60 protein-coding genes, 1 pseudogene and 1 riboswitch (2 of these 62 only partly in view) are annotated in these 54,578 nt (G+C 67.4%); of the genes and pseudogenes, 24 read left to right on the forward strand and 37 right to left on the reverse strand.

All coding sequences use genetic code 11. The annotated features are described in order from the left end of the window. Positions 1 to 199, reverse strand: the 5' portion of a protein-coding gene (locus V7E00_RS06285; RefSeq protein ID WP_333571796.1) for an aminotransferase. The gene continues 956 nt to the left of window position 1, outside the view; the window shows 199 of its 1,155 coding nt (coding positions 1-199); the start codon lies at positions 197 to 199; its stop codon lies beyond the left edge, outside the window. Between the two features lie 99 nt (positions 200 to 298). Between V7E00_RS06285 and V7E00_RS06290 the strand changes: the two genes are divergently transcribed. Beyond that, positions 299 to 532, forward strand: a complete 234-nt coding sequence (locus tag V7E00_RS06290) for a hypothetical protein (protein ID WP_333571797.1) — start codon at positions 299 to 301, stop codon at positions 530 to 532. 321 nt (positions 533 to 853) lie between these two features. On the opposite strand, the gene V7E00_RS06295 is transcribed toward V7E00_RS06290, so the two are convergent. Next, entirely contained in the window at positions 854 to 1,051 is a 198-nt protein-coding gene (locus V7E00_RS06295) for a hypothetical protein (protein ID WP_333571798.1), read from the reverse strand. Between V7E00_RS06295 and V7E00_RS06300 the strand changes: the two genes are divergently transcribed. Beyond that, positions 1,042 to 2,904, forward strand: coding sequence for a HAMP domain-containing methyl-accepting chemotaxis protein (locus V7E00_RS06300; protein ID WP_333571799.1), 1,863 nt, complete (start codon positions 1,042 to 1,044; stop codon positions 2,902 to 2,904). The two genes, V7E00_RS06295 and V7E00_RS06300, sit on opposite strands and share 10 nt — an antisense overlap. 106 nt (positions 2,905 to 3,010) lie before the next feature. Then, positions 3,011 to 4,054: a DUF2332 domain-containing protein gene (locus tag V7E00_RS06305; RefSeq protein ID WP_333571800.1), complete on the forward strand. Its 1,044-nt coding sequence runs from the start codon at positions 3,011 to 3,013 to the stop codon at positions 4,052 to 4,054. On the opposite strand, the gene pncB is transcribed toward V7E00_RS06305, so the two are convergent. The 15 genes from pncB to V7E00_RS06380 form a co-directional block, all read right to left on the reverse strand. Continuing rightward, positions 4,051 to 5,355, reverse strand: a complete 1,305-nt coding sequence (gene pncB, locus V7E00_RS06310; protein ID WP_333571801.1) for a nicotinate phosphoribosyltransferase — start codon at positions 5,353 to 5,355, stop codon at positions 4,051 to 4,053. The two genes, V7E00_RS06305 and pncB, sit on opposite strands and share 4 nt — an antisense overlap. A 9-nt stretch (positions 5,356 to 5,364) precedes the next feature. Beyond that, complete coding sequence (locus tag V7E00_RS06315) at positions 5,365 to 6,762, reverse strand: efflux transporter outer membrane subunit (protein ID WP_333571802.1); 1,398 nt, start codon at positions 6,760 to 6,762, stop codon at positions 5,365 to 5,367. A 2-nt stretch (positions 6,763 to 6,764) separates the two neighbouring features. Further along, positions 6,765 to 7,727, reverse strand: coding sequence for an HlyD family secretion protein (locus V7E00_RS06320; RefSeq protein WP_333571803.1), 963 nt, complete (start codon positions 7,725 to 7,727; stop codon positions 6,765 to 6,767). Continuing rightward, positions 7,724 to 7,939, reverse strand: a complete 216-nt coding sequence (locus tag V7E00_RS06325) for a DUF1656 domain-containing protein (protein ID WP_333571804.1) — start codon at positions 7,937 to 7,939, stop codon at positions 7,724 to 7,726. Before V7E00_RS06325 ends, V7E00_RS06320 begins: the two co-directional genes overlap by 4 nt. Next, positions 7,936 to 9,981, reverse strand: coding sequence for an FUSC family protein (locus V7E00_RS06330; RefSeq protein ID WP_333571805.1), 2,046 nt, complete (start codon positions 9,979 to 9,981; stop codon positions 7,936 to 7,938). Before V7E00_RS06330 ends, V7E00_RS06325 begins: the two co-directional genes overlap by 4 nt. Continuing rightward, positions 9,978 to 10,430 (reverse strand): MarR family winged helix-turn-helix transcriptional regulator, encoded by a 453-nt coding sequence (locus V7E00_RS06335; protein ID WP_333571806.1) that lies wholly within the window; start codon positions 10,428 to 10,430, stop codon positions 9,978 to 9,980. The genes V7E00_RS06330 and V7E00_RS06335 overlap by 4 nt, the downstream gene beginning before the upstream one ends. 66 nt (positions 10,431 to 10,496) lie before the next feature. Then, positions 10,497 to 11,675: a dipeptidase gene (locus tag V7E00_RS06340; RefSeq protein WP_333571807.1), complete on the reverse strand. Its 1,179-nt coding sequence runs from the start codon at positions 11,673 to 11,675 to the stop codon at positions 10,497 to 10,499. A gap of 67 nt (positions 11,676 to 11,742) precedes the next feature. Beyond that, the gene (gene cobU, locus V7E00_RS06345; protein WP_333571808.1) at positions 11,743 to 12,249 is read right to left on the reverse strand and encodes a bifunctional adenosylcobinamide kinase/adenosylcobinamide-phosphate guanylyltransferase; all 507 of its coding nucleotides are present in this window, start codon (positions 12,247 to 12,249) and stop codon (positions 11,743 to 11,745) included. Next, on the reverse strand, positions 12,246 to 13,703 hold the full coding sequence (locus V7E00_RS06350) for a cobyric acid synthase (RefSeq protein ID WP_333571809.1): 1,458 nt from the start codon (positions 13,701 to 13,703) through the stop codon (positions 12,246 to 12,248). The genes cobU and V7E00_RS06350 overlap by 4 nt, the downstream gene beginning before the upstream one ends. Further along, positions 13,691 to 14,623: an adenosylcobinamide-phosphate synthase CbiB gene (gene cbiB, locus V7E00_RS06355; RefSeq protein WP_333571810.1), complete on the reverse strand. Its 933-nt coding sequence runs from the start codon at positions 14,621 to 14,623 to the stop codon at positions 13,691 to 13,693. Before cbiB ends, V7E00_RS06350 begins: the two co-directional genes overlap by 13 nt. Next, the gene (locus V7E00_RS06360; RefSeq protein ID WP_333571811.1) at positions 14,616 to 15,593 is read right to left on the reverse strand and encodes an aminotransferase class I/II-fold pyridoxal phosphate-dependent enzyme; all 978 of its coding nucleotides are present in this window, start codon (positions 15,591 to 15,593) and stop codon (positions 14,616 to 14,618) included. The genes cbiB and V7E00_RS06360 overlap by 8 nt, the downstream gene beginning before the upstream one ends. Beyond that, positions 15,590 to 16,312: an adenosylcobinamide-GDP ribazoletransferase gene (locus V7E00_RS06365; RefSeq protein WP_333571812.1), complete on the reverse strand. Its 723-nt coding sequence runs from the start codon at positions 16,310 to 16,312 to the stop codon at positions 15,590 to 15,592. The genes V7E00_RS06360 and V7E00_RS06365 overlap by 4 nt, the downstream gene beginning before the upstream one ends. Beyond that, positions 16,309 to 16,875 (reverse strand): histidine phosphatase family protein, encoded by a 567-nt coding sequence (locus tag V7E00_RS06370; RefSeq protein WP_333571813.1) that lies wholly within the window; start codon positions 16,873 to 16,875, stop codon positions 16,309 to 16,311. Before V7E00_RS06370 ends, V7E00_RS06365 begins: the two co-directional genes overlap by 4 nt. Next, complete coding sequence (gene cobT, locus V7E00_RS06375; RefSeq protein WP_333571814.1) at positions 16,872 to 17,888, reverse strand: nicotinate-nucleotide--dimethylbenzimidazole phosphoribosyltransferase; 1,017 nt, start codon at positions 17,886 to 17,888, stop codon at positions 16,872 to 16,874. The genes V7E00_RS06370 and cobT overlap by 4 nt, the downstream gene beginning before the upstream one ends. 158 nt (positions 17,889 to 18,046) lie before the next feature. Next, positions 18,047 to 18,245, reverse strand: a riboswitch (cobalamin riboswitch). Between the two features lie 56 nt (positions 18,246 to 18,301). After that, positions 18,302 to 18,760, reverse strand: coding sequence for a hypothetical protein (locus V7E00_RS06380; protein ID WP_333571815.1), 459 nt, complete (start codon positions 18,758 to 18,760; stop codon positions 18,302 to 18,304). A 125-nt stretch (positions 18,761 to 18,885) separates the two neighbouring features. Between V7E00_RS06380 and V7E00_RS06385 the strand changes: the two genes are divergently transcribed. The 4 genes from V7E00_RS06385 to V7E00_RS06400 all read left to right on the forward strand — a co-directional run bounded on the left by V7E00_RS06385 (position 18,886) and on the right by V7E00_RS06400 (position 23,244). After that, the gene (locus V7E00_RS06385; RefSeq protein ID WP_333571816.1) at positions 18,886 to 19,617 is read left to right on the forward strand and encodes a response regulator transcription factor; all 732 of its coding nucleotides are present in this window, start codon (positions 18,886 to 18,888) and stop codon (positions 19,615 to 19,617) included. After that, on the forward strand, positions 19,614 to 20,939 hold the full coding sequence (locus V7E00_RS06390) for an ATP-binding protein (protein WP_333571817.1): 1,326 nt from the start codon (positions 19,614 to 19,616) through the stop codon (positions 20,937 to 20,939). Before V7E00_RS06385 ends, V7E00_RS06390 begins: the two co-directional genes overlap by 4 nt. A gap of 101 nt (positions 20,940 to 21,040) precedes the next feature. After that, positions 21,041 to 21,736: a carbonic anhydrase gene (locus V7E00_RS06395; protein ID WP_333571818.1), complete on the forward strand. Its 696-nt coding sequence runs from the start codon at positions 21,041 to 21,043 to the stop codon at positions 21,734 to 21,736. After that, positions 21,733 to 23,244: a SulP family inorganic anion transporter gene (locus V7E00_RS06400; RefSeq protein WP_333571819.1), complete on the forward strand. Its 1,512-nt coding sequence runs from the start codon at positions 21,733 to 21,735 to the stop codon at positions 23,242 to 23,244. Before V7E00_RS06395 ends, V7E00_RS06400 begins: the two co-directional genes overlap by 4 nt. A 60-nt stretch (positions 23,245 to 23,304) precedes the next feature. On the opposite strand, the gene V7E00_RS06405 is transcribed toward V7E00_RS06400, so the two are convergent. The 5 genes and pseudogenes from V7E00_RS06405 to V7E00_RS20075 form a co-directional block, all read right to left on the reverse strand. After that, the gene (locus tag V7E00_RS06405; RefSeq protein WP_333572389.1) at positions 23,305 to 25,194 is read right to left on the reverse strand and encodes a potassium transporter Kup; all 1,890 of its coding nucleotides are present in this window, start codon (positions 25,192 to 25,194) and stop codon (positions 23,305 to 23,307) included. Positions 25,195 to 25,401: 207 nt separating this feature from the next. Further along, positions 25,402 to 25,995 carry a 50S ribosomal protein L9 gene (gene rplI / locus V7E00_RS06410; RefSeq protein ID WP_333571820.1) on the reverse strand — a complete coding sequence of 198 codons (594 nt, stop codon included), beginning with the start codon at positions 25,993 to 25,995 and terminating at the stop codon, positions 25,402 to 25,404. 11 nt (positions 25,996 to 26,006) lie between these two features. Then, entirely contained in the window at positions 26,007 to 26,231 is a 225-nt protein-coding gene (gene rpsR / locus V7E00_RS06415) for a 30S ribosomal protein S18 (protein WP_010543816.1), read from the reverse strand. Between the two features lie 14 nt (positions 26,232 to 26,245). Beyond that, the gene (gene rpsF, locus V7E00_RS06420) at positions 26,246 to 26,620 is read right to left on the reverse strand and encodes a 30S ribosomal protein S6 (protein ID WP_066716733.1); all 375 of its coding nucleotides are present in this window, start codon (positions 26,618 to 26,620) and stop codon (positions 26,246 to 26,248) included. A 150-nt stretch (positions 26,621 to 26,770) separates the two neighbouring features. Continuing rightward, positions 26,771 to 26,890, reverse strand: a pseudogene (locus tag V7E00_RS20075) (PEPxxWA-CTERM sorting domain-containing protein); the annotation flags it as partial. A 755-nt stretch (positions 26,891 to 27,645) separates the two neighbouring features. Here V7E00_RS20075 and fabD point away from each other — a divergent pair. The 12 genes from fabD to V7E00_RS06485 all read left to right on the forward strand — a co-directional run bounded on the left by fabD (position 27,646) and on the right by V7E00_RS06485 (position 39,978). Continuing rightward, on the forward strand, positions 27,646 to 28,581 hold the full coding sequence (fabD, locus tag V7E00_RS06430; RefSeq protein ID WP_333571822.1) for an ACP S-malonyltransferase: 936 nt from the start codon (positions 27,646 to 27,648) through the stop codon (positions 28,579 to 28,581). Between the two features lie 31 nt (positions 28,582 to 28,612). Continuing rightward, positions 28,613 to 29,029, forward strand: coding sequence for a GxxExxY protein (locus V7E00_RS06435; RefSeq protein ID WP_333571823.1), 417 nt, complete (start codon positions 28,613 to 28,615; stop codon positions 29,027 to 29,029). 16 nt (positions 29,030 to 29,045) lie between these two features. Beyond that, positions 29,046 to 29,786 carry a 3-oxoacyl-[acyl-carrier-protein] reductase gene (fabG, locus tag V7E00_RS06440; RefSeq protein WP_333571824.1) on the forward strand — a complete coding sequence of 247 codons (741 nt, stop codon included), beginning with the start codon at positions 29,046 to 29,048 and terminating at the stop codon, positions 29,784 to 29,786. A gap of 33 nt (positions 29,787 to 29,819) precedes the next feature. Next, entirely contained in the window at positions 29,820 to 30,353 is a 534-nt protein-coding gene (locus V7E00_RS06445; protein ID WP_333571825.1) for a hypothetical protein, read from the forward strand. Positions 30,354 to 30,453: 100 nt separating this feature from the next. Continuing rightward, positions 30,454 to 30,702, forward strand: a complete 249-nt coding sequence (locus tag V7E00_RS06450; protein ID WP_010543822.1) for an acyl carrier protein — start codon at positions 30,454 to 30,456, stop codon at positions 30,700 to 30,702. 137 nt (positions 30,703 to 30,839) lie between these two features. After that, positions 30,840 to 32,099, forward strand: a complete 1,260-nt coding sequence (gene fabF, locus V7E00_RS06455) for a beta-ketoacyl-ACP synthase II (protein WP_333571826.1) — start codon at positions 30,840 to 30,842, stop codon at positions 32,097 to 32,099. Between the two features lie 4 nt (positions 32,100 to 32,103). After that, positions 32,104 to 33,120: an endolytic transglycosylase MltG gene (mltG, locus tag V7E00_RS06460; protein WP_443019147.1), complete on the forward strand. Its 1,017-nt coding sequence runs from the start codon at positions 32,104 to 32,106 to the stop codon at positions 33,118 to 33,120. A 78-nt stretch (positions 33,121 to 33,198) separates the two neighbouring features. Next, positions 33,199 to 34,812 (forward strand): S10 family peptidase, encoded by a 1,614-nt coding sequence (locus V7E00_RS06465; RefSeq protein WP_333571828.1) that lies wholly within the window; start codon positions 33,199 to 33,201, stop codon positions 34,810 to 34,812. Positions 34,813 to 35,088: 276 nt separating this feature from the next. Further along, positions 35,089 to 36,867, forward strand: a complete 1,779-nt coding sequence (locus tag V7E00_RS06470) for a methyl-accepting chemotaxis protein (RefSeq protein WP_333571829.1) — start codon at positions 35,089 to 35,091, stop codon at positions 36,865 to 36,867. A 151-nt stretch (positions 36,868 to 37,018) separates the two neighbouring features. Beyond that, on the forward strand, positions 37,019 to 38,599 hold the full coding sequence (locus tag V7E00_RS06475; protein WP_333571830.1) for an alginate export family protein: 1,581 nt from the start codon (positions 37,019 to 37,021) through the stop codon (positions 38,597 to 38,599). A gap of 76 nt (positions 38,600 to 38,675) precedes the next feature. Further along, on the forward strand, positions 38,676 to 39,146 hold the full coding sequence (locus V7E00_RS06480) for a YaiI/YqxD family protein (protein ID WP_443019148.1): 471 nt from the start codon (positions 38,676 to 38,678) through the stop codon (positions 39,144 to 39,146). Positions 39,147 to 39,288: 142 nt separating this feature from the next. Further along, positions 39,289 to 39,978 (forward strand): PEPxxWA-CTERM sorting domain-containing protein, encoded by a 690-nt coding sequence (locus V7E00_RS06485; RefSeq protein ID WP_333571831.1) that lies wholly within the window; start codon positions 39,289 to 39,291, stop codon positions 39,976 to 39,978. Positions 39,979 to 39,994: 16 nt separating this feature from the next. Here the strand turns inward: V7E00_RS06485 and V7E00_RS06490 are convergent, their stop codons facing one another. The 13 genes from V7E00_RS06490 to V7E00_RS06550 all read right to left on the reverse strand — a co-directional run bounded on the left by V7E00_RS06490 (position 39,995) and on the right by V7E00_RS06550 (position 49,512). Next, the gene (locus V7E00_RS06490; protein WP_010543827.1) at positions 39,995 to 40,174 is read right to left on the reverse strand and encodes a hypothetical protein; all 180 of its coding nucleotides are present in this window, start codon (positions 40,172 to 40,174) and stop codon (positions 39,995 to 39,997) included. A gap of 9 nt (positions 40,175 to 40,183) precedes the next feature. Further along, positions 40,184 to 40,480: an antitoxin Xre/MbcA/ParS toxin-binding domain-containing protein gene (locus V7E00_RS06495; RefSeq protein WP_333571832.1), complete on the reverse strand. Its 297-nt coding sequence runs from the start codon at positions 40,478 to 40,480 to the stop codon at positions 40,184 to 40,186. Beyond that, positions 40,480 to 40,650 carry a hypothetical protein gene (locus V7E00_RS06500; protein WP_333571833.1) on the reverse strand — a complete coding sequence of 57 codons (171 nt, stop codon included), beginning with the start codon at positions 40,648 to 40,650 and terminating at the stop codon, positions 40,480 to 40,482. Before V7E00_RS06500 ends, V7E00_RS06495 begins: the two co-directional genes overlap by 1 nt. A gap of 129 nt (positions 40,651 to 40,779) precedes the next feature. Beyond that, a complete protein-coding gene (gene map, locus V7E00_RS06505; protein WP_333571834.1) occupies positions 40,780 to 41,547 on the reverse strand; it encodes a type I methionyl aminopeptidase in 768 nt (255 codons plus the stop codon). A 1-nt stretch (position 41,548) separates the two neighbouring features. Then, positions 41,549 to 41,755: a ParD-like family protein gene (locus V7E00_RS06510; protein ID WP_333571835.1), complete on the reverse strand. Its 207-nt coding sequence runs from the start codon at positions 41,753 to 41,755 to the stop codon at positions 41,549 to 41,551. 198 nt (positions 41,756 to 41,953) lie between these two features. Continuing rightward, the gene (gene eda, locus V7E00_RS06515; protein WP_066717603.1) at positions 41,954 to 42,538 is read right to left on the reverse strand and encodes a bifunctional 4-hydroxy-2-oxoglutarate aldolase/2-dehydro-3-deoxy-phosphogluconate aldolase; all 585 of its coding nucleotides are present in this window, start codon (positions 42,536 to 42,538) and stop codon (positions 41,954 to 41,956) included. Positions 42,539 to 42,567: 29 nt separating this feature from the next. Then, positions 42,568 to 43,539 carry a glucokinase gene (gene glk, locus V7E00_RS06520; protein WP_333571836.1) on the reverse strand — a complete coding sequence of 324 codons (972 nt, stop codon included), beginning with the start codon at positions 43,537 to 43,539 and terminating at the stop codon, positions 42,568 to 42,570. A gap of 127 nt (positions 43,540 to 43,666) precedes the next feature. Beyond that, positions 43,667 to 45,490 (reverse strand): phosphogluconate dehydratase, encoded by a 1,824-nt coding sequence (gene edd / locus V7E00_RS06525; protein ID WP_333571837.1) that lies wholly within the window; start codon positions 45,488 to 45,490, stop codon positions 43,667 to 43,669. Beyond that, entirely contained in the window at positions 45,491 to 46,198 is a 708-nt protein-coding gene (gene pgl, locus V7E00_RS06530) for a 6-phosphogluconolactonase (RefSeq protein ID WP_333571838.1), read from the reverse strand. It lies immediately after the preceding gene. A gap of 93 nt (positions 46,199 to 46,291) precedes the next feature. Then, complete coding sequence (gene zwf / locus V7E00_RS06535; RefSeq protein ID WP_333571839.1) at positions 46,292 to 47,752, reverse strand: glucose-6-phosphate dehydrogenase; 1,461 nt, start codon at positions 47,750 to 47,752, stop codon at positions 46,292 to 46,294. Between the two features lie 161 nt (positions 47,753 to 47,913). Next, complete coding sequence (argC, locus tag V7E00_RS06540; protein WP_333571840.1) at positions 47,914 to 48,852, reverse strand: N-acetyl-gamma-glutamyl-phosphate reductase; 939 nt, start codon at positions 48,850 to 48,852, stop codon at positions 47,914 to 47,916. After that, a complete protein-coding gene (locus V7E00_RS06545) occupies positions 48,849 to 49,115 on the reverse strand; it encodes an SH3 domain-containing protein (protein WP_333571841.1) in 267 nt (88 codons plus the stop codon). Before V7E00_RS06545 ends, argC begins: the two co-directional genes overlap by 4 nt. A 43-nt stretch (positions 49,116 to 49,158) precedes the next feature. Beyond that, positions 49,159 to 49,512, reverse strand: a complete 354-nt coding sequence (locus tag V7E00_RS06550) for a MarR family transcriptional regulator (protein WP_084253223.1) — start codon at positions 49,510 to 49,512, stop codon at positions 49,159 to 49,161. 238 nt (positions 49,513 to 49,750) lie between these two features. On the opposite strand from V7E00_RS06550, the gene secG reads away from it, so the two are divergent. The 4 genes from secG (at position 49,751) to V7E00_RS06570 (ending at position 52,951) form a co-directional block, all read left to right on the forward strand. Beyond that, positions 49,751 to 50,107 carry a preprotein translocase subunit SecG gene (gene secG / locus V7E00_RS06555; protein WP_333571842.1) on the forward strand — a complete coding sequence of 119 codons (357 nt, stop codon included), beginning with the start codon at positions 49,751 to 49,753 and terminating at the stop codon, positions 50,105 to 50,107. Positions 50,108 to 50,214: 107 nt separating this feature from the next. Then, on the forward strand, positions 50,215 to 51,846 hold the full coding sequence (locus V7E00_RS06560) for a CTP synthase (protein WP_333571843.1): 1,632 nt from the start codon (positions 50,215 to 50,217) through the stop codon (positions 51,844 to 51,846). 4 nt (positions 51,847 to 51,850) lie between these two features. After that, positions 51,851 to 52,510 (forward strand): peptidylprolyl isomerase, encoded by a 660-nt coding sequence (locus V7E00_RS06565; RefSeq protein WP_333571844.1) that lies wholly within the window; start codon positions 51,851 to 51,853, stop codon positions 52,508 to 52,510. A 219-nt stretch (positions 52,511 to 52,729) separates the two neighbouring features. Beyond that, a complete protein-coding gene (locus V7E00_RS06570) occupies positions 52,730 to 52,951 on the forward strand; it encodes a hypothetical protein (protein ID WP_333571845.1) in 222 nt (73 codons plus the stop codon). Here V7E00_RS06570 and V7E00_RS06575 read toward each other — a convergent pair. After that, positions 52,942 to 53,127 (reverse strand): MerR family DNA-binding transcriptional regulator, encoded by a 186-nt coding sequence (locus V7E00_RS06575; protein ID WP_333571846.1) that lies wholly within the window; start codon positions 53,125 to 53,127, stop codon positions 52,942 to 52,944. The genes V7E00_RS06570 and V7E00_RS06575 overlap by 10 nt on opposite strands. A gap of 31 nt (positions 53,128 to 53,158) precedes the next feature. Between V7E00_RS06575 and V7E00_RS06580 the strand changes: the two genes are divergently transcribed. Then, complete coding sequence (locus tag V7E00_RS06580; RefSeq protein ID WP_333571847.1) at positions 53,159 to 54,043, forward strand: class I SAM-dependent methyltransferase; 885 nt, start codon at positions 53,159 to 53,161, stop codon at positions 54,041 to 54,043. Positions 54,044 to 54,182: 139 nt separating this feature from the next. On the opposite strand, the gene V7E00_RS06585 is transcribed toward V7E00_RS06580, so the two are convergent. Further along, positions 54,183 to 54,578: the 3' portion of an Hsp20 family protein gene (locus V7E00_RS06585; protein WP_333571848.1), read on the reverse strand. It continues 75 nt past the right edge of the window; the window shows 396 of its 471 coding nt (coding positions 76-471); its start codon lies off the right edge, out of view — the gene reads right to left on this strand; it ends in the stop codon at positions 54,183 to 54,185.

Here is a 54,578-nt window from a genome sequence, read left to right on the forward strand (position 1 = left end):
GGCGAAGCTCCGGCAGTCCCGCCATCGGCGGATATTGATTGGACTTGTGCAGGACCGCGTTCGCCGCCGCCGCGAGCACCGCCTCCGGTCCGCGGCCATCGGCAAAGCCCTGGCCCAGGTTGATTGCGCCGTTTGCCCGGGCGCGGGCGGACATGGCTTCGAAGATGGTGGTGCCCATCGAGGAATAGATCGGGTTCATCGCACAGCGCTATGGCGGAGTGCGGTTGCGCCTTGCAAGCCGGGGGGGAACCGCCGCATGAAGAAGGCGGTTGATGACCGCGTGTGTCGAAGGAAGATGATGAGCAAGAAACCGCCCGTGCCCGCCGAATCGCAGTCGCCCTATCCCATCGCTGAAGCGCCGCACGCCGGGGAAGGGGAGGCACTCGCCGTCGCCAAGGAAATGGCGGAAGCCGCCAAGCGCCGCGTGCCCAGCACACGCCAGATCGGCATGGGCGCCGCGATCGGGATCGGCTCTGCCGCGATCGTCGCCGGGCTGCTCTATTGGAAGGGCGGCCGTAAGGACCGCAAGTAACAGGTTGATCCTTTGCAGCAGCGCGGCGCGGCAGGGTCCGCGGCCGCGCTGACTGTTCGGCCTCGCGCGATAGAAGCGCGGTGCGGCCGCGCGCGCAAACGTCTGCGCTACGTATAATCCCGCAGTCACCGACGTGTTGCGAAGGTCTATCCCATGCCGACATCAATGGATGCAGGTGCCGGCATGTTGAAGCTGGCGCTTCCCCTCGCGCGTCACGCGTTTGTACGGGGATTGTTTCTGCGCCGGTGACCGATCGGTAAGAGATCGTTCCTATAATGCGATAAACCACAGACCGGGAACGGGATTGGGAACACGCATGCGTCATCGGTTTCTAGCCATTGCCAGCAGTTCGGCGGCGCTTTCCTCGTCGGAACTGCGCCGGACAACAGCGCCGGAACGCGCGTGATCCACTCCCTTCTCTTCACTTCGGCGATCGATTCGGCCCCAGCGCAGGCCGCGATCGACACCAGCACGTTCGGGCGCGCCAAAAGGTATCGGAAAGACCAGCAATGATTGCATCGATGAAAATTCCGAGGAAGCTCGCACTGTCGTTCCTGCTGATCTGCGCATCGGCGGCGATCGTGATGATCGTGTTCTTCATGAACATCTCGATGATCCGTTCGGTTACCGACAAGAACAACCTCAGCCAGCAGATCCACTCGAAGACGCTGACGCTGGAAACGGCGCTGTTGCGCCAGAACAGCCAGTTGCGCGGGTTCCTTGTCACTGCGGATCCGACCTACCTGAAGTCGTATGACGAGGGTCGCACCGAATATGACGAGACCTCGGCCGAACTCGAGAAGCTGCTGACCGATCCGGCGCTGCTGGAAGCGCTGCGCAAGTCGCGCACCGAGACCCTTTCCTGGCGCGAGAAGTGGGGCGACCGCCTCATCGCGGAAGTGAAGGCCGGCAAGCGCGAGGAAGCGCAGGCGCAGGTTCGCGGCGCGGGCAAGGCAGTGCTGGTCTCCGCCGCGGTGCTGCCGCTGCGCTCGATCAAGGACGCGCAGGCCGAAGCGATCGAGAAGAATTCCGCGCGCCAGGAAGGCGCCATCGGCACGGCGACCACCGTGCTGATCATCGGCGCGATCGCGCTGATCGGCATCGCCATCGGCCTCGCCGTCACGCTCAGCAGCATCATCGCGCGTCCGATCAGCCAGCTGACCCGCACGATGGCCGATCTGGCCGCTGGCCGGAACCATGTCGAAGTGCCGGCGACGACGCGGGGCGACGAACTGGGCGACATGGCCCGCGCCGTGCTGGTGTTCCGTGACGCAGCGCTCGCCAAGGAAGCGTCGGACGCCGCCAGCGCCAAGGCAGAGGCGACGCAGAAGATGGTCGTCGAGACCGTGTCCTCGCACCTCGCCGAACTGGCGCAGGGCAATCTGACGGCGCAGATCACCGCGGAATTCCCGGGCGAATACAGCACCGTGAAGACCAACTTTAACGGGGCGCTCACCAGCCTGCGCGAGCTGATCGCGTCGGTGATCGAGGCGACCGCATCGATCCGCACCGGCTCGAACGAGATCGCCCAGGCAAGCGAAGACCTCGCCCGCCGCACCGAAGCCAATGCCGCCAGCCTGGAAGAAACGGCCGCCGCCGTCACCCAGATGGACCAGCGCCTGAAGGCCACCGCCGCCGCTGCCGGCCGCACCGTGGAGCGCGCCGACGGTACGATGGCAACGGTCGACAACGGCCGCAGCACCGCCGACGAGGCAGTGCAGGCGATGACCCGCGTGTCGGACAGCGCCAAGGGCATCGACAGCGTCATCGAGGGCCTCGACAAGATCGCGTTCCAGACCCGCGTTCTCGCGATGAATGCGGCGGTCGAAGCCGGCCGAGCGGGTGAAGCGGGCCGCGGCTTCGCGGTCGTCGCCGACCTCGTCTCGGCGCTCGCGATGCGCGCCGAAGAGGAAGCCGGCCGTGCCCGCGACCAGCTGACCGCGACGCAGAGCGACATCGTCACCGCCGTGCAGGCCGTGCAGCGTGTCGACGGTGCGCTGGCCGACATCTCCAGCGGCGTGGGCGAAGTGCACCAACTGCTCGGCAACATGGCGTCGGACAACAATGCCCAGTCCAGCGCCGTCACCGAGATCAGCGCTGCGCTGGGTTCGATGGATCAGTCCACCCAGCAGAATGCCGCGATGGTCGAAGAGACTTCGGCTGCGGCCCGCAACCTGGCGAGCGAAGTCAGCGTCCTTTCGGAGCAGGCCAGCCGCTTCAACGTCGGCAGCGGCGGCGGCATGCCGATGGCGACCTCGCGCGTGGCGCCCTCCCGGTTCAACGGCGGCAGCGTGAAGCCGCTCCCGGCCGCCGCGGTCTCCGCGCTGGTGCGCAGCAACGGTGCCGCCGACGACGACTGGCAGAGCTTCTGATCCCAGAAGTGCCTGATACCCCGGTGTGGCCGTTCGATCCGATTGCGAATCGAACGGCCCCCGGCGAAAAGATCCGACGCGGCGGTTTCTGCCCGGGAAAATGGTAATGAACATGATCGCTCCCCGGACGGGTATTGCGGAGATCTCGCGCATGGCGCGGGTCGCCATCGACCTCGGATCGCCCTTCATCGGCGCGGTGCTCGCCGCCGGGCTGCGCCAGCTGGGCCGCGGTCCACACAGCCAGGCAGTGATCACGCACTGGGAGGGGGATCCCGCTTCGGCGGCGCTGGCGATGCGCTTCAACGCCGCGCTGCACTTTCTTGCCCGCCGCGGCAATCCGCCGGCGCTGGCCGCGCTCTATCGCCACGAGCATGACGATTTCGACGGCGCGATCGGCGATGCGCTGGCCGCCGAGGACGATCTGATCGCGGGCTTTCTTCGCCGCACGCCGCAGACCAACGAAGTGGGCCGCTCGGGCGCGATCGTCGCGGCGCTCATGCAGGTGCGCCGTCGCTTCGGCCTGCCGTTCGAGCTGCTGGAGATCGGCTCCAGCTGCGGGCTCAACCTCAATCTTGGCCGCTACGGCTTCGACCTAGGTGGCGTGCTCGCGGGAGACCGCCATTCGCCGGTGCAGGTCGCGCCCGACTGGCGCGGCCCGGCGCCGCAACCGGCCCCGCTGGAAGTGGTGTCCGCACGCGGTGTGGACCTGAACCCGCTCAGTGCTGCCGACCCGGCGACCTGCGAGCGGCTGATGGCCTATATCTTCGCCGACCAGCCGCTGCGGCTGCATCGCCTGGAAGAGGCGCTCGGCATGGCGCGACGCCACCCGCCCGAGATCGAGAAGGGCGACGCCTCCGAATGGCTTGCGCGCCAACTCGCCGAACCGCAGGCGGCAGGCGTCTGCCGGGTCGTGATGCACTCGATGGTGCTGCAATATCTGCCGCCGCGGGACCGCGCCGCGGTGGTGGCCATGATCCACGACGCCGGCCAGTACGCCACGCCGGAGCGGCCGCTTGCCTGGGTCGGGTTCGAATGGACCGAAACGCGCAGCGAGGTGCGGTTGTCGCTCAGCTGGTTCCCCGGCGGGGAGGAGCGCCGCGTGCTCGCGACGTGCCACCCCTATGGCAATTCGGTGGACTGGCTGGGCTAGACCTGTACCGCCTGTTCGCTGCGCCCGGCGCTGCCGAACACGCGGAGATAGCGCTCGATTTCGGCCGGTTCGCCGGTGGCCTTGGCCGGGTTGTCCGAGAGCTTGACCGCCGGCCGGGCGTTCGCCGCTACCACCTTGCAGACCAGCGAGATCGGCTCCAGCCCGGCTTCGCCGTCCGGATCGCAGCCGCGGAAATCGTTCGTCAGGTTGGTGCCCCAGCCGAAGCTCATCCGCACGCGGCCGTTGAAGTGGCGATAGGTTGCCTCGATTGATTCGACGTCCATGCCGTCGGAGAAGATCAGCAACTTCTCGCGCGGATCGCGGCCGTGCTCCTGCCACCATCGGATGATCTGCTCGCCGCCGGGGATGGGCGGCGCGCTGTCCGGGCGGAAGCCGGTCCAGTCGCCTACCCAGTCCGGCGCGTGCGCGAGGAATGAGGTGGTGCCGAACGCATCGGGCAGCGCGATCAGCAGGTTGCCGCCATAATGGGCGCGCCACTGTTCGAGCACGCGATAGGGCGCGTCGGCGAGGCTGGCGTCATCGGGCGACAGCGCGGCTTCGACCATCGGCAGTTCGTGCGCATTGGTGCCGATGGCTTCCAGATCGGCGTCCATCGCGAGCAGCACGTTCGAGGTGCCGATGAAGCGATGGCCGAGACCTTCCTTCAGCGCCTCGACGCACCAGCGCTGCCAAAGGAAGCCGTGGCGCCGGCGCGTTCCGAAATCCGAAAGCACCAGATCGGGCAGCCCCCGCAGCCGCTCCACCTTGTCCCACAGCTTGGCCTTGGCGCGGGCATAGAGCACGTCGAGCGCAAAGCGGTCGCGCCCGCGCATGGCGGCGCGCGAACGGAGCTCGTTGACGATGGTGAGCGCCGGGATCTCCCACATCGTCGTGTGGGTCCAGGGGCCATGGAAGTGCAGCACGAACTGGCCGTCGCGGCGCTCCAGTTCATAGGGCGGAAGCTGGAAATCGGCGAGCCATGTGATGAAGTCCGGCGCGAACATCTGGGTCTTGCCGTAGAAGCTGTTGCCGGCAAGCCAGATCAGCTCCTTCTTGGCGAAGCGCAGCGAGCGCGCGTGATCGAGCTGGGCGCGCAGCTCGCTCTCGTCGATCACGTCCGCCAGCCGCACCGACTTGGTCCGGTTGATCAGCGAGAAGGTGACCTGCGTCTCGCCGTGCAACCGCCGGATCATCTGCAGCATCAGCAGCTTGTAGAAATCGGTATCCAGCAGGCTCCGGACGATCGGGTCGAGCCGGAAATTATGGTTGTAGGTCCGGCTCGCAATGTCGGTGAAGGTCATGATCCTCCCTTATTCCCAGCCGCCACCAAGGGCGAGAAAGATCGCGATCTGGTCGTCGGGCAGCCGGGCCTGGGCGGTGGCATAGCTCGCCTCCGCCTGGGCGAGGCTGCTCTGCGCCTGGAGTAGCGCCAGAAAATCGCTGCGCCCGAAGCGGAACAGCCGGCCCGCCTGGTCCGCCGCTGTCGCCGCGCTGTCCCGCGCCTGGCGGAGCGCCTCGGCCTGGTCGCGGTCCCGGGCATAGGTTTCGAGCGCGGTCTCCGTGTCGCGCAGCGCGACGAGCACGGTCGAATCGAACCGCGCAATATCGGCGTCGACCTGTGCGCCGGCGGCATCGATCCGGGCGCGGACGGCGGGGCGGTTGGGGAAGCTCCAGCTGATCAGTGGGCCAAGGCTGAAGCCGAACGAGCGCGGGCTGCCGAGCTTGTCGAGCGCACCGCTGAGTCCGGTCGAGCCGCCCAGGCTGATTTGCGGATAGAGATCCGCCGTGGCGACGCCGATGCGGGCGGTGTCGCCCGCGATGATGCGCTCCGCCTGGCGGATGTCCGGCCGGCGGCGGATCAGCGCGGCGCCGTCGCCTACCGGCATCGGCCGAGGCAGGCTGGGCAGTGCCGCGCAGCTTTCGATTTCGCGCGGATAGTCCGCGGCGGGGCGGCCGAGCAGTGCCGCGAGCGTGTAGAGCCCGGCCCGGCGCTGCGCTGCGAAGACGGGCAGGTTCGCCTCGCTCGTCTGCACCGCCGCCTGGGCGCGGGTCACGTCGAAGGCGGTGCCGCGTCCGGCGCGTTGCAGCCGCTGGGTTGCGCCGAAGGTCTGGCGCTGGAGCGCCACGATCCGCTGGGTGGCTGCGAGGCGGAAATTGGCCGCGCACACATCCGCAAAGGCCCGCGCGGTGGCCGCGGCGACGCTGATGCGAACCGCATCCCGCGCGGCGGCCACGGCATCGCGATCCGCGAGGCTGGCTTCGATGGCGCGGGCGATCTTGCCGCGTACGTCGAGCGGATAGCCGACAGCGATGCCGAGATTGTAGCCGAGCGTGCCGGGCAGGGCGGCGCCGGTGCCTGCGGGGCGCGCGAGGGTGCCGCCGCCGGACAGATCGGTCGTCAGCTGGCGCGAAGCCTCGGCCTGGCGGACCACGGCCTCGGCGCGGCGAAGATTGGCATCGGCCACGCGAAGGTCGGCATTGGCGGCAAGCGCCTGCTCTACCAGCGTGTCGAGCCGCGGATCGGCATAGAGGCGCCACCAATGATCCGGTAGCGGATCATCGGAGAAGCCGGGGTTCTGCGCCGACAGGAAGTTGCCGGTCGCCGATGGTGCGTTGGCCGGGCCGCTGACGGGCGGGTGATAGTCGGGGCCGGCGCGGGTGCAGCCGGCGATGAGCGCGAGCGCGGCGAGGAGCGGGATCCGGCGCATGGTCAGCGCGCCCTGGCGGAAGCGGACGGTGCCGGCACCGGGGTGGGCGTCTGCGTCGGCGTCGGCCTTGTTGCGGGACCGGCGGCGGGCTGCGCCGCCGCGTTCGGCTGCACCGTCACCGTTGCGGTGCGCCCGGCGATCAGGCGCACGTCGGGCGGCACGCGGGTCAGCTTCACCCGCACCGGGATGCGCTGGGCGAGCCGTACCCAGGTGAAGGTCGGATCGACATTCGGCAGCAGGTTGCCCGCGTTGCTGCGCGTGGTGTCGTTGATGCCTGCCGCGATGCTCTCGACGACGCCGTGGAGCATCCGCGGCTCTCCCATCAGTTCCACCGTCACCGGCGCGCCGATCCGGATGCTGGGAAGCTTGGTTTCCTCGAAATAGCCTTCGACGCGGATGCTGTCCGCATCCACCAACGCCATCGCCTGCTGGCCCGCCGCGACATAGTCGCCCGGATGCAGATCGAGGTTGGTCACCGTGCCGTTGACGGACGCCTTCACCTGGGTGCGCGACACGTTCAGCTCGGCACTCTGCACCGAGGTGAGCGCCTGGGCGAGCGCCGCCTGGGCAGTCGCGACACGCGCCACATTCTGTTCGTGTGTCTCCGCGGCGACGAGGTTGCCGAGCGCAAGGTCGCGCCGCGCCTCCCGCTGCGCCTGGGTCAGCGTTGCACGGGCACTTGCCACGCTCGCCCGGGCCTGGGCGAGCGCCAGCGAATAGCGCGGCTGGTCGATCACGAAGAGCAGGTCGCCCGCCTTGACCTGCTGGTTGTCGTGCACTGCCACGGCGGTGACCAGGCCGCCGATATCCGGCGTCACCCGCACCACGTCCGCCCGGACACGGCCGTCCCGCGTCCACGGGCTGCGCGCATAATGCTGCCACAGCCACAGCGCGACGAAAGCGGCGACGACGACGATCAGGATTGTCGCGGCGCTGCGGCCAAGGGCGGGGAGGTAGCGTTTCATGGGTGGAATCCGATCGAGGGGGTGGCCCAGGCGAGCAGGCCGAGCAGGAGGATGAACAGGCACAGATCGACCAGCGCGCGATAGGCGACGAAGCGATACAGGCCGAAGGCGTTGAGCAGCCGCGCGAGCGCGATCGTCAGCAGCATGGCGATGACGCCCAGCAGCAGCATTGTCGGCACATAGACGCCGTCGATGGCGATCTCGCCGGTCACAGCACGGCCTCCGGCTCGGGATCGGCGTTGGGGAAGAGGTTGCGGCGCAACCCCAGCAAGCCGAGCGCGCCGGTGCGGCGGACGGCCGCGTCGTCGTCCCGCGCGATGGCGTGCAGGGCCTGGTCGATATGCGCAAGCAAAGCGGGATCCTCCGGCTTCTCGGCGTCCGGCTCGAGCCGGCGGTAATAGTCCCCCACGTCGCGCAGCACGTCGGTGAGCGGGGCGGCACGCTCCGGCGGCAGCTCGAGGCGCAGCGCGCGCAATTCGCCGATCGCGACGCCGGTGCGCAGGTCGCGGAGCGCATCGTAGAGCGGCTTGCCCGGTGCGCGACCGGCCAGCGCCAGCCGCGGCGCCAGCAGCGCGATCCGGTCCAGCATGCGGTTGATCCAGCCGCGCACGTCGGGCGGGGTCATCAGGTTGCTCCTCTCGGCGATGTCGGCCCAGCCCGCGCGGACGGTCCGCCGGATCGCCTGTTCGATACCCGCCGATTGCAGCAGCCGCGCCATCAGGATCGCGAAGGCGACCCCCATCAGCTGGGCGATCGCGCCGTTGACGAAGCTGGCAAAGGCGCTGGTGTAGCGGGCGGAAATCAGCAGCGGGCTGCCGAGGCCGAGCAGGGTCGGCAGCGCCAGCCCCATCCATTTCGGCGAGTGCATCATCGCGCCGAGGATCAGCAGCGGCGGCGCCATCGCCGCGGCCAACTGCCCGAACCCGTCGAGCCGCGGCATGATCGCATAGCCGTAGATCGCGCCCAGGATCGTCGCGACCAGCGTGCCCCAGAAGAAGGAGCGCAGCGGCAGCAGCGGATCGGGTGCTGCGGCGAACAGCGCGAGGAACACGCCCGCAAGCATCACCGCCGTCGAGCCGTCGGCCCAACCGCTCGCGATCCAGATCGCCGAGCCGACTGCGAGCGTGAGGAAGGCGCCGATCGCTCCGCGCGCCGCGCCCACCCAGTCGATATGGAGTTCGCGGCCGCGGCGCCCTTCGAGCAGTTCCGCAACGCGCGGGCTGACCGGCCGGCGATCCAGCGTGGCGAGCTGTTCGGCAAGATCCCGGCAGTCGCGGTGCGCGGCGATCAGGGCCGCGAGCCGCGAGAGCAGGCTGAGCAGCAGCAAGTCGTGCCACGAACTGCCCGCGTGCACATCGGGCTCCAACGCGGCGCAACGCGCCTCCAGTGCCGCGGCCTGCGCCGTGCGCACGTCGCGGTCACCGTCCAGCGTCTTGAGCCACGCCTGGGCGTCGGCGAGCAGCGTTGCTACCTCGGGCGGAAGGCCGCCATGCGCCTGCAGCCCGACGGTGCGATCGTCCACGGCGGCACCCAGCGGCATGAGCAGCGAAAGCTGGTCCTGCAGGGCGCGGACAGTGCGGACGCGCGGGGTGGTGCGTGCGGTCTCGTAGGGAAGGTGGATGGAAAGCTGGTGCAGCTCGGTAATGTCGGCAGCCAGCCGCCGGCGTTCGGCGTCAACGCCCGGCACCGGCTCCAGCGCCAGGGAGTCGTGCGACCAGCGCTCCGCATCCTTCAGGATCGTCGACACGCGGGTGAGCAGAAAGGCTGCCACCGAGCGGGGCAGGACGACCCCGTGCATCAGGCTGCCGCACAGGATGCCGAGCGTGATTTCCTGCACGCGCAGGCTCGCCACGGTGAAGATCGAGCCCGGCGCATCCACGCTCGGCAGCACGATCAGCACGGCACTGTAGCCGGCCAGCACGAACATGTAGGAGCGGGGCGTGCGATCGAGCAGCGAAACGAATACGCACAGCGCCAGCCAGCCCGAAATGGCGAGCACCAGCAGCTCCGGCGTGTTGATCAGCGGCGGCACCATCGCCACGGCAGCGGCGGCGCCGACGACGGTCCCGATCACGCGGAACAGCGCCTTGGAGAAGACCGCGCCCGCCAGCGGCTGGGCGACGATATAGGCGGTGAGGAACGCCCAGTAGGGCCGGTCCAGCCCGATCGACAGCGCGAGATAGATGGCGAGCATGCCCGCCGCATAGGATTTCAGCGAGAAGACGGCGGCGTCGATGCCCCAGCGATCCTTCATGACTGGGGCCGCCGTTCGGCGAGGCGCGCTGCCAGATGCTCCAGTACCTGCAAGGTCGTCTCCAGCGCGGCGTCGCTCACCCCATCGAGCAACTCGCTGCGCAACGTAGCAAGACGCGTGTCGATCCGTAACGCCAGCGAAACACCGGAATTGGTGAGCCGCAGCCGGTTCGCGCGCCGATCATTCTCATCAACAACGCGCTGCACCAGCCCGGCATCCTCCAGTGCATGCAGAGTGCGAACCAGCGATGCCTCGGTCACGCCAATCGCCCGGGCGAGATCGGCCTGGCGCGTCTTCTCGCCGAGACGCTGGAGGTAGACCAGCGCCCATCCGGTCGAGTTGGAGATGTCCAGCGAGGCGAGCGTGGCGTCGGCCAGCCGCTGCCACGCACGCGACGCAGGGTTCATCCGCGTCGCAAGCGCGCGTTCCAGGGAATGCCGATCGGCCATGGGGCGCTTAGTTAGGACGCTAACTAATTCGATCAAGCCCCTTCCGCTACGGCAGGGCGGTTTTTATCAGCGATGTGCTGCTGCCCAGTCTTCCGCCGCCTTGAGCACGCGCAAGGCGTTCCCGCTCCAGATCTTCTCGATATCGGCGTCGCTGAAGCCTTCGCGGCGCAGGCGGGCGGTGATGCGGGGCAGGGCGGTGATGTCCTCCATGCCGCGCACGCCGCCGCCGCCGTCCCAGTCGGCGCCGATGCCGACGTGGTCGACGCCCATCACGCGAATGGCGTGCAGCAGACTGCGCAGGAACAGCTCGAAGTCGGCGGTACCCTCGTGGGGGCCGAGTGCTGCAATGTCGGCGATCAGTCGTCGTTGCTCGGCTGGCGGCAGCACCCACCAGCGCCGCTGCCGCTCGCCCAGTGCCTCGCCCCCCGGAATTGAAACCGAAGGCGCGAGATACACGCTGTTGATTTGCAATACGCCGCCGGCAGCCGCCAATTTGCGCATCCGCGCATCGTCGAGGTTGCGCGGATGATCGAAGATCGCCTTCGGGCCGGAATGCGATGCGAGAATGGGCGTTTTCGAGAGCGCCAGCGCCTGATCGAACACGTCGTCGGAGGCATGGCTGACGTCGATCACCATGCCAAGCCGGTTCATCTCCGCCACCCATTGCCTGCCGAGCGGACTGAAGCCGTGCCAGCGCGGCGTGTCCGTGGCGCTGTCGGCGAACTGGTTGTTGCGGAAGTGTACCGGGCCGGCGAGCCGCACGCCAAGATCGTGGAAATGGGCGAGCAGGCTCAGATCCTCGCCCAGCGGATAGCTGTTCTCGATGCTCTGGAAGACGATCCGCTTGCCGCTGGCGGCGATGCGGCGGGCATCGTTGGCGGTGGTGGCCAGTTCCAGCCTGTCCGGATGCGCGGCGACGACGCGCTGGATCCAGGTGGCACGGGTGAGCGCGGCGTTGCGGGCCGCGGCATAGCCCGCCGGCGTCAGCGGCCCTTGCGGGGTGTAGATCACGAAGAACCCGCCATCCAGGCCGCCTTGTTCCATGCGCGGGATATCGACCTGGCTGCCATCGAAGGCGCGATCATGCCAGCGGGCGAAATCCCAGCCCGGATGCTCGAACAATTCCGGCGTATCGAGATGGGTGTCGAGCACCAGCATCTGTTCGTGGGCAAGGCGATCGGCGGGCGTGACATCCTCGGCCGGCGCGATCGCGAGCAGCAGGGGCAGGGCGAGGATCGGCTTCATCGGCGAGGCTCCCGGAGGCGTTGCGTGCCCCCAGCGTCGTCTGCCTGCGCCGCGGCGTCAACCAGCGCTATTTGAGCCGCAGCGGCAGGCCGGCGGCGACGAGCTGCACTTCGTCCGCCGCAGCGGCGATCGCCTGGTTCAGACGTCCCGCCACGTCGCGGAAGCGACGGGCCAGGGCGTTGTCCGGCACGATGCCGAGGCCGACTTCGTTCGCGACGAGGATCACCGGGCCTGCCGCCTGCGCCACCGCCGCTGCCAGCGCCTCGGTCTCGGCATCAACGTCGCGCTCGGCGAACATCAGGTTGGACGTCCACAGCGTCAGGCAGTCGACCAGCAGCACCCCGCCCGGTGCGGCATTGGCGACGATCGCGGCCGGAAGATCGAGCGGCACGTCCAGCGTCGACCAGCGCGGGCCGCGATCCGCGATATGGCGGGCGATGCGGTCTTCCATTTCCGCGTCAAAGGCTTGCGCGGTGGCGATATAGATCAAGTCACCGCTGTGAGACTCCGCACGTGCCTGGGCATAGCGGCTCTTGCCGGAGCGGGCGCCGCCGAGGACGAGCAGGCTGGTCATCGGGAGGCCTCCTGGGCGAGCGCGATCAGTGCAGGGATATCGACATGGGTTTCGAGTTCGGCGGCGATGGCGTCCAGCGCCGTGTCGACGGAGGCGGCATAGTCTACATCCGTGGCGGTGACGCCGATCCGCTCCAGCACCGCGCGGCGGAGTGCGGTGCTGGCGAACAGCCCGTGGAGGTACGTGCCCAGCACGCGCCCGCCGGGCGCCATCGCGCCGTCGGGGCCGGTGCTCAACAGGGCGAAGGGCGCGGCGGTGTCCGCGCCGGTGGTGACGCCCATGTGCATCTCATACCCGCTGATCTCCGCCCCCAGCGCCGTGCCGTGCGCGGGGCGCAGCGCCTTTTCGCGGGTGAGTTCGGTTTCCACGTTCAGCAGGCCGAGGCCGGCCGCGCTCCCGGCGGGGCCTTCGATCCCGTGCGGATCGGCGATGGTGCGACCGAGCATCTGGTAGCCGCCGCAAATCCCGAGAATCGCGCCGCCGCGCCGATGATGGGCGAGCAGATCGATGTCCCAACCCTGTTCGCGCAAGCTCGCGAGATCGGCGATCGTCGCCTTGGAACCGGGCAGGATCACCAGCGCGGCATCGCCGGGGAGCGGCTGGCCCGGCGGGATCATCGCCAAGGTCACGCTCGGCTCGAGCTTCAGCGGATCGAGGTCGTCGAAATTGGCGATGCGCGGCAACATCGGGCAGGCGATCAGGGTGCCCCCGTCGGACTTCTGCAGGGTCCGCTCGAGCACGACCGCATCCTCGCTCGGCAGCCGGGCGGCATCGCGCAGCCAGGGGATCAGCCCATAGCCGCGCCAGCCGGAACGTTCCTCGATCTGGGCGTAGCCATCGGCGAACAGCGCCGGATCGCCGCGAAACTTGTTGATGAGAAATCCGCGGATCATTGCGGCGTCCGCCGGGTCCAGCACCGCGCGGGTGCCGACCACCGCGGCGATGACGCCGCCGCGATCAATGTCACCGACCAGTATCACCGGCACGCCCGCCGCACGCGCAAAGCCCATATTGGCGATGTCGCCGGCGCGAAGGTTGATCTCGGCCGGCGAGCCTGCGCCTTCCACCAGCACCAGGTCGCACGTGCCTTGGAGGCGGCGGTAGCTGGTCATGACCTCGCCGAGCAGCGCCTTGCGCGCCTCGCGGTAATTGCCCGCGTGGAGCGTGCCGCGCACCTGGCCGTGGACCACCAGTTGCGACGTGCGATCGGCCTGCGGCTTGAGCAGCACCGGGTTCATGTCCGTATGCGGGGCTACCTGGCAGGCGAGCGCCTGCAGCGCTTGGGCGCGGCCGATCTCGCCGCCGTCCTCGGTCACGGCGGCGTTGTTCGACATGTTCTGCGGCTTGAACGGGCGGACGCGGAGGCCGCGATGAACGAGCGCCCGGCAGATGCCCGCGACCAGCACCGATTTGCCGACGTCCGACCCGGTTCCCTGCAGCATCAGCGCAGCCATGCGACCCCTCCTGCTATCAGCCATAACAGCCCGCACGCGCCGACATAGAGGGCGAGGGCCCGGCGGATGTCGCGCGCGTCGGCATCGGCGCGGCCATCGCCGATCCAGGGCTTGTCGTGCACCGCGCCGTCATAGGCGATCGGACCGGCCAGCCGCAGTCGCAATGCGCCCGCCATCGCGGCTTCGGGCCAGCCGGCATTGGGCGAGGCGTGGTTGCCCGCATCGCGCCACAGCGTCCGCCAGCCGCGCCGCGCCACCAGGCACAGCAGCAGGCCGGCGAGGCGGGCAGGCACCAGGTTGAGCAGATCGTCCGTGCGTGCCGCCGCCCAGCCGAACGCCCGCCAGCGGGGCTCGCGATGCCCGATCAGGCTGTCGGCGGTGTTGATCGCCTTGTACGCCCAAAGCCCCGGCAGCCCTGCGACCAGCAGCCAGAAGAGCGGCGCGACGATGCCGTCGCAGAAGCTTTCCGCGAGGCTTTCGATGGCGGCGCGGGCCACGCCGTGCCCATCCAGCCGCGCCGTGTCCCGACCCACGATATAACCTACCGCGGTACGGGCGGCCGGCAGGTCGCCGCGGGCCAATGCCGATGCCACCGGCCGGACATGCACGTACAGGCTGTGCTGCGCGAGCCCCGGAACGGCGGCGAGCGCAAGCACCATCCACCCCAGGGAAGCGCGTGCCGCCACGGCCTCGATGCCAAGCCCCGCACCGATCGCGGCGGACAGCAGCAGCGCCACGGTCACCACGCCGAACATGCGGCGGCGCCGCTCGGGAATGTCCGGCCGGTTCCATCGCCGCTCGCAGGCAGCGATCAGCCGCGCGAAGCCGCCCACCGGATGACCGATACGGGCATAGAGCCAGCCGGGCCAGCCGAACGCGGCCTCCACCACCAGCGCGGTGAGCGTGACCGGCTCAGCCATGGCGAAGCGCGCGGTCAATGCGGTCGAGCGCCTGCGGATCGGCCGGCACGCCGAAGCGGAGCCAGCGCGGGGCATAGTCGAACGGGCGGACAAGGATATGGGCCCGTGCCAGGCGCTCGAAGAGATCGGCGGCGTCCGGATGGGAAACCAGCCGGAACAGCGGGGAGGCGCCCTCGGGCGCAAGGCCATGGGCGCGCAGCAGCGTGTCGAACGCCGTCGCGCGAAGGGCCAGCGCGGTGCGCGTCGCGTCGATCCACGCACGGTCCCGATAGGCGCGGGTGCCGATCGCCAGGGCTGTCGCGTCGATCGGCCAGTCGCCGAGCAGCGCGCGGTAGCGGGCCACCAGCGGCGACGGCGCAATGACGAAGCCCAGGCGGAGCCCGGCGAGCCCGAAGAACTTGCCAAAGGAGCGGAAGACGATCAGCCGCCGTTCGTCGCCCACCAGCGGCGCGATGCTTGCCGCGGGATGGGCATCCACAAAGGCCTCGTCGACGATCAGCCAGCCACCCGCGGCGGTGCGTTCCGCCAGGAGCGTCTCCAGCGCGGGCCAATCGAGCAAGGTGCCGCACGGGTTGTTCGGGTTGGCGAGCAGCAAACGGGCATCGCCCGGCACGGGAGCGGCGGGGGAGACGGGCAGGCTGTCGGCAAAGGCTGCGCCGTGCGTGCGATAGCCGGGCACGCGATGGCAGGCGCGGCCGCCGAGCAGCGGGCCCAGCAGTCGCAGCCCCATCTCGCTTCCCGGAACCGCGCAGACCAGCGCGGGCGATACGCCGAATTGCGCCGCCGCGGCCGCTTCAAGCTGCGCCAGCGCGGCAGGATCGGGCAGCGGGCCGAGATCGGCCGTCCGGTCTGGCGGGACGGGCCAGGCGACGGGGTTGATGCCGGTCGAAAGGTCCAGCCACGGTCCTTCGCCGAAGCGGGCGCGGGCTTCGGCAAGGTTGCCGCCATGGTGGCGCAGCGGATCGCTCATCGCAGATGCGGGGCGATCGCGAGCGCGAGCAGCAACCCGGTCTCGACCAGCTCGATCCCGGCGCCGTGCGCGTCTCCGCAAATGCCGCCGAGCAGGCGCCGTACGCGCCACCCCCAGGCCACGATCAGCGGCAGCGCCACGAGCAGCGCAGGCGCCGCCAGCAGGGCTGCGAAGGCGAGCATCACCAGCCAGACGATCAGGTCCGCCGGGCGAACGGCGTGGCGGAAGCGGCTGGCCAACCCTTCGTGCAGCGGCGGCAGCCAGCGGGTCCAGACCAGCGGTCCGAAGCGCGCCGCAGCGGGCACGAACAGCACGACCCACCAGCCCGGAACGGCAAGCAGGGCGTGGAGCAGCACCAGCTTGGCGAGCAGCTGCATCCCGATCGCCACGACGCCGAAGCTGCCGACATGCGGATCGGCAAGCACTGCCTGCAGCCGCTCGCGCCCCTTGTGCAGCGCTCCGCCGGCATCGGCGAGGTCGGCCAGGCCGTCCAGGTGCAGCGCCCCGGTGATGCCCACCCAGGCGACCAGCCCCAGCAGCGCGCCCGTCCAGGGATCGAGCAGGCTGCCCAGCCAGAGGCCGAGCAGCAGGACCAGGCCCACTGCCAGGCCGGCCGCCGGAAACCAGCGCATCGACCGCGCGAACGTGGCGTCGTCCGCCACGACCGCAGGCAGCGGCAGGCGCGTCAGGAACTGGAGGGAGAGGAGCAGTTCTTTCATGTCACAAGTCCGATGATCTGGCCGACGCGCGGGGTGCCGGGCCAGATGCGCAGGCTGAGCAGCGCGGCGTGGGGCAGGGCGATGTTCCAGAGTTGCGGGAAATCGATGGCGCACAGGCTGGTGAGCGCCGCCCGCATCGCGCCGGCATGGGTAAGCACGAGGGTGGGGCGGTCGATTGCGTCGAGCGCGGCGCTCACCCGGGAGACCAGCGCCGGCCATGCCTCGCCCCCGGGAGGGACGTGGCGGGCGGGGACTTGCTGGAACGCGGCGAGGGCGCCCGCGTCGATCGCGTCCAGCGCCATTCCGTCCCAGCTGCCGAAATCGAGCTCGCGCCAGCGGGCGTCCTCGTCCGCGTCCAGCCCGAGCCTCGTCGCGATCTGCTGCGCCGGCACGCGGGCGCGGGCCAGATCCGAGCTGCGCACCGCCTCGACCGCCAGACCGGCGCCGCGCGCGACACACGCCGCCACGCCGGCCGCCAGCGGCTGCGCGTCGGTGTGGCCGATCAGCCGACCCTCGGCTTCGGTGACGCCGTGGCGGAGCAGATGCAGGACAATTCCGCTCATGCCGCCCCGGCGACACCCGCTTCGGCAAAGGTGGCCATGCCGTTGTGCGCGGCGAGCGCCGAGCGGATCACCGCTGCCGCAACCGCTGCCCCGCTGCCCTCGCCGAGGCGCATACCTAGCCACAGCAGCGGCTCCAGCCCCAACCGGTCCAGCAGCTGCGCGTGGCCCGGTTCGACCGAGCAATGGCCGGCGATGCAATGATCGACGATTCCCGGCACCGTTGCCGCCAATGGTGCGATCGCGGCGCAGCAGATGAAGCCGTCGAGCAGGATCGGCACGCCGGCGTGGCGTGCGGCCAGCACGGCGCCGCCGATCGCCGCCAGCTCGCGTCCCCCGACCCGTCGCAGCGTCTCGAAGGGGGTCAGCGGCGCGGATGCATGCAGCGCGATCGCCCGCTCGATCAACGCGCCCTTGTGGCGGACGCCGTGGCTGTCGAGCCCGGTACCGGGGCCGACCCAGTCGGCGGGGGTTCCGCCGAAGCTGCGCAGGCAAAGCGCCGCTGCCGCCGTGGAGTTGGCGATGCCCATCTCGCCCAGCAACAGGAGGTCGGTCTCCGGCGTTACCGCCGCGGCGCCCTGCATCAGCGCGGAAAGACACGCCGCCTCGTCCATGGCCGGGCCGGCGGTGAAATCCTGCGTCGGCCGATCCAGATCGAGCGCGACCACCTCGAGCGGCATGCCGATCGCGCCGGTCAGCGCATTGATCGCCGCGCCGCCGGCCGCGAAATTGGCGACCATCTGCGCCGTCACTTCCGCGGGGAATGCACTGACGCCCTGTGCCGCAACGCCGTGATTGCCGGCAAAGATCACCGCCCGCGCGGCTGCCATGGACGGACGGGGACTGCCCTGCCAGCCCGCAAGGAAGATCGCGAGCTCCTCCAGCCGTCCCAGCGACCCCGGCGGCTTGGTGAGCTGCTGCTGGCGGGCACGGGCCGCGTCGGCTGCGGCTGCATTCGCAACGGGCAGGGTGGCGAGTGCGCGGTCGAACGCGGCCACGCTCGAGAGATCGATCATCGCCGGTACTTCCCGCCGCCGAAAAGAAGAATGGAATGCACGTCTGGTTGCTCCGCGGTCCCGCAATGACAATCGCCCGGACGCACGATCGTACGCCCGGCCCGGCTCCTGTCGCTCGAACGGACGATACCGCACCGTGGCCGCACCCTGAACCCGGTGTGAGCGACCCCGCGCCGGCAGGTCTCCTGGCTTGCGGGTCGCCGCGATCCGGACGCCTTCTCGGGATCGCTCCCAATGGCGGTTGTCCGGCCGCTCTCCGCATACAGTTGCAGGGGCAGCTGCGGCATTGGACGCGCATGCGCCCGCACCGCATTCCCTTTTCGCCCGCGAGCGGGCACCGGCATGGGTTTGAAGGTGAACCTTCGACGCCGCTCTAGCGCCGGCGGCGGCGGTACGCCAGAGGCGCTGCCGGCTTATTGATAGAGCTGGGCGGTGCGCGGCAGCAGCTGGTCGATGCGGACGATCAGGTCGAACAGCGGCTGGATCGCCGTGCCGCCGTCGCCGAGCTCCTGCACGGCGCGCAGCTGGTAGGTGGCCGAAACCACGGCACGCGTCGTGCCGGCGATGTCGGGCGCGCGAGCGATGACGGACTCGTTGCGGTTCACCCGGACCAGCAACCAGGCGAGCTTGTGCGCTGCATCGATAAGCTGGATGCGCTCGGCGGTGAGGAATGCCCAGCTTCCCGTCGCCTCGATCACGGCGGCGGAAAGCCCGTCCAGTGCGGCGAGCAAATGGCGCGGGCCGAAGGCTGCGTCTCCTGGCGCCGGCGCGAGATCCTGCGTCGGTCGGTCGAGCTGGATTGCAGCCAGCGCGCCACGATTCGCACGCGAGCGCCCAGGCACGACGGAACGATTGAGGCGCGGCATCTGCATGGTAGTCCCCCGACGATATGCCGCCTTGTATCGCGGGCGAAACGCGCCGCCCGTGACGCTCGTCACGCCGTTCGTGGCGGCCGTGCCGTTGACCCTCCGGATCCTCATCCCTAGGTTTCCGCGCGATGTATGCAGGTGAACCCACGCTTAGCCTTCCCACGATCGTACTGGTCGAGGACGATCCCCAGCTGCGCACCCTCACGGCGCGCGCGCTTCAGGAAAACGGCTATACGGTGCGCCCCGCCTCCTCCGCTCCGGAGATGTGGCTGGCGCTGGAACAGGGGCCGGTGGACCTCGTGCTGCTCGACGTGATGCTGCCCGGCACCAGCGGCATCGATCTGTGCCGTGCGATTCGGCAGAAGAGCTCGGTGCCGATCATTTTCATCTCGGCCAAAGGCAGCGAGACCGATCGTGTCGTCGGCCTCGAGCTGGGCGCCGACGATTATCTCCCCAAGCCGTTCGGCACGCGTGAGCTGGTGGCGCGCGTACGCGCCGTGCTCCGTCGCGGTGCCGGCGAGCGCGACACCACCGAGCGGCCCAAGGGCGAGATCCAGTTCGACGGCTGGACGGTCAATCTTCCACGCCGCGAGCTGCTGTCGCCCACGGGTGCCGTGGTCGACCTTACCGGCGCCGAGTTCGACCTGCTGGTCACGCTGTGCGACCATTCGGGCCGGGTTATATCGCGCGAGCGGCTGATCGAGTTGTCGCGCACGCGGCTGGGCGACAGTTCGGATCGCAGCATCGACGTGCTGGTCAGCCGGCTGCGGCGCAAGCTTTCCGACGCGGGCCACCAGGCTCCGATCGTGACGGTGCGCGGCATCGGCTACACGCTCAACGTACCCGTGACGCGCAGTTGAGGGCGTTCCTCAAGCGTCCCTCCGGACTGATCGGGCAGGTCTTCGCGATCCTGCTGTTGACGATCCTGATCGAATTCGCGGTTTCGACCATGCTCTACGAGCGCGCCAGCCAGTTCGCCGTGCGCGACGACGAGGCGCGGCGGCTGGCCGAGCATCTGGTGATCGCGCGCAAGCTGCTTGCCGAACAGCCGCCCGCGCGACGTGAGGACTTCGCGCTGGAGTTCACCACCTCGCGATACGAAGTGCGGTGGATGGCCCGGCTGCCCAACGGCCTGCGTCAGCAGCCCGATCTCGATCGTCTCTACGAACAGGTGGTGCTGTGGGAGCCGACGCTCGCGTCCGACGGCTTGCGCCTGCGGCTGACTTCGCAAGGCAGCAAGGCGCTGATCGTCGGCGCCGTGCCGATGCCGGACGGCAGCTGGATGTATTTCCGGACGCGGGAGCATGTTCACGCGGCCGACCTCGGCCTCTCTCGCATCCTGCTGGCGCTGGCGCCCGCATTGGCGCTCATCCTGATCAGCGGCATCCTGCTGCGGCGGATGCTGCTGCCGATGCGCCGGCTGGCGATCGCCGCGGATCGCTTCGGCACGGGGGGCATCCTCGAGGTCGAGGAAGCGGGCCCGAAGGAACTGCGCCGGGTGATCAGTGCCTTCAACCGGATGCAGGAGCGTATCCAGCGGCTGATCGCCGACCGCACCCAGGCGCTGGCCGCGGTGGGCCACGACATGCGCACGCCGCTTGCCCGTCTGCGGCTCCGCGCCGACGCGATCGCGGATCCAGACGTTCACGCTGCAGTCGAGACCGATATCACCGAGATGGAAGCGATGATTTCGTCGCTGCTCGCGTTCCTCGGCGGGGAGGGCGACAAGGAAACGCCCGCACGCGTCGACCTGGCTGTGCTGTGCGCGACGATCGCCGACGACAATGCCGATCATGGGCGAGACGTCGAATATGACGGGCCGGACCATTTCGAGCATGTGCTGCGGCCGTTGATGCTCAAGCGTGCGCTCAACAACCTTGTCGACAATGCCGTCCATTATGCGGGCCAGTGCTGCATCCGTCTCGTGCCTGTCGAGGGCGCGGTGGCGATCCGCGTCGAGGACAAGGGGCCGGGCATCCCTGAAGCGGATCTCCAGCGCGTGTTGCAGCCCTTTGTCCGGCTCGATGCGGCGCGCTCCCGCGACACGGTGGGGTTCGGCCTGGGCCTGTCGATCGTCGCGCGGGCGGCGGAGGCGGAGGGCGGCAGCTTCCGCCTCGCCAATCGCGATGGTGGCGGGCTGTGCGCCGAGATCATCCTGCCGCGGGACGGACCAATGGCTTAGCAACGTTTTCTTACGAACCCGCCGCGATGCAGCAAATGCAGATCGGTAGCTTGCGATCCTGAAGAGATGCCCGCGCCGCGGGCCCGTTACAGGAGCAAGCCGTGAACGAAGTGATCGGACGCGTCGTCGATTTCGAGAAGCAGGTCTTCCCGAACCAGCACGCCCTCTACTCCCAGCTCGCCACGCACGGGCAGAGCCCGAAGGCGCTGATGATCTCCTGCGCCGACTCGCGCGTGGTGCCGGAGCACATCATCCAGGCGAACCCGGGCGACCTGTTCGTCTGCCGCAACGCCGGCAACATCGTGCCGCCCTTCGCCACGCAGAATGGCGGCGTGTCCTCGACCGTCGAATATGCCGTGGCGGCGCTCGGCGTGCGCGACATCATCGTCTGCGGCCACTCGGACTGCGGCGCCATGAAGGCACTGATGAACCCGGAAATGCTGGAAGGCATGCCGAACGTGACCGCCTGGCTGCGCCACAGCCACGCCGCCAAGTGCGTTGTCGATGGCGGCTATGACAATCTCCAGGGTGCCGACGCGGTCCGCACCGCCGCGCTCGAAAATGTTGTCGTCCAGCTCGCGCATTTGCGCACGCATCCGTCGGTCGCGGCCGGCATCGCGCGCGGCGAGATCGCGCTGCATGGCTGGTTCGTCGATATCGGCGCCGGCATGGTGCTCGGCCTTGACGGCGAGACCGGTCGCTTCGCGCCGATCCGTGAGGATCGCCCGATGCCGGTGGCGCTGCCCGCCGGCCAGCGGCTGGCACGCGACGTCGCCTATGCGGAGGCCGCCGAATGAGCACGGTCGCAGAAGCACCGAAGCCCAAGAGCTTCGTGCGCGACTTCACGGCGTCGATCGTCGTGTTTCTCGTGGCGATGCCGCTGTGCATGGGCATCGCCATTGCCTCGGGCGTGCCGCCTGAAAAGGGCCTGGTCACCGGCATCATCGGCGGCCTGGTCGTCGGCCTGCTTGCGGGTTCGCCGCTCCAGGTGAGCGGCCCGGCGGCCGGCCTCGCCGTCATCGTGTTCGAGCTGGTGCGCGAGCAGGGCCTGTCCGCGCTCGGACCGATCCTGATTCTTGCCGGCGCCATCCAGGTGGTCGCGGGCGTACTGCGCGTCGGCGGCTGGTTCCGTGCAATCTCGCCGGCCGTCGTCCACGGCATGCTCGCGGGCATCGGCATCTTGATCGTCGTCGGCCAGTATCACGTGCTGTTCGATGCCAAGCCGCTGTCGAGCGGCCTTGCCAATGTCGCCGCGATGCCGGGGCGCCTGCTCGGCCTGTCCACCGATCTTGCCGCCGCCGAAATGGCGCTGGGGCTCGGCTTGCTGACCATCGTGACCATGCTCGGCTGGGACAAGTTCAAGCCGGCGGCCGTCAAGCTCGTCCCCGGCGCGCTGGTCGGGGTGGTTGCAGCGACTCTGGTGGCGTTCAGCCTCGGCCTCGACGTGACCCGCGTGACCGTGCCGTCGAACATCGTCTCGGCCATCGCGCTGCCGGAAAACGGCTTTCTCGCCAAGTGGATGGACCCCGGCGTGATCACCGCCGCGATCGCGCTGGCCTTTATCGCCAGTGCCGAGACGCTGCTTTCGGCTGCGGCCGTCGATCGCATGCATGACGGCGTGCGCACCAACTACAACAAGGAACTGCGCGCGCAGGGGATCGGCAACCTGCTGTGCGGCGTCGCCGGGGGACTGCCGATGACGGGCGTGATCGTCCGCAGCTCGGCCAATGTCCAGGCAGGTGCGCAGACGCGCCTGTCCGCCGTCCTGCACGGCGCCTGGATCCTCGGCTTCGTGGCACTTCTGCCGTGGCTGCTGCGCGAGATCCCGATGGCGGCGCTGGGTGCGGTGCTGGTCGTGACCGGCGCCAAGCTGGTCAACCTCAAGCATGTCCGCCACCTGTTCGCCCATTACGGCGTGCTCCCGGCGGCGATCTGGGCCGTCACCTGCGCGCTGGTGGTGACCCAGGACCTGCTGACCGGCGTGCTGGTCGGTATCGCGCTGTCGCTGCTCGAGCTGGTGCCGAACCTCCGTCGCCTCGGCCTCAAGGTCGACCAGCAGGAAGAAGCCGGTGCACACCGCATCGCGCTGGCGGGCTCCGCGACCTTCATCACGCTGCCCAAGCTTTCGGACCGGCTGGAGTCCGTGCCGGGCGGCAAGTCGGTCCTGCTCGACGTGTCGCGGCTCGACGCCGTCGATCACAGCTGCGCCGAACTGCTCAAGGACTGGCTGCAGCGCCGTCGCGCAGGCGGTTCGCCGGTCGAGCTCCAGGGCGCCAGCGGCAAGACCGCAGTCCTGGCCGGCTAAAAGGGGCACACCCCGAAGACCTGGGGCGGTTTCCTCGCGGAAGCCGCCCCATTTTTTTGCTCAGATTTCCAGCTGGCTGCCCAGCTCGACCACGCGGTTGGTGGGGAGCTTGAAGAACTCCATCGCGCTCTCGGCATTGCGGACCATCCAGGCGAACAGCTTCTCGCGCCAGATCGCCATGCCTGGCCGCGACGAGGGAAGCAGCGTCTGTCGGGCAAGGAAATAGCTGGTTTCCGTCGGCCGGAACGGGGACCCGCAGTCGCTGATCGCTGCCAGCGCCGCGGGCACGTCGACTTCGTCCATGAAGCCATAGTGCAGCACCACCCGGAAGAAGCCGTCGCCCAGCGGCTCCATTGTCCGGCACTCGGCACCGCGGACATGCGGTACCTGCTCGATCGCGACGGTGAGCAGCACGATCCGCTCGTGCAGCACCTTGTTGTGCTTCAGGTTGTGGAGCAGGGCGGGGGGGATGCTGTCCGGCGTCGAGGTGAGGAACACTGCCGTGCCCTTCACCCGCGTCGCCGACTGCGCGGCGGAGCGGATGAACAGCGCGATCGGCATCGCGCCTTCCTGCAGCCGGTCCAGCACCAGCCGACGACCGCGCGACCAGGTGGTCAGCAGCACGAAGGCCACCGCCGCCACGAGCAGCGGGAACCAGCCCCCGTCGGGGATCTTGGTGAGGTTCGAGGCGAAATAGGCCCCGTCGATGAGCAGGAAAGTGCCGGTAACGAGCCCTGCGACCAGCGGATGCCACTTCCAAACCGCGAAGGTCAGCACGCCCAGCATGCAGGCCGTGATGAACATCGTGCCCGTCACCGCGATGCCATAGGCCGAGGCGAGATTGCTCGAGCTGCGAAAGCCGAGCGCGAGCAGCACCACCATCACCAGCAGCCCCCAGTTGACGAGCGGCACATAGATCTGGCCCGCGGCCTTGGCGCTGGTGTGGAGGATCCGCAACCGCGGCAGGAAGCCGAGCTGCACCGCCTGCTGCGATACCGAGAACGCGCCCGAGATCACCGCCTGGCTGGCGATCACCGTCGCCATGGTGGCGAGGATGACGAGGGGGAGGCGACCCCATTCCGGCGCCATCAGGAAGAAGGGGTTCTCGATCATCGCCGGGTTGCGCAGGATCGCCGCCGATTGCCCCAGATAATTGAGCATCAGGCAGGGGAAGGCGATGTAGAGCCACGACACCATGATCGCGCGGCGGCCGAAATGGCCCATGTCCGCATAGAGCGCCTCCGCACCGGTGACGGCGAGTACGACCGATCCCAGCGCCAGGAACGCAAGCGTCGGATCCAGCAGGAAGAACTTCAGGGCGTACCAGGGGTTGAGCGCCCACAGGATCTCCGGCGCGGCGACGATCCCGCGGATGCCCAGCAAGGCGATGACCGCGAAGTAGACGAGCATCACCGGTCCGAACAACTTGCCGACCGCAGCCGTGCCGCGCGACTGAATGGCGAACAGCGCGACCAGGATCGCCACTGTCACCGGCAGCACCAGCGGTGCGAAGCCCTGTTCCACGGTGGTCAGGCCCTCGACGGCGGAGAGCACCGACACTGCGGGCGTGATGATTGCGTCGCCATAAAAGAGCGCGGTGGCGATCACGCCGGTCATGGTGATCGCGACACGCCAGCGCGTGTTGCCCATCACGCGGGTGATCAGCGCCAGCAGCGCCAGGCTGCCGCCTTCGCCGCGATTATCGGCGCGAAGGATCAGCGCGACATATTTGATCGTGACGATCGAGGTCATCGTCCAGAAGATCAGCGACAGCACACCATAGATGTGGGCCGGATCCAGGGCCAGCCGGTGGTGGCCGATAAAACTTTCCTTGAGCGAGTAGAGCGGCGAGGTGCCGATATCGCCGAACACGACGCCGATCGCGCCGACTGCCAGCGCGGCGAACCGCTCTTGATGCGCATGCGCGGGGGCATCCCCGTCGCTCGCCAGCTGCTTCACTGCAGGTCTCCGCCCCGACTGATTCGGGGTGCCACGCGGTACGCCTGCGCATTTTCGTAGACTAGCGGAATCGAGGGCCTGATCGCCCGGTTTTCGACGGATTTCAGGACAGGTGCGGCGCGTTCCCAATACCCAAAAAGGAAAGGGCCGCACCGATTGCTCGGTACGGCCCATGCCTGTTGGTCAGAGTCGCTCGACTCAGCCCTGCGCGTCTTCCGCGGCGGGGGCTTCGGTCGCGATCTCGCCCGGCTCGGCGTTGGGATCGTAGTCCTCGGTGAAGCCGGTCTCTTCGCGCTCGAACATCGCCGACATGACGTCGACGCCCTGCGCCTGCATCTCGGCTTCTTCCGGCGAACGCGCCACGTTGACCTTGACGGTCACCGCGACTTCCGGGTGCAGCGCGACGCGGACTTCGTACAGGCCGATCGCCTTGATCGGACGATCGAGCACGATCTGCGCCTTGTTGACCTTGTGGCCGTCGGCGGTCAGCACGTCGACCAGGTCGCGCACCGCGACCGAGCCGTACAGCTGGCCGGTGTTCGACGCCTGGCGGATCAGGGTCACCGAAACGCCCTCAAGCGTTTTCGATTCCTTCTCGGCCTCGACGCGACGGGTCGCGTTCTCGGCTTCGATGCGCTCACGATTGGCTTCGAAAACCTTGCGGTTCGCTTCGTTGGCGCGCAGCGCCTTCTTGCGCGGCAGGAGGAAGTTACGGGCAAAGCCGTCCTTCACCTTCACCACGTCGCCGATGTGGCCGAGCTTCTCAACGCGCTCCAGCAGAATGACTTCCATGGATCCGCTCCTTACTTAACGATGTAGGGCAGCAGGCCCAGGTGACGGGCGCGCTTGATGGCCTGGGCCAGCTCGCGCTGCTTCTTCGCGCTCACCGAAGTGATGCGCGAGGGGACGATCTTGCCGCGCTCGGAGACGAAGCCCTGCAGCAGGCGGACGTCCTTATAGTCGATCCGGGGCGCATCCTTCGCGGAGAAGGGGCAGCTCTTGCGGCGGCGGAAAAAGGGTCGTGCCATGGTCTATACGCTCCTTATTCGCCTTCGAAGTTGCCATCGCGGTCACGACGGCCGCGACGCTCGCGGTCGCCCTTGCGCATCATCACCGAGGGACCTGCCTCATGGCCGTCGACCTTGACGGTCATGTAGCGGATCACGTCTTCGTTGATCTGCGTCTGGCGCTCCAGCTCGGCGACCACGCCTGCCGGCGCGTCGATCTCGAGCATCACGTAATGCGCCTTGCGGTTCTTCGCGATGCGATAGGCGAGGCTGCGAAGACCCCAGGTCTCGGTCTTGACGACCTTGCCGTTGTTGTCTTCGATGATCTTGGTGGCGGTTTCCGCCAGCGCGTCCACTTGCGCCTGTGCCAGATCCTGGCGCGCAAGGAACACATGCTCGTACAGAGCCATTGGGTTCTCTTCCTGTTGGCCGATCGCTGACGCCGCCCCATGCGGTCGCCCCTCCGGCTGTCGTCTCGATAAAGCAAACGGAGCGGACGCATTGCTGCTCCGCTCCGATCGTTCGCCCTTACGCAAATGCGGGGGCGGATGCAAGCGCAATCAGGCCGCGGCGAAGCGGACCTGCTGGCGCGCGCGGCGGCGGCGCAGCGCAGCCCCGGCCATGCCGACGCCGGCGATCATCATGCCCCAGGTCGCCGGCTCGGGCACCCCCGCCACGGCTTCCGAGCCGAAGAACACGATGTGCGACAGCTCCTTCGGATTCTTCTTGTAGGGAATGTCCGCGGTGCTCCAGCTGCCGCTGCTCAGATCGGCGATCTTGTACAGGGTGAAGTAGCTACCCGCCTTCACCGCCATATAGTCGATCACATATCCCGGCGTCGACCAGGTGCCCGAGGAGCCACCCGCACCGGTGATGAGGTTGGGCGTGCTGCTCGTATCGAACAGATAGTTCAGCGTGATGTTCGGGCGCGCACTCGGCACGAAGTTGTTGTAGGCGTTGTAGGCGAGTTCCGCCTGCTTGTAGCTGTTCGGATTGAGCACATGGTCGTTGCTGTTGATGTTGCCCAGGAACAGGCAACCGCTCGGCGACGCAACCGAGCTGCACTTGCCGAGCACGACGAGCGAGGCATTCGCGGTGCAAGGCGCGGCTGCCATCATCACGGCCGCTCCGGCCAGAATCGTCTTCAACTTCATCCCAAGTCCTCCCGCTTTCCGTTCGATTGACTTGCGGTGAAGGTATGGCGGGCGGGAAAATTCAACAACGGCAATGGTTTGGGTTAACTGTGTCAAATGCAGTCATCTGATCCAGTTTGACACGCCAATTAACTATGCGCCGCCCAAGGTTTCACTTGGACTTTGAATTTTCAGCGGCCGGGGGCTTGTGATGGGGGCAGCCGAGCAGCAGGCTTGCGTCCGGGCCATGTCTCGCCGTAACGCGCTCGGCCATTCACGGCGCTTCCGCAGGAGAGACATATATGCGCGCGTTCCTTTTTCCCGGCCAGGGCAGCCAGGCCGTCGGCATGGGCAAGGCGCTTGCCGAAGCGAGTCCCGCTGCGCGCGAGGTGTTTCAGGAAGTCGACGAGGCACTCGGCCAGCACCTCTTCAAGCTGATGAGCGAGGGGCCGGAGAGCGACCTGACGCTCACCGCCAACGCCCAGCCGGCGATCATGGCGAACGCCATCGCGGTGCTGCGCGTGCTCGAGAAGGAAGGCGGCATCCGCCTGGCCGACAAGGCGGACTTCGTTGCCGGACATTCGCTGGGCGAATACACGGCGCTTTGCGCCGCCGGTGCGCTGGATCTTTCCACCACTGCCAAGCTGCTGCGCAAGCGCGGCGACGCGATGCAGTCGGCGGTGCCGGTCGGCGAGGGCGCGATGGCGGCCCTGCTGGGTGCCGATCTCGTCAAGGCGCAGGCGATTGCCGATGCCGCGGCGGAAGGCGAGGTGTGCACCGCCGCCAACGACAACGATCCCACCCAGGTGGTGATTTCCGGCGCCCGCGCCGCGATCGAGCGTGCGGTGGCGATCGCCAAGGATCATGGCGCCAAGCGTGCGCTGCTGCTGCCGGTCTCAGCACCGTTCCACTGCCCGCTGATGCAGCCGGCGGCGGACGCGATGGAAGCAGCGCTTGCCGAGGTGGCCATCCAGGCGCCGCTGGTGCCGGTCTACGCCAACGTCACCGCCGCGCCGGTGGCGGATCCGACAACGATCCGCACGCTGCTCGTCGAACAGGTGACCGGCATGGTGCGCTGGCGCGAATCGGTGTCGGCGATGTTCGATGCGGGCGTGCATGATTTCGTCGAGCTGGGCGGCAAGGTGCTTGGCGGCATGGTCAAGCGCATCAGCCCCGATGCGACGGTGACCAGCGTGGTCACGATGGACGATATCGAGGCGCTGATTAAGGTGCTTTGATTTTTTCACGCGAAGGCGCGAAGACGCAAAGATGCAGGACATCGAGGCGATTGCATCCGACATCATCGACGCATCGATGAAGCTCCACATGGCACTTGGGCCTGGGCTGCTGGAAAGCGTGTATGAAGCGATACTCGCCGCGAAGCTCGTCGAGCGAGGGCATAACGTCGTCCAGCAGTGCCCGATCGATATCGAGTTTGATGGATTGTACTTTCAAGGTGCGTTCCGTGCAGACCTCATCGTTGATGGCTGCCTTCTAGTCGAAATCAAGTCTGTCGAGCGCCTTGCGGCCGTACATGCGAAGCAGGTGCTTACCTATCTTCGGTTACTCAAGCAGCCCCTTGGGCTGCTGATAAATTTTGGTGGCGAGACGCTCAAAGAAGGGCTTCGCCGGGTCGTAAACGGCCATGATTCCTTCGCGTCTTCGCGCCTTCGCGTGAACCAATAAAGAGGACTATCTTTCGATGTTCGATCTCACAGGCATGACCGCGCTGGTTACCGGCGCTTCGGGCGGCATCGGTTCGGCGATCGCCAAGGCGCTGGCGGCGCAGGGGGCGAAGCTCGCCGTGTCCGGCTCCAATGCCGAGAAGCTGGAGGCGTTTCGCGCCAGCCTTGGTGACGACCATGTCGCGCTGACCTGCAACCTCTCCGATCGCGCCGCGGTCGACGCGCTGGTCCCGCAGGCGGTGGAGGCGCTGGGCGGCAAGCTCGATATCCTGGTCAACAATGCCGGGGTCACCCGCGACAACCTCGCCATGCGGATGAAGGACGAGGAGTGGGAGCAGGTGATCCAGGTGAACCTGGAAGCCGCGTTCCGCCTGATGCGTGCCGCCGCCAAGCCGATGATGAAGGCGCGCTTCGGCCGCATGATCTCGATCACCTCGGTCGTCGGCGCCACCGGCAATCCCGGCCAGGCCAACTATGCGGCCTCCAAGGCGGGCCTGGTCGGCATGTCGAAGGCGCTGGCGCAGGAGCTGGCGAGCCGCAACATTACGGTGAACTGCGTCGCCCCGGGCTTCATCCGGTCGGCAATGACGGACGTTCTGCCGGATGCGCAGAAAGAGGCGCTGCTCGGCCGCATTCCTGCCGGAAAGCTGGGCGAGGGCGAGGATATCGGCGCAGCGGTCGTCTATCTTGCCAGCAAGGAAGCGTCCTATGTCACGGGCCAGACCTTGCACGTGAATGGCGGGATGGCGATGCTCTGAGCCGTAAAGCCGGGGGTGTGGAGTGAAGAGAATATGCGTCTGACAGTTGCCGCAGCACTTGTCCTTGCCACTGCAACCCCGGCCTTCGCGGCGCCGGCGGATCCTGCATCCATCGTCTGCGTCGGGCAGAAGCTCGATGCGGCGGTGAAGGCGCAGCTTGCCGCCGATGTCGAGCGGAACCTCGGGGCCGCCGGTCAGCGGCCGCGATACTCACCGGCCGTGACGCGCGGGCTGAACGACGCTACCACCGCCTGCGCCAACGAGCGCGGCTGGAGCGGCGCGGCGGCAACGGCCTCCGGCGTCTATGCGCTGGCCGAGGTGGGCCTGCCGGTGGCAAAGCGCATCGTACAAGCAAAGGGCTTCGACCCCGCCGCGCTGGACCAGCAGTTCGCTGCCCTGCCGGAAGAGGTGCGCCGCAAGCCGCTGACGCCAAAGGCGACGCAGGACCTTATCCGCGCCGCTGTTACCGACGAGGCGCAGCAGACCCGCGCCAATGCGGAACTGCTCGCGCAATATTTTGCGTTTCTCAACACGCTGGAATATGCTTCAGCCGACTTTTCCCGATAGCGGGACGGGGCCCTTGCGGCTCCCTCTTGCAACCGCCACGGCGGCATTCTAGGTGCGGGGAAACGGATTCAGAGCCCCATCACAAAGGAAAACAGGGACCATGGCCAACCAGGAAGAGATCACCACCCGCGTGCAGGCGCTCGTTGTCGACCATCTGGGCGTCGACGCCAAGGACGTGGTGCCGACCGCGAGCTTCACCGATGACCTCGGCGCGGACAGCCTCGACATCGTCGAGCTGGTGATGGCCTTCGAGGAAGAGTTCGGGGTCGAGATCCCGGACGACGCCGCGGAGAAGATCAGCACCGTCGGCGACGCCGTTGCCTACATCTCCGAGCATCAGCAGGGCTGACGCTCGAACGGCGATACCAGCCCAGATGGGCAGGAATTGCGACTAGGCGGCTTCCCGTCCCGTGCCTTTGGCGATGCGGACGGGGAGCCGTTTTGTATTGAGAACAGAACCGAACTGAAATTGACTGGAGAACTGCCATGCGCCGCGTAGTCGTGACCGGCCTGGGCCTCGTCACCCCCCTGGGGGCCGATGTCGAAACCGCCTGGAAGAATATCCTCGCCAGCAAGTCCGGCGCGGGCACGATCACCAAGTTCGATGCCACCGATTTCCAGAGCAACTATGCCTGCGAAGTGAAGCCGGCGGACCATGAATATGGCTTCGACGCGGGCAAGCGCGTGGACCACAAGATCCAGCGCCAGGTCGACCCGTTCATCGTCTTCGGCATCGATGCCGCCGGTCAGGCGATCGAGGATGCCGGCCTGCTCGACATGCCGGAAGAGATGCGCTTCCGCGCCGGCTGCTCGATCGGCTCGGGCATCGGCGGCCTGCCGGGTATCGAGAGCGAATCGCTGGTGCTCGCCGAAAAGGGCCCCAAGCGCGTTTCGCCGCACTTCGTCCATGGCCGCCTGATCAACCTGATCTCGGGCCAGGTTTCGATCAAGTACGGCCTGATGGGCCCGAACCATGCGGTGGTCACCGCCTGCTCGACCGGCGCCCACTCGATCGGCGACGCCGCGCGGATGATTGCGATGGACGATGCCGACATCATGCTGGCGGGCGGTGCCGAGAGCACGATCTGCCCGATCGGCATTGCCGGCTTCGGCCAGGCGCGTGCGCTCTCCACCGGCTTCCGCGACGATCCCAGCAAGGCCAGCCGCCCCTGGGATCAGGACCGCGACGGCTTCGTGATGGGCGAAGGCGCAGGCGTCGTGGTGCTCGAGGAATATGAGCATGCCAAGCGTCGCGGCGCGAAGATCTACGCCGAAGTGGTCGGCTATGGCCTGTCGGGTGACGCCTATCACGTGACCGCGCCGCATCCGGAAGGTTCGGGTGCGTTCCGTTCGATGCAGATGGCGGTGCGCAAGTCGGGCCTGGCGCTCGCGGACATCGACTATATCAACGCGCACGGTACCTCGACGCCGCTGGGCGACGAGCTCGAGCTGGGTGCGGTGCGCCGCCTGTTCGGCGATGCGATCGGCGGCATGTCGATGAGCTCGACCAAGTCGGCGATCGGCCATCTTCTGGGCGGTGCCGGCGCGGTGGAGAGCATTTTCTGCATCCTCGCGCTGCGCGACCAGATCGTGCCGCCGACGCTCAACCTCGACAATCCGAGCGAGAATTGCTCGGGCATCGATCTGGTGCCGCACGTGGCGAAGGAGCGGAAGGTCAAGGCCGTGCTGAACAACTCGTTCGGTTTCGGCGGCACCAACGCCAGCCTGGTGATGAAGGCACTCTGAGGCCATGCCGCAGGACGCGCGCTCCCGTGCCCGCACTCGCGCGCCCAAGCGCCGGAGCCGGGGGCCGCGCGTCCTGCTGATGGCAGCCTTGCTGGTTGTGGCTGCCTTTGGGGGCGGGTGGTTCCTGTGGGCGGGGCCCGGCCCGGCGACGCAGGAGCTGAGCGTGGTGGTGCCCGAGGGGGCGACGCTCGCACGGGCGGCGCGCGAGCTGGAAAAGGCCGGGGCGATCCGTTCGCGCCAGACGTTCCTTGCCTTCGCCAAGGTCTTCGGCGGCGGCGGCACAATCCGCGCCGGCGAATATCGCGTCGAGGCCGGGGCGAGCCAGCGCCAGATCCTGGCCATGCTGCAGGACGGCAAGACGCTGCAGCGGCTGGTTACCGTGCCGGAAGGCATGCCCTCCATTCTGGTTGCGGATGCGCTGGCGAAGGCGCCGGTGCTCACCGGGGCCGTCAAGACGCCGGACGAAGGCTCGGTGCTGCCGGACAGCTATGCCTATGTCCGGGGCGAGCCGCGCGCGGCGGTGCTGGCGCGGATGCAGAAGGCGATGGCCACGTATCTCGCCAAGGCCTGGGCCGGGCGCGACAAGGGCCTGGTGGTCAGCACCCCGCGCGAGGCGATCATCCTTGCCTCGATCGTGGAGAAGGAAACGGGCAAGCCGGCCGAGCGGACCACGGTTGCCGCCGTCTACGCCAACCGGTTGAAGGCGGGCATGCCGCTCCAGGCCGATCCCACGATCATCTACCCGATCACCAAGGGCAAGCCGCTCGGCCGCCGCATCCTCCAGTCGGAGCTGCGCGCGAAGAACGGCTACAATACCTACGCGATGCGCGGCCTGCCCGAAGGCCCGATCGCAAATCCCGGGCGCGCCTCCATCGATGCGGTGCTGCACCCGGCGCAGTCCAAGGCGCTGTACTTCGTCGCCGACGGCAGCGGCGGGCATGTCTTCGCCGAGACGTACGAGCAGCACCAGGCGAACGTGGCGAAATGGTATGCCATCCGCCGTGCGCGCGGTGAGATGTAGCCCCTCCGCTTCCCGGCTTGTCTCAAGGTCATGGGCATGTAACAAAGTCTCCCTGAACCAGAAATCCAGGGGGATTGAATGCGCCGTGCCGCCTTGTTGTGTCTGCTGCTCGCTACCACCGCCAGCCCGTCCTGGGCGCAGGAAAAGCCCAGGGAAGCGGCTGCGAAGGGGGATCACCGCGAGCAGATGAAGGCCGAGGCCGAGGCTGCCTGGGCCAAGCCCTCGGTTGAGGAAGCCGCTGCCGTCAGCCACGGCGCGGTTACGGTCGCCGGCCAGCGCATCGCCTATACGGCGACCGCGGGCACGCTCACCATCCGCGACGACGACGGCAAGCCGACCGCCTCCTATTTCTACACTGCCTATACCCGCGACGGTTCGGCCCGCGAACAGCGCCCCGTGACCTTCTTCTACAATGGCGGGCCGGGATCACCGACGATCTGGCTGCACATGGGCAGCTTTGCGCCGGTGCGCGTCACCACTGCCAACCCGGAATATATCCGCCCGGCACCCTATGGCTTCGGCCCCAACCCGGACTCGCTGATCGACAAGAGCGACCTCGTCTTCATCGATGCGCTGGGTGCCGGCTGGTCGCGGCCGCTGGGCGACAAGACCGGCAAGGATTTCTGGGGCGTCGACCAGGATGCCGACGGCTTCGCCCGCGCGATCCTGCGCTACACCAGCAAGTTCGATCGTTGGCCGAGCCCGAAATTCCTGTTCGGCGAAAGCTACGGCACGCTGCGCAACCCGGTCGTCGCCGCCAAGCTGGAGGAAGCGGGGCTGAGCCTCAATGGCATGGTCCAGTTCTCGACGATCATGAACTATGGCGTCCGCCAGCCCGGCTATGACCAGAATTTCCTGACGTTGTTCCCGACGATGGCGGCCACCGCCTGGTATCACAACCGGCTGCAGAACCGCCCGGCCGACCTCGCGACCTTCCTCGCCGAAGTGCGCGGCTTCACCAGCGGGCCCTATGCCGCCGCGCTGGCCAAGGGTTCGACCATCTCGGCCGAGGAGAAGGCAGGGATCGCCAAGAAGATGTCCGACTACACCGGCATCAGTGAGGCCTATATCCTTCGCGCCGATCTGCGGCTCACGCTGCCGCGCTTCCAGACCGAGCTGCTGCGCGACCGACGCCTGGCGGTGGGACGGCTGGACTCGCGCTATCTCCTGAACGTGACCGACGCCAATGCGGACAGCCCGAGCGACGACCCTGCCTCCACGGCGGTCACCGGCGCCTTCGTCGCCACCTTCCAGGATTATGCGACGCGCGTGCTCGGCTACAAGACCGACATGCCCTATCGCATGACCGCGCGGGGCCCGGGCTTCGACTGGGACTGGAAGCACCGCGCCCCCGATGACAGCGGCACGCATCTGATGCCGAACAGCGCCGCCGATCTGGCCTATACCATGCGGACCAACCCGTATCTGAAGGTGCTCTTCATGAACGGCTATTACGACTTCGCCACGCCCTTCTACGGGGCCGAGTTCGACGTCAGCCACATGCTGCTCGACCCGCAGCTGCAGAAGAACATCCGCTTCACCTATTATGATGCGGGACACATGGTCTATCTGAACCCGACGACCATGCCCCAGATGCACCGGGACCTTTCGGCCTGGTACGACGAGGCTCTGCGCGCTGCGGGGTCGAACCGACCGCCGGCGCGGCCGGAGGCGAAGGCGGCGCAGAACTGAGGCCGCTTGGGGTGGCGCGGTCGAACGGGCCACCCCGACAGGTCGACCTAGGGGTATCCCCTTAGCATCCACTTTGAACATTTTTAGAATGTTCATGCACCGCAGCCTGGTTTGCCCGCGGGAGAACTTAAACGCCGGACAAACCGAAATCTTGGCCGAACAACGTTCTATAACGGTCCGGAATGGATTTATCCGGAGGTTGTAGTGCGTTTATTGAATGACATCAGCATTGGTAAACGGTTGTTTATCATAGGCGCGGCATCTCTGGTTGGCCTCGTGCTGGTCATTCTTCTGTCGGTGAATCAGCTGAACAGCTCGCTCAACAAGAGCTTTCAGGCGCGCACCAAGCAGGCAGTCGACATCGCCTACAGTCAGCTCGACTTCTACGAGGGCGAGCAGCGTGCCGGCCGGATGAGCCAGGCGGATGCCCAGGCTGCGGCGAAGAAGGTCATCAGCTCGATGCGCTTCGGCGAGCTCGACTATTTCTTCCTCCTCGACACCAACCACATGATGGTGATGCATCCGGTCAAGCCGGAGAAGGTCGGCAAGTCGACCTTCGACGGCACCGATGCGTCGGGCAAGTTCCATTATCGCGAGATGGTGAAAACTGCGGTCGAACAAGGCGCCGGCTTCGTGGCCTATGACTATGAAGTGCCCGGCAGCAAGGAAGTGAAGCCGAAGATTTCCTATGTCCGGTCCTTCAAGCCCTGGGGCTGGATCGTCATTACCGGCGTCTATGACGAGGAGATCCAGGCGGCGGTACACCGTGCCGTGATCAAGCTCGCCATGGCCGTGGTGCTCATCGTGGTTGCGATCGCGGCGGCGATCCTGGTGGTCACCCGCTCGATCACGCTCCCGCTTGCCGCCATCACCGGGCGCATGCGCAGCCTCGCCGGCGGCGACACCGCCGCGACCATCCCGGGCTCCGAGCGCAAGGACGAGATCGGGGCCATGGCAGGCGCACTCGAGGTCTTCCGTCAGAATGCCGAGGCCAAGGTGCATGCGGAGGTGGCCAAGGCGGCTGCCGACGCCGATCAGGAGGCCATCGTCCAGCTGCTGTCGGAAAAGCTGCAGGCGATGTCCGAAGGTGATCTGACGAGCTCGATCACGACCCCGGTGCCGCCGGCCTATGGCGGGCTTCGCGACAACTTCAACACCGCGCTCGACAATCTGCGCGAGCTGATCAGCGTGCTGTCGGAAGCTTCGCGCAGCATCGAGACCGGTTCGACCGAGATTTCGGCTGCGTCGGACGATCTCGCCCGCCGCACCGAGAGCAACGCCGCCAGCCTCGAGCAAACCTCGGCCGCGCTGCAGCAGATGAACGACCGACTGAAGTCGAGCGCCGACGCCGCCGACCGCACCGTCGGCTTCACCCAGGAAGCCATCGGCATCGTCGACTCCGGTCGCACCACCGCCACCGATGCCACCGCGGCGATGGGGCGCGTTTCCGAGAGCGCGCGCGGCATCGACACCGTCATCGAGGGCGTGGACAAGATCGCATTCCAGACCCGCGTTCTGGCGATGAATGCCGCCGTCGAGGCCGGCCGGGCAGGCGAGGCGGGCCGCGGCTTCGCGGTCGTCGCGGACCTCGTCTCGGCGCTGGCGATGCGCGCGGAAGAGGAAGCGCGTCGCGCTCGCGAACAGCTCACCACCACGCAGGCCGACATCGTCGTCGCAGTGGAATCGGTGAAGAAGGTCGACGCGGCGCTCGCCAACATCACCAGCAGCGTCAGCCAGGTGCACGAGTTCGTGGAAGTGGTCGCGGTCGACAATCGCGCCCAGTCCTCGGCAATCAGCGAGATCGCCACGGCCGTGGGCGTCATGGATCATTCCACGCAGCAGAACGCGGCGATGGTGGAGCAAACTTCTGCCGCCGCGCGCAACCTTGCCGGCGAGGTCAGCGGGCTGACCCGTCAGGCCGCCCGGTTCAAGATCGGCAACGGATCTCCGATGCGGGCGCCGGTGCGGTCGGCCGGCGGTGCCCCGCGGTCTGCTCCGGCTCCACGCGCCGCCCCGGCAATGGCCGGCGCGGCCGAGGAATGGGCCAGCTTCTGAGGGCCCGCGGGCGGCGCCGGTTCGGCCCGCCCGCAGCCTTTTCACACCAATTCCGGAGGGGAGGCGACCTTCCTTCCCCAGGCTCGGCGTTGCTTCGTTCACAGGGACAGGGGCGGGGCAGCGCGGCGCCTTGCCAACATGGACGAACGTCATGTCGCGTACCCACTTGTTCCTGTCCCTGCTTGCCACCGCGAGCCTGTCCCTCGCCGCTTCGCCGACCGCCGCGCAGACGCAGCAGGAGCAGATCGAACCCGCCGCGCTGCTGATCATCGCCGGCAGGTCGCAGGACGGCACCCAGCAGAACATCCCGCCGCAGAAGTCCACGCCGCCGGCCGAGGCGGTGACGCCGCGCGCCCCGTCGTCGCCGGCGACCTTCACCTACCCGTCGCAGGCAGACGGGTTCGGCATCAAGCTTGGCGGCTACAATACCTCGCGCTGGGCGGAAGACTGGCGCAGCATGCGCAACCCGAAGAAGCGCGACGACCCGCTCGACCGGCTCAAATATCTGCCGATCGATGCCGGCGGCGTCGCCTATGTGACGCTGTCCGGCGAGATGCGCCTGCGCGAGAATTACGTCTCGCAGCCGGGTCTGTCGGTGGGGCCGCATCGCCAGGAGCAGTTGCTGCGCATCTTTGCGGGTGCCGACGTTCATGTCGGTCCGTTCCGCGTGTACGGCGAGCTCGCGCATGGCGGCCTTGCCGGCTACAATCTCGGCTCGCCCGCCGCCAAGTCGCGCAACGACCTGTTCGCGCAGCAATATTTCGCCGAGCTGAGCGGCAGCATCGCACCCGGGCTGGTCGCCGGCGTCCGGTACGGCCGGCAGGAATTTACCGACGGCGCACCGGGACTGATTTCCGTGAAGGACGACAACTCGCTGCACACCGAGCTCAATGGCGCCCGGGCGTGGGTGTCGTTCGCGCAGTTTCGCGCGGACGTCTTCGATTTCAAGCAGACCACGCTCGGCCTCGGCGGCAGCGGCGACGACCGGATAGACGACGGCACGCGCTTCTCGGGCGTTACCTTCGGCGTGGTCCTTGCCAATGAAGCCAAGCGCAAGATCTTCTTTGACCCGTTCTTCTGGCGCGAGCGCAACGACGCGCTGAAATGGGGCAAGGCCACCGGCCTGGAAGTGCGCCATTATTATGGCGCGCGTCTGTGGGGCAGCATGAACCGGCTGACCTTCGACTGGCTGGTGAATCACCAGGGTGGCGACTATCGCGGCCGGCCGATCGACGCCTGGTTCCTTCAGGCGGCGCAGACCTACAGTCTGAGCAGCAAGGGGCTGAAGCCGAAGCCCGGCATCCATTTCGACTATGGCAGCGGCGGCGGCGCCTATGGCACCGGGACGATCCGCAACACCCGCACGGTAACCGCCGGTTCGATCGCCTATAGCTACCAGCTGGTGCTGAACCTGACGAACCTGTTCCAGGTCTCGCCGAACCTGACGATCTCGCCGAGCAAGTCGATCGACCTCACCGCCGAGCTGCAGCACAGCCTGCGGGTGAATGAAGCCGACGCGGTCTATCGCGGCGCGGGTACCGCCTATGCGGGCACGCAGCTGGTCAAGGGCGCGCATGTCGGCGATGCGGCGCGGCTGCAGGCGACGTGGAAGGTGAGCCCCAGGGTGTCGGTGATCGGGCGCTATGAGTATTTCGAGCCCGGCGCGGTGCTGAAGGCGGTGGGATCGAAAGGTTCGCATTTCCTCGCCGGCTGGGTCAGCGTTCGCTTCTGATACCCGGCGGATGGTGGCGCTGGCATCCCGCGCCGCCGCCTTCGCCTTTTTGCCGCGGCTGTGGCAGGGGAGGCGCATGACGCTGCGCCTGCACATTTTCGTCGATGCCGATGCCTGCCCGGTGAAGGAGGAGATCTACAAGGTCGCCTGGCGAATGGAGGTTCCGGTCACCGTAGTGAGCAACGCGCATTTGCGTGTGCCGCAGCACCCCCTGATCAGTCGTATTGTCGTCAGCGATGGCTTCGACGCCGCCGACGACTGGATTGCCGAGCATACCGATGGCGGGGCGGTGGTGGTGACCGCCGACATCCTGCTCGCCGATCGCTGCCTTAAGGCAGGCGCTGCGGCCGTGCTGGCACCCAATGGGAAGCCGTTCACCACCAGCTCGATCGGCAGTGCGGTGGCCGTGCGCGCGATCATGGCCGATCTCCGCGCCGGCGGCGACCGGATCGGCGGGCCGCCGCCGTTCGGCAAGGAAGACCGATCGCGCTTCCTGTCCGCGCTCGATGCGGCGCTGGTGCGGGCGAAGCGCGCACTCGCTGGCTGACCGGGCGAACGGTGAAACAACGTTCTGCCCGCTGCCCGATAGCGGGACAGTGGCGGCTGTGCTTGTCTTGACTCGCCCGGCGGTTGGGATAATCAACCGTTAACTATCAATGCATTGGGGTGCATTCAGGGGGAGTATTGCGATGAAGAGCCGAGTTTTGTCGAGCGCAGCATTGCTGCTTGCTGCCGTTTTCAGCACGCCCGCCGTCGCGGCGGACTTCTACCTCTTCAACAATTCGCCCAGCGGCACCGTCAAGCTTGCGGTGAACGGTGCCGGCAGCATCAATGCCCTTCAGACCGGCTGGTTCGACAACAACGGCACGCACTATAATGCGTGGTCCAATTACGTCACCGGTAGCGTGACCAGCTGGGGCTCGACGACGGAATATCGGTCGTTCTTCAGCTTCTTTCCGACGGGACCGGTGACCAGCGCATCGCTGACCATCGGCAATGCGCTCGCCGACGGCTATGGCAATGCGACGGGGCGGCCGCTCCAGCTCACGCTGTACGACGTCACCAGCTCGATCGTCGGCCTTCAGCAATATAATGGGGCCAAGGGGATCTTCGACGATCTCGGCTCGGGGGCGGTACTCGGCAAGATCACCGTGAACGCCGCAGCCTCGGGTTATACGATCGACCTGAACCAGGCCGGCGTCGATGCGATCAACGCGGCTTATCGCGGCTTCGGCCCGTTCACTGTCGGCGCGCGCCTTACCACTGTTTCCAGCGCGGTGCCCGAGCCCGCGGCCTGGGCGCTGATGCTGGGTGGTTTCGGGCTGATGAGCGGCGCACTCCGCGCACGGCGCCGGCGGACGACGGTCCGCTACGCCTGAGCGGGTCGACCCCGGCTCAGTGCAGCTTGGCGATCGACAGCCCGTCGAGCTTGGCCCGTTCCTTCACCGATTCCTCGCTGCGGGTCAGCGCCTTGGCGATGGCACGCAGCGGCATGCCCTTCTTGGCGAGGGTGTGGAGCTTTTGCAGCTCGTCGGGGCGCCACGGCTGGCGATGTCGTTCAAAGCGTTCGGCCATGGCGCGTGCTTAGTCGATCTTGGCGGCCGGGGCCATGCGAGTGCGTAACATCGCCTCGACGCGCTCCGCGCCGGCCTCGCTTGTGCTCGCCACGTCGATCGGGCGGCCGCCCAGCGCCTCGTCTTCGCTGTTGAGGAACAGCAGCGCGGTCTCGCGATCAGGCAGCGACTGAAAGGCGAGCAGCGCGATCCGCGACTGGCGCGCGATAACCTCGGGGGCGAGCTTGGTCTTCGTGCTGCCGCGGAAGCGCTTGCGATCGAGCTCGTCCGACGTCGCGCCGACCGCGACCTTGGTGATCGCGCCCATCAGGCGGCGATCGCCGTATCGGCAGCGCCATGGGCGTGCTGCCAGTGACGAATCCGCTCGGCATAGCCCGCAGCGAGTGCGCGATGCGACGCGCGCGAGGCGACACATGCGGCGGTACCGGCGCGGGTGACGGATTGCCGGTAGCGGGACAGAAGATAGGCAAGGTCCATGAGGATCTCCGTGCTGTGCAAGCGAGAACATGATGGACCCAGCCGCCGGCGCTTACGGATCGGGAAGCCGGCGATGGTGGAGATATGGGGATCTGCGGGCCGTTTCGCAACCGTGGCGACCCCGGTACACTAGTGCGGCGCGCGCTCGTCGCTGCGCAGCGTGAGAACCTCGACGCCGTTTTCAGTCACCGCCACGGTATGCTCGAACTGGGCGGAGAGCTTGCGGTCGTTGGTCACCACCGTCCAGCCGTCGTCGAGCGTGGTCACCTTGCGGGTGCCCTGGTTGAGCATGGGCTCGATCGTGAAGGTCATGCCTTCGCGCAAGCGCATGCCGGTGCCGGGACGGCCGAAATGGAGCACCGAGGGTTCCTCGTGCATCTCGCGGCCGATCCCGTGGCCGCAATAGTCGCGCACCACCGCATAGCCGTGCTGCTTGGCGTGGCGCTCAATCGCCGCGCCAATGTCGCCCAGCGTCGCGCCGGGGCGGACCTGGGCGATGCCCTTCCACATCGCCTCCTGCGTCACCTTCACCAGCCGCCGCGCCTGGGGCGAGACCTCGCCGACCATGTAGGTCTTGCTCGAATCGGCGATGAAGCCGTTCTTTTCCAGCGTGATGTCGAGGTTGATGATGTCGCCGTCCTGCACGATCGTTCCGGCATCGGGCACGCCGTGGCAGACGACATGGTTGATCGAGCAGTTGAGCACGAAGCCATAGCCATATTGCCCCTTGCTCGCGGGTCGGGCGTGGAGCTCGTCGGTGATGTAGCGCTCGACCAGCGTATCGATCTCCAGCGTCGACATGCCGGCGAGCGGCTGGCGATCGAGCATCTCGAACACCTGGGCGAGCAGCCGCCCGGCCTCGCGCATCAGGTCGAGTTCCTGCGGGGTCTTCACCATCTCAGGCGGCCTCGAGCGCAGCGGCGCCGACCTGGGCCTCGGCCAGCTGGCGGCGGACGATCTCGTTGAAGGGCAGGGTAGGGTTCGCCTCGGCCAGCATGCCGATCTTCATCCAGTATTCGGCCTGGGCGTTGATCGAGCGGCACATCACCGCGCTGGCGCGGCGGGCCTCCTCGTGGAGGTCGTCGTCGATTTTCACGATGCCCATGGATGCTCCGGTGTGGATGAGACTATGGAGCGTATATGGTTCGTATATTTGGGAAGGGCAAGGGTGCGCCCACTTAAGCCCCTCCCCTTCAGGGGAGGGGTTGGAGTGGGGCCGTGTCTCACCGAGACCAACCACTGTTCTGGAATCCCTCCACCCCCAAACCCCTCCTCCAAGGAGGAGGGGCTTAGGTGAAAGATATTACCGCGGCAGTGCTGCCGCCTCGCGGGCCTTGGCTTCGACCTCTTCGAGCGAGCCGCTGGCGATCCAGCTGCCGCCGACGCAGAGGACCGGATCGAATGCCAGCCATTCCGGCGCGCTCGCCAGGCTGATGCCGCCGGTCGGGCAGAACTTCGCCTGATAGAAGGGCGCAGCCAGCGCCTTCAGCGCCTTGAGGCCGCCCGAGGTCTCTGCCGGGAAGAACTTGAAGTGGCTCAGGCCCAGATCGAGCCCGCGCATGATGTCGCCGGCATTGGCGATGCCCGGCAGATAGGGCACGCCGCTCTTCACGATCGCGTCGCCGAGGCGGTCGGTGAGGCCGGGGGAGACGATGAACTCGGCATCCTCCTTCATCACCTGCTCGAACTGGGCGGTGTTCACCACCGTGCCGGCGCCGACGATCGCGCCGGGAACCTGCTTCATCTCCCGGATCGCGTCGAGCGCGGCGGGCGTGCGCATCGTCACTTCCAGCACCCGCAGGCCGCCCTTCACCAGCGCTTCGGCGAGCGGACGCGCCTTGGCGGCGTCGTCGATTACCAGCACCGGGATGACCGGCGCGGTGCGCATGATGGCTTCGATGGAGGGGCGGGTGTCGCTCACTGTGCATGCTCCTGGGCGAAGGCGGCGGCTGCGCCGTACAGGCCCGGCTGGGGATGGGTGATCAGCTTGACGGGGATCGTCGCCATCAAGGAGCGGAAGCGCCCCTTGGCGACGAATCGCTCGCCAAACCCCGATTGCAGCAGATGGTCCTTGAGGCGCAAGCCCAGACCGCCGGCGATCACCACCGCAGTGGGGCCATGGGCAAGCGCGAGGTCCCCCGCAACCGCGCCGAGGCTGAGGCAGAAGCGATCGAGCGCGGCGACCGCCAGGCTGTCCTTGCCTTCCAGCGCGAGCGTCCAGATCGCCTTGTCGTCGAGCCGCGGGACGGGGACGCCCTCCAGATCGGCCAGCGTCTCGTAGATCGAGACGATTGCCGGTCCGGCGACGATGCGTTCCTTGGAAACGCGCTGATAGGTGCGGCGCAGGCGCTTCACCAGCGCGTCCTCGATCGCGTCGAGCGGGGCAAAATCGCTGTGCCCGCCCTCGGTGGCGATGATGTCGTAGCCACCGCTGCGATGGCGAAACACCTGCGCGACGCCGAGCCCGGTGCCCGGCCCGCACACGGTGATCGAGCCCTTCGCCGGCAGCGACGTTTCCGGCCCGCACAGGTGCAGGAACGCCTCGTCTTCGAGCTGGGCGACGGCATGGCCGATCGCCTCGAAATCGTTGACGATCGTCCAGGTATCGGCGCCCAGCCGCTCGGGGATCAGCGGCGGGCGGATGATCCACGGATTATTGGTGAGCTTGATCAGATCATTGTTCACCGGCGAGGCGACCGCGATCGCCGCAGCCTTGGGCACGGGACGGCCGAGCTGCTCGCCGAACGCCCGCCAGGCGAGCTGCAGGCTGGGATGTTCGGCCACCTTCTGGGTGATCGGCTCGCTGAGCGAGACGACGCGACCTTCCGCGACCTCCGCCACCGCAAAGCGCGCGTGGGTTCCCCCGATGTCGACGGCGACGACTTCCATCCGATTCCGATCCTCTCTCTGCAGCCCCTGTCAACGTTGCCAGTGGGCGGCCGTTCTTCTTCCCCTCCGCCGCGCGGAAGTAAAGTCCGCGCGGGCGTGCCGGGTATGATTTACATGCGTTACAGGTTTACAGGCCCGCTTCGTGCAGCATGGCGGAGGCGCCCTTCTCGGCCTCGTCGCAATGATGGCGCATCATCGCGAACAGTTCGCGGCCGGTGCCGATCGCGGGCGGGGGGGCAACGGCGTAGTCGCGGGCGTCCCACTCGTCCGCCGGCACCAGTGCTTCGAGCACACCGTTCTCGGCGTCCAGGCGAAGGATGTCGCCATCGCGCACCTTGCCGATCGGGCCGCCGCCCAGCGCTTCGGGCGAGAGGTGGATCGCTGCCGGCACCTTGCCGCTCGCGCCCGACATGCGCCCGTCGGTGACCAGCGCCACCTTGAAGCCGCGGTTCTGCAGCACGCCCAACTGGGGCGTGAGCTTGTGCAGCTCCGGCATGCCGTTGGCGCGCGGGCCCTGGAAGCGGACCACGACGATCACGTCGCGCTCCAGCTCGCCGGCCTTGAACGCCTCCAGCACTTCAAGCTGATCGGAGAAGACACGGGCGGGGGCCTCGATGATCCAGCGCTCGCGCTCCACCGCCGACACCTTGATGCACGCGCGGCCGATATTGCCCTTGAGGATGCGGAAGCCGCCCTCCGGCGAGAAGGCGGTCTCGACGGTGCGGACGATATTCTCGTCGTTGCTCGTCGCGCCGTGCTCGGTCCAGACCAGCGCGTCTTCGACAATGTCGGGCTTGCGGCCATAGGCGGCCATGCCGTCCTTCGCGATGGTCAGCGCATCGCCGTGCATCAGCCCGGCCCGGAGCAGTTCCTTGATGACGAAGGAGGGGCCGCCGGCATCCTCGAACTGGTTCACGTCGGCCGAGCCGTTGGGATAGACGCGGGTCATCAGCGGCACGACGCGCGACAGGCGATCGAAGTCGTCCCAGTCGATGATGATGCCGGCCGCACGCGCGAAGGCGGGAACGTGGATCAGGTGGTTGGTCGATCCGCCGGTAGCGAGCAGCACAATCGCCGCGTTCACGATCGCGCGCTCGTCGACGACATGGCCGATCGGGCGGTAATCGTCGCCGTTCCAGCCGATCTCGGTCAGGCGATGAACGGCGTGGCGGGTCAGTTCCTGGCGCAGCTTGGTGCCCGGATTGGCGAAAGCCGAGCCGGGGACGTGGAGGCCCATCGCCTCCATCATCATCTGGTTCGAGTTGGCGGTACCGTAGAAGGTGCAGGTGCCCTTGCCGTGATAGGCGGCGATTTCGGCTTCCAGCAGTTCCTCGCGGGTTGCCTTGCCCTCGGCGTAGCGCTCGCGAACGGCGGCCTTTTCCTTGTTCGGCAGACCCGAGCGCATCGGGCCGCCGGGGATCAGCACCATTGGCAGATGGCCGAAGCGCAGCGCGCCCATCAGCAGGCCCGGCACGATCTTGTCGCAGATGCCGAGCAGCGCCGCGCCTTCGAACACGCGGTGGCTGAGCGACACCGCGGTCGCCATCGCGATGGTGTCGCGGCTGAACAGCGAGAGCTCCATGCCCTGATAGCCCTGGGTCACGCCGTCGCACATCGCCGGCACGCCGCCCGCCACCTGCGCGGTGGCGCCCGCCTCCAGCGCCCAGACCTTCATCTGCTCGGGATAGCGATAATAGGGCGCATGGGCCGACAGCATGTCGTTGTACGACGTGACAATGCCGATATTCATCCGCGCGCCGGTCTTCAGCGCGTCGCGCTGTTCCTCGGTGCCGGCATAGGCGTGCGCGAGGTTGGCGCAGCCGAGCTTCGGGCGATCATTGCCCGATTCGCGCTCGCGGCGGATCAGCTCGAGATAGGCGGTGCGGCCCGCCTTGGACCGCTCGATCACCCGATCGGTGACGGCTGCGATTTCGGCGTGCAGATTGGCCATTTACAGGCTCCAGTGGATGTCGACAGGCAGTTCGGTTTCGGCAAGGACGCGGCCGATCGGCAGGGCCGAGCCGGCGCCTTCGGAGATCGCGCGCTCGAGTACGTCCTTCTTCTCCTGGCCGGTGATCGCGATCATCAGCGCGCGGGCCGAGACGATGGCGGCGAGCGAGAGGGTGACACGCGGGACGGGTGCCTCGGGCGGCAGCGGATCGGGCATCACGCCGAGCGCCCGGCGCTCCTTGGGGCCGGTCAGCGCCTCGGCGAGGTCGGGTCCCGGGAAGATCGAGGCGGTGTGGCCATCCGCGCCCATGCCGAGCAGACAGAGGTCGAGCGGCCAGTGGAAGTCCTGCAGGCGCGCGTCCGCAGCGCGGCCGGCGGCCTTGTAGTCGTCCGCCTTCTCGCTGACGACGGGGATCACCCGCGCGCCGAGCGGCAGGAACACCTTGGCAAGGCCGGTGACGTTGGACATCGGATCGCCCATCGGCACGATGCGATCGTCGGTGGGGATGATCGTCACCCGCTTCCAGTCGAGCTTGGCCTTGCTCAGCTTGGCGTAGATCGGCCCGGGCGTGCGGCCGCCGGCGAGCGCGATGACCGCGGCACCGCGCGCATCGATCGCGCTTTCGATGATGAACTGGACGTCGCCGGCGAGCGCGTCGCCCATTTCGGCGGCGTCGTCATAGTCCCACCATTCGATTTCGGTCGTCATGTCAGCTCCTTCAATTTGGTGGGACCGGAAGGCGGCAATTTGGCCGCGCGGGTCCGATATAGGGATGGGGAGGCGCCTGCGCTCCCCTCCCGTTCATTCGTGCCAGTGCACCCCGTCGCGCTCGGTGAGCGCGATCGAAAGCGAGGGGCCCCAGCTGCCCGAGGCATAGGGCTTGGGCTTGAGGTCGTTGGCGTCCCAGCCGGCGCGGATCGCATCGATCCATTCCCACTGCGCTTCCACTTCGTCGCGGCGGACGAACAGCGTGGGATCGCCCTCGATCAGGTCGAGCAGCAGGCGCTCATAGGCAATACGGCGCGTGGTGCCGGCGAATTCGGCGTCGAGGCTGAGGTTCAGCGGCACTTCGCGCAGGCGATAGCCTTCGCGGTCGAGGCCGGGCTGCTTGGCCATCACCAGCAGCTGGACATATTCCTCCGGCTGCAGGCGGATCACCAGCGCGTTGGGCTGGAGCATGCCGCCGCGTTCGGCGAAGATCGAGTGCGGCACCGGCTTGAACTGGATAACGATTTCCGAGCGGCGCTCGGCCAGGCGCTTGCCGGTGCGCAGATAGAAGGGCACGCCCTGCCAGCGCCAGTTATCGACATGCGCCTTGATCGCGACGAAGGTCTCGGTGCGCGAGTCCTTGCCGAGGTCGGTGGCGTAATCGCGGACGATCTGCCCCTTCACGGCGCCGCCGCCATATTGGCCGACCACGGTGAGGTTGGGCGCATCCGCCGCTGCGATCTTGCGGAGCGAGCGGAGCACCTTGACCTTCTCGTCGCGGATCGAGGTGCCGTCGAAGCGGGCGGGGGGCTCCATCGCGATCAGCGCAACCAGCTGGAGCATGTGGTTCTGCACCATGTCGCGCAGCGCGCCGGTATCCTCGTAGAAGCCTGCGCGGCCTTCGAGGCCGACGGTCTCCGAAACCGTGATCTGCACGCTGTCGATGCCGCGCGCGTTCCACACCGGCTCGAACAGCGAGTTGCCGAAGCGCAGCGCCAGGATGTTCTGCACCGTCTCCTTGCCGAGATAATGGTCGATGCGGAAGGTGCGCTCTTCGGGGAAGGCTTCCGCGACGATGTCGTTGATCTCGCGGCTGGAGGCGAGGTCGCGGCCGAGCGGCTTCTCCAGGCTGATGCGGACATTTTCGCCGGCGAGTCCGGCTGATTCAAGGCCCTTGATCGTCGGACCGAACAGCCACGGCGCGGTCGACAGGAAGATGGCCAAGCCGCCGGAGATGTCGCCCAGCTTCTCCTTCAGCGCCGCATAGCCTTCGGTCTGCGAGGCATCGAGGGTCTGGTAGTGGACGCGCTGGAGAAAGCTCTCGACAGCGCTGTCGTCCTTCCGATCGGCGGGGAGGAACTGGTCGAGCGCCTTGGCGGCGAAGGCACGATAGCCGTCGTCGTCATGCTCGGAGCGTGCGGTGCCCGTGATGGTGAGGCCATCGGGAAGCAGGCCATCGGCGTGGAGCGCGTAGAGCGAGGGAAGCAGCATGCGCTGCGCCAGATCACCGGTGGCACCGAACAGAAGCAATTTGCCGACGGGCTGCTGCATCATTTCCCTCTCGATTGGTTCGCCCCGCGAGACACCAATGCGGCTGAAAGATCAAGCCGAAGGGGAGGAATAGGTATGCGAAACGGGCAAATTTTGAAGGATTGTTCCTTCGCCTTCTGTCCCCCTCCCGCTGGCGGGAGGGGGATAAGAAGGGCGGAAGGTGGTTACAGCACCAGCCCGGCGGTGGGTTCCAGCCCGGCCATGATGTTGAGGTTCTGCACTGCCGCACCGGCAGCGCCCTTGCCCAGATTGTCGAGCGTCGCGATCAGCCGCGCCTGGCGCGTCTCGTCGTTGCCGAAGACCCGCACCGAAAGGCGGTCCGTGCCGGCATTCTCCTCGATCGACACGGTCGCCACGTCCGCGGGCAGCACCTGCACCACCGGCGAGTCGCGATAAGCGTCGCGCAGCACCGTCTCCAGCGCTTCGACCGAGGGCTTGCGGGTGAAGGCGAACAGCGGCAGCGGCACTTCCACGATCATGCCGCGATAGGTCCGCGCCACCGAAGGCAGGAAGATCGGCGGATGCTCGATGCGGGCATGCTTCTGCATCTCGGGCACATGCTTGTGTGCGAGCGAAAGCCCGTAGGGGCGGAAGGCCGTTTCGGTGCGCTCGGCGCCATCGCCCTCGAACTCGGCGATCATCGAACGGCCGCCGCCCGAATATCCGGAGACGGCGTTCACGCTCAGCGGGAAATCGTGCGGGATCAGCCCGGCGCGGATCAGCGGACGGACCAGCGCAAGGAAACCGGTGGGGTAGCAGCCGGGATTGCTGACCCGCGCCGCCTCGGCAATCGCTGCCGTCTGGCCGGGCTCGAGCTCGGCAAAACCATAGGTCCAATCGGGCGCGGTGCGATAGGCGGTCGAGGCGTCGATCACGCGCGTACGCTCATTCTCGATCATCGCCACCGCTTCGCGCGCCGCATCATCGGGCAGGCAGAGGATGACGAAATCGGCGGCGTTGAGCGCGTCCGCGCGCTTCTTCGGATCCTTGCGGTCCTGATCGTCGAGGACCATCACCTCGATCTCGGAGCGGCCGGCGAGGCGCTCGCGAATCTCGAGGCCGGTGGTGCCGGCGGCGCCGTCGATGAAAACCCGCGCGATCATTCGGTCTCCCCCAAGGCCGATGCGTCGATATAGCCTACCAGCGCCGGGCCCGGGGCGACACCCCAGGCGTGGCTGCCGGCGATTTCAAGGACCTCGAACACATCGCCCTTCTGGAGCACGGTCAGCGCTGGCTCGTCGCCCTTGGCAGAGGCGCGCAGTGGCGTCTCGAAATGGATCACCCGCTGCATCGGCGATGCATAATGCGGCGCGAACACGCGGCCCGCGAGGCGGATGTCGGCGATGTCGGGGCGGACGGCGTCCACCCGGGGATCGATCGCGACCGATCGGCCGCCAAGCGCCAGACGCTTACGCGTCGGCGCGCTCTGGGACTGGCTCGCTGATGGTGTTGCCAGCGAGGAAATGCCCGAACTCTGCAAGAAACTCTGCCCCTTCCGCGGTGCGCGCTACGAAGATGTTGCGCTTGTCGGTGTCGTCGCGCTGGCGGCGCAGATAGCCGAGCGTGCCCAGTCGATTCAAGGCACGCGTGACCACCGGCTTCGAGACGTTGAGCGCTCGTGCCAGACCGCGCACCGTATGGGGGCCCGGATCAAGATACACAAGCATCAGCAGCGCCATCTGCCGATTGGTGAGATCGGGTTCTCCCGATCGCACATAATCGATCAGCGTATTCTTCCACCCCCACAGGGTCTGTTCGGACATAGCGTTCACGGCATCACTCGTTCGTTTCAGGCCCGGCACGGGATTGAACCGTTGAAACAAACGCGCATTCTGCAACTAGGTTTCAGTGCGCGGGCGAAATGTTGTGCGAATTCTGCGACAAAAATGCAGGCCAGCCATGGGGTTGCGCTCCGCCATTGGAATCGGGCCCGGAACAGGCGGTTGATTGCGCGGGACGGCTCGCCTATGTCGCGCCCTTCGCTAACGGGCACCGGATTTCATGTTCACCTTCCTCCTCGTCGTTCAGTTCATCATCGCCGCCCTGCTGGTGGGGGTGATCCTCGTTCAGAAGTCGGAGGGTGGCGGTCTCACCTCGGGCGGCAGCCCGGCCGGACTCATGTCGGCACGCGGCGCGGCCGACTTCCTGACCCGCATGACCGCGATCCTGGCGACCGCGTTCATCCTGATGAGCATCGTGCTCGCCTTCCTGGCGGCGACCCGGCACTCGACCAAGATCGACGCCGGCCTGCAGAAGGCACCGGCTGCCGTCGCCCCGCTGACGGTCCCGACCGCGCCTGCGCCCACCGGCAACGACACCGGCGCAACCGGCAACAGCGCGGTTCCGTTCAGCCAGTAAGCATCCGTAGTTCGCCGCGCTTGCGGCGGATTAACCGTAAAATTTGCGCAACCGGCGGATTCTTACGCTTGCCGGTCTGCGCCCTTTGACGTTAGGCGTTTTCTCCCATGGCGCGGTACATCTTCATCACCGGCGGCGTGGTCTCCTCGCTCGGCAAGGGTCTCATGGCAGCGAGCCTCGCGGCGTTGCTCCAGGCCCGTGGCTATCGAGTCCGCATCCGCAAGTTCGATCCCTATCTCAACGTCGATCCCGGCACGATGTCGCCGCACCAGCATGGTGAGGTGTACGTCACCGACGACGGCGCGGAGACCGATCTCGACCTCGGCCATTACGAGCGCTTCACCGGCGTGACCGCGCGCCAGGCCGACAACGTCACCTCAGGCCGGATCTACAAGACGATCATCGAGCGCGAGCGGCGCGGCGACTATCTGGGTGCCACCGTGCAGGTCGTCCCGCACGTGACCGATGCGATCAAGGCGTTCGCGCAGGCCGAGACCGAGGATCTCGATTTTGTGCTGTGCGAGATCGGCGGCACGGTGGGCGACATCGAGTCGCTGCCGTTCATCGAGGCGATTCGCCAGCTCCGCAACGATCTCGGCCGCGGCCAGACCGTCAGCATCCACGTGACGCTCGTGCCGTACATCGCGGCGGCGGGTGAACTGAAGACCAAGCCGACCCAGCACAGCGTGCGCGAGCTCGCCGCGCTCGGCGTCCAGCCTGACGTGCTGGTGTGTCGCGCCGAACGGCCGCTGCCGGCCGGCGAGCGCGCCAAGATTGCCCAGTTCTGCAACGTGCCGACCTCGGCCGTCATCCCCGCGCTCGACGCCAAGAGCATCTATGCGGTGCCCTTGCAGTATCACGGCGAAGGCCTGGACGGCGAAGTGCTCAAGGCGTTCGGCATCGAGCCCGGCCCGTCGCCCGATCTCAGCCGCTGGAGCGGTATCGTCGAGCGGCTGCAGAACCCCGAGGGCGAAGTCACGATCGGCGTCGTCGGCAAGTATATGGGCGTGCCCGATGCCTATAAATCGCTCACCGAGGCGCTGGTCCATGGCGGCATCGCCAACCGCGTGAAGGTCAACATCCGCTGGCTCGACGCCGAGTTGTTCGATCAGGAAGAGGCCGAAGTCGCCGCGATGCTCGAGCCGATGCACGGCATTCTCGTGCCCGGCGGTTTCGGCGAGCGCGGCAGCGAGGGCAAGATCGCCGGCGTGCGCTTCGCCCGCGAGCGGGGTGTGCCGTTCTTCGGCATCTGCCTCGGCATGCAGATGGCGTGCATCGAGGGCGTCCGCGCCCAGGGCATCGCCGATGCCTCGACCACCGAGTTCGGCCCGACCGAGGAGCCGGTGGTCGGCATGATCACCGAATGGATGACCGCCGACGGCCTGCAGAAGCGCGAAGAGGGCGGCGACCTTGGCGGCACGATGCGGCTGGGTGCCTATCCGGCCAAGCTGGGCGGCAACAGCGTCGTCGCATCGGTATACGGCACCGACACGATCAGCGAGCGCCACCGCCACCGCTATGAGGTGAACACCGCCTACAAGCCGGTGCTGGAAGAGGGCGGGCTGGTTTTCTCCGGCATGTCGCCCGACGGCACGCTGCCCGAGATCGTCGAGCGGCCGGACCATCCTTGGTTCGTCGGCGTGCAGTTTCACCCGGAGCTCAAGTCCAAGCCGTTCGAACCGCACCCGCTGTTCGCGGGCTTCATCGCAGCCGCCGTCAAGCACTCGCGGCTCGTCTAGGCGCGTGCTGCGACGCGCCTTCGTCGCCGGGCTGGCGCTGCTGGCGGTGTCCGCAGCGCCGGCACCGCCGCAGCCGCGAGCCGTGCCCGGGCAGGTCCGGGTGCGGCTGGTGACGAGCATGGGCGCGATCACGCTGGCGCTCGACGCCAGGCGCGCGCCCAGGACCGTCGCCAACTTCCTGGCCTATGTCGATGACGGGCGGCTGGAGGGCACGACCTTCTACCGTACCGCGCGGCGCAAGACCGAGCCGACCAAGGGCTTCATCCAGGGCGGCGTCGGCACCGATGCGCGGCGCATGCTCGACCCGCTGCCGCTCGAGCCGACCAGCAAGACGGGCTTGAAGCACCTGAACGGCACCATCTCGATGGCGCACGGGCCGAACCCCAATTCGGCCAACGGCAATTTCTCGATCATGGTCGGCGACAATCCGGGGCTCGACGCGCGCGGCGCGAACCTTGGCTTCGCGGCGTTCGGTCAGGTCGTTGGTGGCATGGAGGTGGTCCAGCGCATCCTGGCACTTCCCAGCGGCGGCGGGCGCGACGTGATGAAGGGGCAGATGATCCTCAAGCCGGTGACGATCGTCCGCGCCGAGCGGCTGGACGGGGTGGCGAAGCCCACCGGGCGGGTGCGGCCGTGGTTGCTGGGGTTGAAGCCGGCGGGGTGAATTCAGGTGGCGAGGCGGGTAAGCCTACGCCGTCGGCGCCAGAGGCGTGCGGATCGGTCTTCCAACAATCTGAACCATGCCCATGTCCGCTTCCGAACCGGGATCAGGTTGTCGGAAACGAGCGCTCGTTGAGCGTTCGCGCGACAGTGTGCTGCGCGGACCTGCGACGAACCGGTCCTGCTATGACTTTACGACGTTCGCGTTTGTTTCCTTGCTTGCATGACGCCTACGGCCAAGGGCGGCGCGCTGCAGACGGCGGAATGTGGGACATTCGGCATGGCGGATCGCGGGGCAGTTCGCGGCGTGGCGCAGCCCATCATGAAGCGCGGTCATCCTTTTGATGGCACGGTCGATCTGATCTGCTTTTGTCGCGAGCACCTTTCGGTCGATGTGGACATCGCCACCAGAGCCAAGCATGTCGCCGATGTCGGTCAGCGATAATCCAGCCTCTGCCCGAGCGCGATCAGCGACAATCGGTCGACCACGCCAGCATCGAACGTGCGTCGCAAGCCTCGCCGGCCCAGGGACTCGATGAGGCCCTTTTCCTCATAGTAGCGCAATGTAGAGGCCGGCACTCCGGTTCGGCGCGAAACTTCGGCAATATCGATCAGAGCCACGCTTGACCTCAAGTTAACTTGAAGTGGCACGGTGCCGCGAATCATCAACGGCATCAAGGAGGAAGCGGTGGAACATCTTCGAGAAGGAGATCTGGCCTGGAAGGACCGGCGGGGAACAGCGTGGGTCGACCTTCAGCCACTGCTCGACCGGATCTTTCTCCCTTTGGAACGGATCCTAACCGAGGCCGCGTTGGCACATTCGCCACGAAGCGTCCTGGACGTCGGCTGTGGCGCGGGCGCCACCACCCTCGCGATGGCCAAGCGGCTGGCGCCACTCGGAAGCTGCACCGGGATCGACATCTCGGAGCCGATGTTGAACCACGCTCGGCGGCGCGCCGCGACAGACGGTGCGGACAACGCGCAATTTCTTGCGGGTGACGCCCAGCGTTTCAGCTTCGCGACCGGATCGTTCGACGCGATTGTATCGCGCTTTGGAGTGATGTTTTTCGACGTACCGGAGGCGGCGCTGGCGAACATCGGCCGCGCGATCAGCCCCGGCGGCACGCTGACCTGCCTCGTATGGCGTAGCTGGGAGGAGAACGACTTCATGACGGCGGCCGAGCGCGCCGTGGGTCCGCTGCTGGGATGGAGTGACCAGCCCGATCCTGATGCACCCGGCCAATTTGCCTGGGCAGATCCCGATCGAATCAACCAGATTCTAAAGGCTTCGGGATGGCGAAGCGTCGAGATCGTTCCGGTGGACATTCCGTGCACGATGGCGAGAACGGATCTTCGCCGGTATGCGCATAGGATGGGGAGGATCGGAATGGTCCTGCCCGATCTCGATAGCGCCAGTCATGACAGCGTTTCGGCAGCGCTGGATGCCGCGTTCGCCAAGTTCGTCACCGACGATACCGCTCAGTTCCAGGCCGCGTGCTGGATGATCAGCGCGCGATCCGCCACGCAGCGGCTATAACCGTCACGCCTGGTCTGGGGGCGAACGCGATCGAGATGTTCCTGCCGCGCGCTCCCAAAAGAAAAGGCGCCCGGGCCGAAGCCCGGGCGCCCCGTCGCGGCGCCAAAGGGGGAGGGGCGCCGCGCACTTGCCAAGCGGGTTAGGCTGCGTTGGCCGTGCGATGGTCGATCGCCGCCGGCTCGCTGCCGGAACCCACCTGGATCTTCTTGGGCTTCATCGCCTCGGGCACTTCGCGCAGCAGTTCGATCGTCAGCAGGCCGTCGGCCAAGTTCGCATTCTCCACCCGCACGAAGTCGGCGAGTTCGAAGCGGCGCTCGAAGCTGCGGTTCGCAATGCCCAGGTGCAGATAATTGCCCTGGTTGTTCTCATTCTCCCCGGCCTTCTTGCCGGCGACCAGCAGCAGGTTCTGCTGCGCGGTGATGTCGATCTCGTCCGCCTTGAAGCCGGCCACCGCAATGGTGATGCGATAGCGGTCCTCGGCAAGTCGCTCGAGGTTGAAGGGGGGATAGTTCTCCGAAGTAGCCTGACGGGCGCT

This window comes from Sphingomonas sp. (genome assembly GCF_036731925.1).
GTDB lineage: Bacteria > Pseudomonadota > Alphaproteobacteria > Sphingomonadales > Sphingomonadaceae > Sphingomonas.

Coding starts and splice junctions, on each gene's coding strand:
- V7E00_RS06450 (WP_010543822.1), top strand. CDS start 30,454: ATGGCCAACCAGGAAGAGATCACCACCCGCGTGCAGGCGCTCGTTGTC.
- V7E00_RS06570 (WP_333571845.1), top strand. CDS start 52,730: ATGACGCCTACGGCCAAGGGCGGCGCGCTGCAGACGGCGGAATGTGGG.
- pncB (WP_333571801.1), bottom strand. CDS start 5,355: ATGACCTTCACCGACATTGCGAGCCGGACCTACAACCATAATTTCCGG.
- pgl (WP_333571838.1), bottom strand. CDS start 46,198: ATGACGACCGAAATCGAATGGTGGGACTATGACGACGCCGCCGAAATG.
- V7E00_RS06320 (WP_333571803.1), bottom strand. CDS start 7,727: ATGAAACGCTACCTCCCCGCCCTTGGCCGCAGCGCCGCGACAATCCTG.
- zwf (WP_333571839.1), bottom strand. CDS start 47,752: ATGATGCAGCAGCCCGTCGGCAAATTGCTTCTGTTCGGTGCCACCGGT.
- V7E00_RS06290 (WP_333571797.1), top strand. CDS start 299: ATGAGCAAGAAACCGCCCGTGCCCGCCGAATCGCAGTCGCCCTATCCC.
- glk (WP_333571836.1), bottom strand. CDS start 43,539: ATGGAAGTCGTCGCCGTCGACATCGGGGGAACCCACGCGCGCTTTGCG.
- fabG (WP_333571824.1), top strand. CDS start 29,046: ATGTTCGATCTCACAGGCATGACCGCGCTGGTTACCGGCGCTTCGGGC.
- V7E00_RS06330 (WP_333571805.1), bottom strand. CDS start 9,981: ATGAAGGATCGCTGGGGCATCGACGCCGCCGTCTTCTCGCTGAAATCC.
- fabF (WP_333571826.1), top strand. CDS start 30,840: ATGCGCCGCGTAGTCGTGACCGGCCTGGGCCTCGTCACCCCCCTGGGG.
- rpsF (WP_066716733.1), bottom strand. CDS start 26,620: ATGGCTCTGTACGAGCATGTGTTCCTTGCGCGCCAGGATCTGGCACAG.
- V7E00_RS06475 (WP_333571830.1), top strand. CDS start 37,019: ATGTCGCGTACCCACTTGTTCCTGTCCCTGCTTGCCACCGCGAGCCTG.
- V7E00_RS06370 (WP_333571813.1), bottom strand. CDS start 16,875: ATGAGCGGAATTGTCCTGCATCTGCTCCGCCACGGCGTCACCGAAGCC.
- cbiB (WP_333571810.1), bottom strand. CDS start 14,623: ATGGCTGAGCCGGTCACGCTCACCGCGCTGGTGGTGGAGGCCGCGTTC.
- cobT (WP_333571814.1), bottom strand. CDS start 17,888: ATGATCGATCTCTCGAGCGTGGCCGCGTTCGACCGCGCACTCGCCACC.
- rplI (WP_333571820.1), bottom strand. CDS start 25,995: ATGGAAGTCATTCTGCTGGAGCGCGTTGAGAAGCTCGGCCACATCGGC.
- map (WP_333571834.1), bottom strand. CDS start 41,547: ATGGTGAAGACCCCGCAGGAACTCGACCTGATGCGCGAGGCCGGGCGG.
- mltG (WP_443019147.1), top strand. CDS start 32,104: ATGCCGCAGGACGCGCGCTCCCGTGCCCGCACTCGCGCGCCCAAGCGC.
- argC (WP_333571840.1), bottom strand. CDS start 48,852: ATGATCGCGCGGGTTTTCATCGACGGCGCCGCCGGCACCACCGGCCTC.
- V7E00_RS06465 (WP_333571828.1), top strand. CDS start 33,199: ATGCGCCGTGCCGCCTTGTTGTGTCTGCTGCTCGCTACCACCGCCAGC.
- V7E00_RS06360 (WP_333571811.1), bottom strand. CDS start 15,593: ATGAGCGATCCGCTGCGCCACCATGGCGGCAACCTTGCCGAAGCCCGC.
- V7E00_RS06295 (WP_333571798.1), bottom strand. CDS start 1,051: ATGCAATCATTGCTGGTCTTTCCGATACCTTTTGGCGCGCCCGAACGT.
- fabD (WP_333571822.1), top strand. CDS start 27,646: ATGCGCGCGTTCCTTTTTCCCGGCCAGGGCAGCCAGGCCGTCGGCATG.
- V7E00_RS06485 (WP_333571831.1), top strand. CDS start 39,289: ATGAAGAGCCGAGTTTTGTCGAGCGCAGCATTGCTGCTTGCTGCCGTT.
- V7E00_RS06380 (WP_333571815.1), bottom strand. CDS start 18,760: ATGCAGATGCCGCGCCTCAATCGTTCCGTCGTGCCTGGGCGCTCGCGT.
- V7E00_RS06495 (WP_333571832.1), bottom strand. CDS start 40,480: ATGGGCGCGATCACCAAGGTCGCGGTCGGCGCGACGTCGGACGAGCTC.
- V7E00_RS06445 (WP_333571825.1), top strand. CDS start 29,820: ATGCGTCTGACAGTTGCCGCAGCACTTGTCCTTGCCACTGCAACCCCG.
- V7E00_RS06385 (WP_333571816.1), top strand. CDS start 18,886: ATGTATGCAGGTGAACCCACGCTTAGCCTTCCCACGATCGTACTGGTC.
- secG (WP_333571842.1), top strand. CDS start 49,751: ATGTTCACCTTCCTCCTCGTCGTTCAGTTCATCATCGCCGCCCTGCTG.
- V7E00_RS06365 (WP_333571812.1), bottom strand. CDS start 16,312: ATGAAAGAACTGCTCCTCTCCCTCCAGTTCCTGACGCGCCTGCCGCTG.
- V7E00_RS06340 (WP_333571807.1), bottom strand. CDS start 11,675: ATGAAGCCGATCCTCGCCCTGCCCCTGCTGCTCGCGATCGCGCCGGCC.
- V7E00_RS06335 (WP_333571806.1), bottom strand. CDS start 10,430: ATGGCCGATCGGCATTCCCTGGAACGCGCGCTTGCGACGCGGATGAAC.
- V7E00_RS06315 (WP_333571802.1), bottom strand. CDS start 6,762: ATGCGCCGGATCCCGCTCCTCGCCGCGCTCGCGCTCATCGCCGGCTGC.
- edd (WP_333571837.1), bottom strand. CDS start 45,490: ATGGCCAATCTGCACGCCGAAATCGCAGCCGTCACCGATCGGGTGATC.
- V7E00_RS06490 (WP_010543827.1), bottom strand. CDS start 40,174: ATGGCCGAACGCTTTGAACGACATCGCCAGCCGTGGCGCCCCGACGAG.
- V7E00_RS06500 (WP_333571833.1), bottom strand. CDS start 40,650: ATGGACCTTGCCTATCTTCTGTCCCGCTACCGGCAATCCGTCACCCGC.
- rpsR (WP_010543816.1), bottom strand. CDS start 26,231: ATGGCACGACCCTTTTTCCGCCGCCGCAAGAGCTGCCCCTTCTCCGCG.
- cobU (WP_333571808.1), bottom strand. CDS start 12,249: ATGACCAGCCTGCTCGTCCTCGGCGGCGCCCGCTCCGGCAAGAGCCGC.
- V7E00_RS06550 (WP_084253223.1), bottom strand. CDS start 49,512: ATGTCCGAACAGACCCTGTGGGGGTGGAAGAATACGCTGATCGATTAT.
- eda (WP_066717603.1), bottom strand. CDS start 42,538: ATGCGCACCGCGCCGGTCATCCCGGTGCTGGTAATCGACGACGCCGCC.
- V7E00_RS06300 (WP_333571799.1), top strand. CDS start 1,042: ATGATTGCATCGATGAAAATTCCGAGGAAGCTCGCACTGTCGTTCCTG.
- V7E00_RS06510 (WP_333571835.1), bottom strand. CDS start 41,755: ATGGGCATCGTGAAAATCGACGACGACCTCCACGAGGAGGCCCGCCGC.
- V7E00_RS06400 (WP_333571819.1), top strand. CDS start 21,733: ATGAGCACGGTCGCAGAAGCACCGAAGCCCAAGAGCTTCGTGCGCGAC.
- V7E00_RS06350 (WP_333571809.1), bottom strand. CDS start 13,703: ATGGCTGCGCTGATGCTGCAGGGAACCGGGTCGGACGTCGGCAAATCG.
- V7E00_RS06560 (WP_333571843.1), top strand. CDS start 50,215: ATGGCGCGGTACATCTTCATCACCGGCGGCGTGGTCTCCTCGCTCGGC.
- V7E00_RS06435 (WP_333571823.1), top strand. CDS start 28,613: ATGCAGGACATCGAGGCGATTGCATCCGACATCATCGACGCATCGATG.
- V7E00_RS06305 (WP_333571800.1), top strand. CDS start 3,011: ATGAACATGATCGCTCCCCGGACGGGTATTGCGGAGATCTCGCGCATG.
- V7E00_RS06480 (WP_443019148.1), top strand. CDS start 38,676: ATGACGCTGCGCCTGCACATTTTCGTCGATGCCGATGCCTGCCCGGTG.